This window comes from Bordetella genomosp. 4, assembly GCF_002261185.1.
Classification (GTDB): Bacteria; Pseudomonadota; Gammaproteobacteria; order Burkholderiales; family Burkholderiaceae_B; genus Bordetella_A.
This window is the reverse complement of record NZ_NEVQ01000019.1, coordinates 114037-170325: the sequence shown is the minus strand read 5'-3', so window position 1 is coordinate 170325 and position 56289 is coordinate 114037. Positions and strand designations below refer to the sequence as shown.

Below are 56289 nucleotides of genomic sequence, written 5' to 3'. Positions count from 1 at the left end.
TGCAGCGGATGCTGAAAGAGGCGAATGAGCGCCTGACTGCGCAGGCAGCGTGGATACAGGCGCGTCGCGATCACATCAAGAATTCCCTGGCGGATCTGGATCGGCAATTCGATCAGTTGGCAGGGAGTGCGCGGGCGCAGCAGTGACTTCGGTGTATGGCCACCCGCCGTTCAGGCGGGTGGCCGGCGCTGGTTATGGAAGGGGATAGCGGGGGAGGAGGGTAGTGCGGGAGCCACTTCGTCCGTCTGATGACGTTTTTAGTTGACTAAAATTCGTACATCGGGGTGATGAGGAATTTGTCATATGACATCGTTTTCCCAGTAATATGAGAGCTTACGACGCCGTATTGCAGGAGAAAACCTTGAAAGCCAGCCCCCCCGCTCCGACGAAAAAAAAGACGCTTTCGTCTCAGGTCGCGGACCAGCTGCGTGCCCAGATCGAAGGCGGTGTTTACGCGCCGGGTGACAAACTGCCGACTGAGCAGGTCCTGGTGGAAAAATTCGGCTTTAGCCGGACAGTGATCCGCGAGGCCGTGGCGACCCTGCGCGCCGACGGTTTGCTGGAGTCCCGCCAGGGCGCAGGCGTGTTTGTGCTGGGACCGCAGCAGTCGGATGAAACGCTGACCCTGTTTTCGCACGCCAGCGACAAGATCTCGGACATCATCGAGGAACTGGAACTGCGTATCGGCATCGAGGTGGAGGCGGCCGGTCTGGCAGCTGCCCGTAGTTCGCCAGCACAAGAGGCGGCCATACAGGCTGAATTGGATCAGTTTGCGCAGTTGATCGCCGAGGGAAAATCGACCGATGAATCGGATTTTCGCTTTCATATGGCGATTGCAGCGGCCACGAATAACAGCCGATTCAAGACCTTTCTGGAGCACATCGGGCGCCGCATGATCCCGCGTGTCAAGCTGCGTACGGTAATGGGCGGCGTCGACCCGCTGCCCAGCCGGGACCATACGATATTGGCCGAACACGAAGAAATCGCAGATGCGATTTTTGCCAGCGACGTCGACCGGGCGCGGGACGCCATGCGCAGGCACCTGCTGATCGGGATCCAGCGCTACCGCTTGTTGACCCGGCGTAGTGCCAACCCCACACCCATCGAAGTGGATTGACTTGTTTTCAAGATTCATAATATGATTTGCTCCAGATTCATATTATGACCTAGTGAGGATCACATGACACCGCAAGAACTCAAGACCCGCATCGCCTCCGGACTGTTGTCGTTTCCCGTTACCCACTTCAAAGACGATTTCAGCTTGAACCTGGACAGCTACCAGGAACACGTGGGCTGGCTTTCGGGCTATGACGCTGCTGCGCTGTTTGCTGCGGGCGGCACCGGTGAAATGTTCTCGCTGACTCCCGAGGAAATCGGCGAGGTCACCCGCGCCGCCAAGTCGGTTGCAGGCAATGTCCCCATTATTTCCGGTTGCGGCTATGGCACGGCCATCGCCAAGGACATCGCCCGCCGTGCCGAAGACGCCGGCGCCGACGGCCTGCTGCTGCTGCCTCACTACCTGATGGAAGCACCCCAAGAAGGGATCTACCAGCACGTCAAGGCCGTGTGCGATTCGACCAGCCTAGGCGTCATCATTTACAACCGTGCCAACTCGGTGGCAACAGCTGATACGGTGGCTCGTCTGGCCGACGCTTGCCCCAACCTGGTGGGTTTCAAAGACGGCACCGGCAAGACCGATCTGGTTCGCCACATCACAGCCAAGCTGGGCGATCGCCTGTCTTACATCGGCGGCATGCCGACGCACGAATTGTTCGCCCAGGGCTTCAACGGCCTGGGCCTGAGCACCTACTCGTCGGCCGTGTTCAACTTTGTGCCCGAGTTGGCTCTGCGTTTCTACAACGCCTTGAATGCCAACGACACTGCGACCATGGCCAAGATCCTGGATGATTTCTTCTTCCCGTTCGCCCAACTGCGCGATCGCCAAAAGGGTTATGCCGTGTCGATCATCAAGGCCGGTGTTGAATTGATCGGCCACAAGCCGGGCCCGGTTCGTGCGCCGTTGACCAACCTGACAGCCGACGAAAAAGCGCAACTGAAGGCGCTGATCGAACGCGCCGGCAAATAAGCCAGCGTGATGGGCCGGTCGCAACCCATGCGCTGACAAGCCCACCATATCGATGAAGGCAACCCCCGAGCGCCAGCCTGATGTCTGGCGCTCGGGGGTTTTGGCGTACCCGCGTGTGGGGATCGCCTGTAGCCTCACGACAAGCCACGGCGGAAAAACGCGAGGGGTACGCGACGCTATGTCCTATTTTTTTAAGAAAGGCGCGCATTCCTGCTTTCGATAAACCAGTCCGCTACGCTGGCGTCTCCGGATTGTGCCTCGGTTTGCGCCAGACGCTTGGCGTCTGGGTATCGTTCAGATGTTCTGAGGTTCAACTTTCCTTGACTCGCAAATTTGGAGAAATTATGCGTGAACTCTCTTTACGTGAGATTTCAGGTGTGAGCGGTTCTGGCCCCTGGACATCAGACGGACGCAGCGGTGTGGATAGAAAGCTTTTGGGAGTGATGGTCGTAGGCTCGGCGGCGACCGCTGTGGCCTATAGCGCGGCGTCGGAAGTATTGGAGTCGTTCCAGCCCAAAATGATGGTAGCGGGAGCGGCTTTCGGTTGGGTCTTTCCGATCATTACCGATGTGCATCTCGTCAACCCGGACGAGGGCGTAGGCACTCGCGTTTGTGTGTCCGGTGCTGTTGGCGCGTTTACGGCTATGTGCGGCGCCCTGGCGCTAGACGAAGGCTCTCGAGCACAGCGCAGGGCCTAGAGTCCAGTGTGGTAGTGTCGGCAGCGCTGCGCCGTGCATAGGCGCGAGCGTGTGCCGAGGTAATCCCGAACGTATCCAACAAGCCCGAGTCGGCCCCTGCAATGCAGTGGCCGTTTTTGTGCAGGCTGTTTGTTCGCTGTGAATTGCTCAGGGCTGTATCGGAGGGAAATAACTCAGCGTGGCGCCGAGTAACCATAGCAGGCCAAGCACCAGCGGGATGTGTACCAGCAACTGCACGAACGTGAAGCCGATCAGGTCCCGTGCCTTCAGCCCCAGCACGCCCAGCAGCGGCAGCATGTAGAACGGGTTGATCAGATTAGGCAGGGCCTCCGCCGCGTTATAGATCTGTACTGCCCAGCCCAGGTGATACTGCAAATCATTGGCGACTTGCATCACATACGGGGCTTCGATAATCCACTTTCCGCCGCCTGACGGAATGAAAAAGCCCAGTACTGCCGAATACACACCCATGAGTAGCGCATAGGTATCGTGCGAGGCAATCCGTACAAAGAAATCCGAGATGTGATGGGCCAAGGTGGATCCGTCGGCGCCCTGAACGGTCGTCATGATCGCAGCGATCGAACCGTACAACGGGAACTGGATCAGCACGCCGGTGGTGGTGGGCACGGCGCGGGCCACGGCATCCAGAAAACTACGCGGCCGCCAATGCAGCAGGGCGCCTGCCATCAGGAATAGCAGGTTGTAGGTGTTCAGCCCCGAGATGGCCAGGATGGCGGGCTTGGTCGCGAATTCGTGCCAAAGCCAACCGCCCGCGAGGGCCACTAGAACGAGGATCAGGAATGGGCTGTATTCGAGCCATTCGCCCGGACGCGTGCGCTTGGGCAACTCGGGCACCACCACGACCGGGTCGATACCGCAGGCTTCGGCGTCTTTGGCGCTGTGGTCGCCGGGTGCTGTCATGTACGACACAATGATGGAAACGATCACCAGCGCCAGGAGCATGACGCCCGACTGCCACAGGAAAATAGTTTCGGTAAAAGGGATCACGCCGGTGATGGCCAGTATCGACGGCGGCAGGCTGGCCGGGTTGGCCTGCAATTGTGCTGCCGATGACGACAGGCCCAGCGCCCACACCGCACCCAAGCCCAGATAGGCGGCGGCGCCGGCGGCGCGGTAGTCCATTTTGATGTCCGTGCGGCGAGCCAGCGCTTTGACCAGCAGCCCGCCGAATACCAGACTCAATCCCCAGTTCAGCAGCGAGGCCAGCATGGAGATAAAAGCGACCCATGCAACGGCAGAGCGGCCGTTATGGGGCACTCTCGCCAGAACGTCGATCAAACGCGAGGCGGGTTTGGAACTGGCCACCACGTAGCCCCCGATCACCACAAACGCCATCTGCATGGTGAACGGAATCAGGCTCCAGAATCCATCCCCGAATGCCTTGGCCGCAGCGGCAGCGGGCGCACCCATCGCCAACGCGGCTACGACGACGATCAACACGGCAACCGTGGCGAATACCCAGGAATCGGGGAACCAGCGTTCTGCCCAACTGGCACAACGCATGGCGAACCGGGCAGACCGGCTTTCCTGTACTGAAACAGCCATACCAACATCTCCAATTACATAATTACTTTGTTTCCGCACGCTTATTGCAAGGGCAAGCGCGAATACTCATGCCCCGGGAATTGTGCTTCGCGAATGTACATCAGAAAGTAATGCGCGTATTGGCGATGAAGATGACAAAAACGCTATAACGGACGATGCTGACTGCGTGTGAGGTGGTGCCGGGTTCGTCGGATTTAGCGTCACTTATAGAGCGCGTCTAGTATTTCTGCGGAAGCACCCAAACGTTTTGACAGCTCTTGTGCATGACCCAGAATCAGGCTTTCGAAATGGGCTTTGTCGACGTGGTCCAAGCGAGCAGTAGGGCCTGCAATGGTGAGCGCGCCGACGAATCTATCATCGTCTCCAACGATGGGTGTCGACCACGACGAGGTATAGGGATCTCGCGCGCCCCGCGAATAGAGCGGCAGCCGTTCGTTATTCGGGTATTTGCCTTGTGCCCATATGGCAAAGACCCGGCCGGTAGACGATAGGTCAGGAGGCATGACTGTACCAGCCAGGACTTGGCTGTGCAGGCCTTCGTGGGGTTGATGGCGAAACAGGCACAGGCGGTGCCCGGGCTCTCCGGACTCTACGTAATAGGCTGCGCTTTCGCCCGTTTCTGCAGATAGCAGTTCCAGTACGGGCATGACGACGGCATCCAGGTCGAAACCGCGTTCATACACCCGCGCCAGGTACAAAACACGCGGTCCCAGGCTGTAGCGGCCGTCGATCTCGCGCACGACATAGCCACACCGCACCAGCGAATTCAACAGGCGAAAAATCGTGGTTTTGTGCAGGCTCATCCGTGCGGAAAAATCCGCCAGGGAAAGGTGCTCTGCACCGGGTTTGAAGCAGTCCAGCACGCTTAATGCCCGCTCGACGGCGGTAACGCCATCATTGCTCATCAGCTTTTTTCCTATGTGTGACCTATGTCGTTGTATAGAGTACAACGGAGTTGTACAAAAATACAATAGCGGCATTATTCATACAAATCGCGGAGACAGAAATGTCGAACTCAATGTTGGTCGTGACTGCCCATGTCGGGGATTTCGTGTGGCGTTGCGGCGGTGCCATGGCTCTGCATGCGCAGCGAGGTGTGCCTGTGCATTTGATCTGTCTGAGTTATGGCGAAAACGGCGAATCCAACGCCGCTTGGCAAGGGGCGGCGCCAGTGGAGCGCGATGCTGTCAAGCAATTGCGGCGGGCCGAAGCAGAGGCGGCAGCCGAGATACTGGGTGTTGCGTCATTGGATTTTTATGATCTGGGCGATTATCCCTTGCCGGAGTCGCCGGAGTCGGTGCAGAGGATTTCGCAAACCATGCGCGCGACCAGGCCCGCGGTGGTGCTGACTCACCCGGAGCACGATCCCTCGAATCTGGATCACTGCCGTACTTATGAAATGGTGCTGCGTGCCCGCATGCAAGCAATGGCGCCTGGCCATGGGGCCGACCATGTCGTGCCGCCTCAGGTTCTGTGTTTTGAACCGCATCAATCCGAATTGTGCGGGTTCAAGCCCAATCTGCTGTTGGAAATTACCGCGGTCTGGGAACAGAAATGGCAGGCCATGCAAGCGATGCCGACGCAGCGCAATCTGTGGACCTACTACGAGCGAGTGGCGCTGCAGCGCGGGGCTCAGGCGGGGCGGCGGGCCAAGAGCGTCGGCACGCTGTATGGCGAAGCCTATCAGAGCATTTTCCCTGCTGTGGTGCCCGCTTTCGTGGAATGAGCAGCAGAGCATCGCTGCCGAGCACGTGCAGTACGAGAGACAGCTGCGCAAAGCTGCAGCAGATAGCTTTTTTAGTCGTAAAAATCTACAGCAAGAAAACTCAGGAGGAGCATGATGCTGACAAGAAAAATCCTCGGCGCGGCAGCGCTGATGTTGGGTCTGTTGCCGTTAGGCCAAGCGATGGCCGAGTATCCCGAACGTCCGATACGCATGGTGATACCGTTCGCCGCGGGCGGCCCGGCAGATATGGTGGGCCGCGAGTTCGCCATGCTGCTGGGCAAGGAACTGGGACAGCCCGTCGTGGTGGTCAATCTGGGCGGGGGTCATGGTGTGCCGGCATTGAACCAAGTGCTGGGTCAGCCCGCTGACGGCTACACCTTATTGATGCCTGCATCGGGCAACATGACGGTGCCTTCGAAGGTGATGCAGGATAAAAAAGTCCTGGAGTTGTTGGCGCCGATCAGCTTGTTGACGCAAAGCCCGCACGTGTTGGTTGTGACGTCAAAATTGCCCGTGCGCACCACGCAAGAGTTGATTGACTACGCCAAAGCGCACCCCGGTCAAGTCAACTTTGGTTCCGCTGGGGTAGGCGGTGTTGCGCATCTGGGCATGGAGCTGTTCAAGAGCCTCGCCAAGGTGGATGTGGTACACGTGCCGTATCGCGGAACATCGCAGGTGGTGACGGATCTGGCGTCAGGGCAGGTCCAGGCGCTGTTCAGCAGCATGCCGTCGTTGAAACCCATGATTGACCAGGGCTCTGTGCGGGCATTGGCGATGAGTGCGCCAAGTTCCGGCACCGATACGGCCAAACTGCCGGTGATTTCAGCGACCTTGCCCGGGATGGAATACACCACTTGGTATGGTTTGTTTGCCAAGGTGGGCACCCCGCCCGAGATCGTGGAAAAGCTCAATCAAGCCGTGGTGGAAACCTTGAAAAACCCGGAGCTCAACGAGAAATTCGATCCGCAAGGTGTTGAGTTTGTGTCAAGCAGTCCGCAAGAACTGACCGATATCGTGCGTAGAGATACAGAGAAATGGACCAAGCTGATCCAGGACGCGGATATTCAGATTGATTGACGACAGGCCCGGCGGTATGGTGTCGGGGCCTGTCGTCCGTTGAAAGCATGTGCCATGAGGCTACCTCGGAATTGAGGTCAGTCGGGTGTCCTAATCCCGGTTGCCTCGACCGCCTCCGTGGTCGCCACCGCCGCCGCCGCCACCTCGGCGCTCCTGTTGTTGGCGAGATTGGTGCTGACGTTGCGCTTGTTGTTGCTGACGGGCTTGCTCCTGGCGTTGAGCTTGTTGCTGTTGACGCGCCTGTTGCTGGCGTTGCTCTTGTTGCTGCCGACGGGCTTGCTCCTGGCGTTGCTCTTGTTGCTGTTGACGCGCCTGCTGCTGACGTTGCTCTTGTTGCTGTTGACGCGCCTGCTGCTGACGTTGCTCTTGTTGCTGCTGACGAGCTTGCTGTTGGCGTTGTTCGTTTTGCCGCTGTTGACGGTCTTGTTGCTCGCGTTGCTCTCGCTGTTGCTGCTGACGAGCTTGCTGCTGGCGCTGTTCGTTTTGCCGTTGTTGACGATCCTGCTGCTGGCGTTGTTCTTCCTGCCGCTGCTGGCGATCTTGTTGCTCGCGTTGCTCTCGCTGTTGCTGTTGACGAGCTTGTTGCTGGCGCTGTTCATCCTGCCGTTGTTGGCGATCTTGCTGCTGACGTTGCTCTTGAGCATGCCGTCCATCGTCGCCACGATTGGCATTCTGCTTCTGCTGGAAATCGCGACGGTCAGGTTGTCCGTTCGGACGGTGATCGTTGTCGCCTCGTCCTGGTTGTCCCGGACGTTGATCACCGCGTTGTGAATGATCGCGATCGTCATCGCGTCGCTGATTCTGGCGTTCGCGCGCCTCGACGGTGCGACGATGTTCACGGTCGATTTGCCGTTCCCTGTCGGTGGGGCCACGTTGAATACCGTCCTTGCCGCCGTGGTAACTGATACGGCGGTTGTCTACGTTGTTGACCACGACCTTGCGGTTGTAGACATTCGTGACGCGATGCACGTCGATATGATTGACCTCGCGGTTGTAGTAGAAGCGATTGCTCTTCCAATAGCCGCCGTGGTATCCCGAGCCGATATAGCCAAAGCCATAATTGATCCCGCCGTAATAGCCTACCTGGCGGCCCCAATAGCCCGGGTGCCAGCGATAGACGTTGCCGACAAAAGCCCAATACCCCGGCGTCCAGAGTGCGCCGATGAAAGGCGGCATGATCCAGGCGCCGGGCACCCAGTAATACCCGCCATGATTAATCGCCCAATAGCCCGGCGTCCAGATATACCCGGGACCGGGAATCATCGGCTGATCGTAGACGGGCAACGGCGGTGGCGGCGCGTCCCAAGCGTTGACGCCGATGCTGATCGAGACATCGGCCGCCGCGGCCGGTAGTGGTGCAGCCAGCGCGGCGAGCAGTGAGCCCGAAATCAAGGCGCCAGCGGAGAGTCGTTTTAATGTATTCATGATGATCTCCCGTGGGGAAAATCAGTATCTATAGTAGCGAGGGCCGGAGTAGTAGTAATGCGGTGGGGGCCCCGGTTGAGAATAATAGCCCCGACCGCCACGATAGTGATCGTGCCCGCCTCTGTGGTGATGCGGGACCACAATGCATCCTGCCAACGTGGTGGCGGCGATGAACAATATGGCGAGGGTTCTCATGATGGTAGCTCCTTTAACGTCGTGCTGGTAATGCACAGACGCGCCTATTTAGGCATAGAGCAAGGGGCTGCGTTCGATTCTGTAATCGTTTGGAAATCACTTAATCGTGACGAATGCGCATATTCGTGACGGAGTGTATGCCGGCCGTGACAATCGGCGTTGAACACCCCTGGAGCCGCCGAAGTACTTGCAAGTTTGCGTAAGCGATGTATCTGCGCCGTGACAGGCGCCGGACGGGATGTGTGGCGTAGGCGGATAGATATATTTGCATCCTTGTGCCGCGATTGGTGCAAGGATGCGCGGTGCGATTGCCTGAGCGGGCAGCTAAAACGTTTCGGGGCGACTGCCCGAAACGTCAAGCTCAATAGGCCGCGGATGACGAGACCGGCGCTGCAGCAGAAGCGCCGGTTGACCCCTGGAACTGCGCGGCTAATCGACGGGCGGCGCCCGCATAGACCAGGACGTCGACACCTGTGGCGACAAAGGTGCATCCCAGTTCCAGGTAGCGTCGCGCCAATGCCGGGTCCGATGTCAATGTGCCTGCTGCCTTGCCGCTGGCGATGATGGTTTTCATGGCGTTCTCGATGGCCGCCTGTACGGTGGGGTTTTCAGGGTGCCCGCGAAAGCCCATGGACGCTGCCAGATCCGCCGGACCGATAAATACGCCGTCTACGCCAGGTACTGCGCAGATGCTTTCCAGGTTGTTGAGCGCCGTGACGGTTTCAGCCTGGACGAGCAGGCAGATCTCATCGTCGGCGACATCCAGATAGTCGCTGCGCTGCGCCCAGCGCGACGCGCGCGCAACGGCGCTGCCGACACCGCGTACGCCCTCGGGGGGATAGCGGGTTGCCGAGACGACGGCTTTCGCTTGTTCGGCGGTGTCTACCATAGGCACCAGAATGCTCTTGGCGCCTATGTCCAGCACTTGTTTGATGAGCGCGGTTTCTCCCGCCACGACGCGTACGACGGGTTGCGAGCGATAAGGGGCGATGGATTGCAGTGCCGCCAGGATGCTGCGCAAATCGTTGGGGGCGTGTTCTCCATCGATCAACAACCAGTCAAACCCTGCTGTGGCTGAGACCTCGGCCAGATAGGGATCCGCCATGGAAAGCCATAGTCCGATTTGTGCCTGACCTGCTGTCAAGGCGGATTTAAAGGAGTTGTCAGCCGACATGTGAAAGCGCCTATGTTGCGAAAAAAGGAAACGGGGCCGTTATGGTCTCAGAGTATCGGCTCAACTCACAATACCTAAGTGCCACGGAACGAATTCGTAGCTGCCCAGGCCGAGCATTTCGCTCTTGGTGCGTTCGCCAGAGGCTGCGCTCAGAATGCGCTCGAAGATCCTCTGTCCCATGGCGTCAATGTCCAGTTCACCGTCGAGTACGACTCCGCAGTTGATGTCCATGTCGTCTTGCAGCCGCGAATACATGGCGGTGTTGCTGGCGAGTTTCAGCGTGGGAGCAGGTTTGGAGCCGAACATGGAACCGCGGCCCGTGGTGAAGCAGATCATATTCGCGCCGCTGGCGATTTGGCCGGTGACTGCTACAGGATCGTAGCCCGGTGAATCCATAAATACGAATCCTGGTTTGTCGATGGGTTCCGCATATTCGTAGACCGCTTGCAGCGGCGTTGTCCCGCCCTTCATGGCAGAGCCCAGCGATTTTTCAAAGATATTGGCCAAGCCGCCTTGTTGGTTGCCGTGGCCGACCACGCCATTGAATTGGGCGTTATGGCCGGCGGTGTATTTTTCCCACCAGGCGAGGCGGTCGAGGAGTTTCTGGCCGACTTCGGGCGTGACGGCACGGCGGGTCAACATGTATTCGACGCCATGGATTTCGGGCGTTTCCGACAGAATCGCGGTGCCGCCGTGGCGTACCAGGATATCCATGGCGGCACCTAACGCGGGGTTGGCCGTAATGGCAGAGAATCCATCGGAGCCGCCGCATTCGAGCCCGATTTTGAGGTGGCTCGCCGGCACTGTCTGGCGTTGTGCGGCATTGGCGGCGGGCAGCATTTCCTCGATGGCGCGAATGCCGGCGGCGATCGTGGCGCGCGTGCCGCCGCTGTCCTGCATGACGAGTGTGCGCAGCCGTGAGTCCGATGCGAGGTTCTGCGATTCCACGAGAGAGGCGACCTGGTTGCGCTCGCAGCCGAGTCCGACGATGAGCACGCCAGCGAGGTTCGGATGGCGGGCATAGCCGGCCAGTGTGCGTCTCAGTACGTCAAAGTGTTCGCTGGGCGACGACATGCCGCAGCCGCTGGTTTGCGCAAACGCCGCCACGCCGTCGACGTTCGGAAAGGCGGCCAGGCGTTCGGCAGTGAAGTGATTGGCGATATGGTTGATGACGGTAGCGGAACAATTGACCGAGGCAATAATGCCGATGAAATTGCGCGTGCCCACCCGGCCGTCCGGGCGCAGGTAACCCTGAAATGTCGCGCGCTCGTGATCGGGAAAAAGCGTGACGGGACGCACGTCTTGGCAGAAGGCGGGGTCGCGGTCGAAATCGACCAGTGCCAGATTATGGGTGTGCACATGTTCGCCGGCTTCGATATCGCGCGCGGCGACGCCGATGATGGTGTCGTATTTGCGTACCGGCGCGCCTGCCGGGATGCGGCTCGCTGCGATTTTGTGCCCGCCGGGGACCTGCGCGCGCAGGCGCAGTCCCAACTCGCCAATGGTCAAGCCTAATGCCAGCGTCTGCTTGGCGATCAAGACATTGTCGTTGGCGTGCAACCGTATCAGAGGAAGGTTATTCACTGCGGCATCAACCCTTTTGCAGCAAGGCTTTGAGTTTCAGGCTGTCTATCAATGCGGTTTCCTGTTGATAGACCTCTGCCACGTAGGCTTTGTAGTCGGGGCCGTCCAGATACATGACGGGGGCATCGATGCGGCTGGCAACCTGCTTGAACGTGTCGCTCTCGACAGCAGCGCGAAAGGCGTCACGGAGCTTGCTTTCGACGTCGGCCGGTAGTCCTCTGGGGGCGCCGACACCGTTGGGTGCTTCTACGACGACATCGTAACCGAGCTCTTTCAACGTGGGTGTCTGGTTAAAGCGCGGTGTGCGCTCGGCGCCCCATGTCGCCAGCAGGCGTAGTTTTCCCGACTCGACATGGGGAGCCCAGGAACTGGAGTCCGCGAGCAGGTCGACCTGGCCGCCGAGTAGATCTTGCAGCGCTGCCGAGCCGCCTTTGTAGGCGATGGGATTGAATTGCACACCGGCAGCCATGGCGAACTGTTCCATACCGACGTGGGTCGCGCCGCCGACGCCTGCATGTCCGTAGGTGACGCGGCCGGGGTTGGCTTTGGCGTAAGCGACGACGTCTTGCAGGGATTTAAAGGGCGAGCTGGCCAGTACCGCGATGCCAAACGTCTGGCCGGACGTGCGTGCCAGATAGGTCAAGTCGTTGCGCGGATCCAATTGCAGCATGCCCAATTGCGAAAACCGGGTGACCGAGATCGGGATTTGGCCGATGGTGTAGCCGTCGGGTTGGGCCTGCGCCAGGGCTGCGGTGCCGATCATGCCTGAGGCGCCTGCACGGTTCTCGACGACGATGGAGAGGCCCAGTTTGCTGGAGGCCACCTGACAGAGCGCGCGCATCGATTGATCCGCTGTGCCGCCGACGGGCCACGGACAGATGAACGTGATGGGCCGGGAAGGATAGCTGGCGGCGCGAGCTGACAGTGGAGCCAGCAGGCCGGCCACGCCAGCACAGGCTGCGCCTGCCAGCAACCGGCGGCGTTGATGATCCAGGGGGAATGCGGGCTTCATAATGGGTGTCTCCTCGTTTTTATACGATCGTCGGCGGGTTATCGCGGTCTGTATGGCTGGCTGCGATCGATGGCCATTTTGTGGGAAGTTTTTATAACGATCCAATAAAATGAGCGCATCTTTAGATAACATAATTGTTATGTAAGCGCCGTTCCCTCTCACCTGCTCGATTAAAAAGGCCGTTTATCGTCATGGCACATTTGGACCGCGTGTTTCGTTCAAATCTGAAGCTGCGACATCTGCAGTTGGTCGTGGCGTTGGACGAGTTTCGCCATCTAGGGCGAACAGCAGAGTTCCTGGCCGTCAGCCAGCCTGCCGTGTCTCGTATGTTGTCCGAGGTTGAGTCCATGCTGGGTCTGACGCTGTTCGAACGTTCATCGCGTGGGACCGAACCTACGCTGGCGGGCGAGTCTGTGGTGCGTTTTGCGCGCGGCGTGTTGGCGCAATATGAGCGTACACGGGACGAGATCGATGCAGCTGCCAGCGGCGCGGTGGGCAAGACTCGAGTCGGGGCGATGCCGGTGACAGTGCCTGTGTTGTTGACCCAGGCCATTGAGCGTCTAAAGCTCGCGTCTCCGCGCGCGACAGTGTTGGTTGAAGAAGGCGACCTGACCCATTTGCTGCCCAAATTGCGTTTGGGAGAATTGGATTTTTTTGTGGGCCGTTTAGAGCCCGGCTATGCCGCCCCGGATTTGTCTACGGAAGTGTTGTACGAGGAACCGATGGTGGCGGTGAGTGCGAGAAAGAGCGCCATCGCGAGAAAGCGGGCTCCGACCTGGGCGGATATCGCGGCCTTGCCCTGTGTCATGCCGCCGCCGTGGGCATCACTGCGCGTCAAACTGGAGCAGCAGTTTCATCGGCACCATGTGACTCCGTCGGCCGATTTGATGGAGACGTCCTCGTATTTGACGGCACTGGCGTGTGTCGGACAGCGAGGCGCCGTAGGCTTTCTGGCACAGTCTGCAGCGCAGTATTTTGAGCAGCAAGGCCTGTGCCGGGTCTTGAATATTCCGCTGGAGGTGTCGGTTCCTCCGGTAGGAGTGATGACATTGCGTGAGGCGAAACTCTCGGCCAGCAGCCGGCAGTTGTTGGAATGCTTGCGAGAGGTGGCGCGGGTGCTGAGCGCTTAACTGTCTGCTTTAGGCGCTTTCTTCTTGGCGGATTTTGCAGGGCTTTTGGTGCTTTTCGCCGCTTTGCCCGCTCGTTTGGTTTCTTTCGCTGGCGGCTCGCTGCTCATTTGCAGTTGCTCCACCCAGGCCAGGGTATCCAGATAACTCAAGAATTGATGCAAGTAACCCGGCGAGACATCGCGCATGTATGCCAGGGCGCGGTGCACCAGATGGTTGGAGTTCAGCGGCCCGGCATTTTCGTGGACTTGCTCTTCGGACTGGCGTACTTGCCGATTCGCGCTGACGCGAGACCACGTCGAGCGAAACTCGTCGAGTACCGGAAGCTCCGGGTAGCGTTCTCGCAGACTACCGACGCTGGTGGCAAATGTGCGCGTGTTGTCGGCCGGTGTCAGCGCCGCGAAGTGAGCGAGCAGGCCGGTGAGGGTGCCGTCGCGAGAGCTTGCCGCGCTGGCGGTCGGGGCGCCGGCGGCTGTCGTGGCGTGGGTATTTGCCGCAGCTTCTATGCGCGCACCATATTGCTGGAGTAATTGCGCCAGCCTCTCGTGCAGTACGCGCTGGGTATTCTCGTCGGTCAGGGCTGCCGCTCGGTTCGCCATGGTCTGGATGAGTTGAAAACGCACCGGATCCAGACGATCAGCTCCCTGTTCGCGCCAGGCGTCCAGGGTTTGTTGAATGTCGGCGGGCTGTGCGTTACTCACTGGTTGCGGCCCCCGCGTTGGAGGATTTCGGAATCGGTGCGATCTCTACGCGGCGGTTGCTGGCGCGGCCTGCCTCGTCCGTGTTGGCAGCGACGGGGCGTTGTTCGCCGAAGGCGGCAGCAAACACAATCTCGGGCGAGATACCGTCGTTGATCAGGGCGCGCGTCACGGTCAGGGCACGTTGTGCAGACAGCTCCCAGTTATCGGCAAAGCGTCGATTGTTCTCGTGGATAGGCTGGTCATCGGTAAAGCCGCTCACCATCAAGACTTCGTCGTGCTCTTTCAGATAGGCAGACAGGGGAGCGATCAGGCTTTGCAGGACCTTGCGGCCTTCGGGTTGCAGTTGATCGGAATTCAGCGCAAACAGCACGCTGCCACTGATGCCGATGCGGCCATCTATCAGCGTGACCTGGCCTGCGGCCAAGGGCACGGCCAATGCGTGCTCCAACGCTTCGCGGCGCTGCGTTTCCACCTCGCGCTGCTGGACTTCGGTCTCCAGTTTGCTGGACAAGTCCAGGCGCTTTTTGACTTCGGTCTCGAGTTTGGTGGAAAGCTCCAACTGCATGCCGATGACGCCGACCAGGATCAACACAAAGGCGCCCAGCAGCACCGACATCAAGTCGCCGAATACCGCCCACGCCGGGGCGGAGGGCTCTACGCCCGCATCGATGTCGTCTTTCATGCGGAGGCTTCGCTATTGGCTGCAGTTTGTTGGGCCGCAAGCAGCTGCAGGTCTTCGATGATCTGTTTCTGCGACATGACGCTCAGGTCCACGACTTCGCGAGCCTGTGCGACGTAATAGGCCAACTGCTCATCGCTGCGCGCCATGGATTTCTCCAGGGCGGTTTCGATGCGTTCCAGGTGTTCGACCAGTTTGTCATTGGACTGGCTAAAGAGCTGCACCGCGGTGCCGAACGCCTCGCCCAGGCTGGCGACTTCCACGGCGCTGCCTGTGATAGTCGCGGCAGCATCGGTCAGCTTGACTGTTTCTGTCTGGGCGGTGTCAGTGAATTGCGAGCCGACGCGTTCCAGCAGCTCGGACGAGTTGGAAATGAGTGAATCCACGGCATCGCGTTGCTGAGTCGAGGCGTGATTCACTGCATCGAGCAGCGTGCTGAGCGTTTCCATCAGCCGATTGCGCTCCTCGAGCAACTCGTTGTCGCGGGCCATGCCATCGGACAGCTTTTGACGCAGTTCGGAGATCACCGAGGCGGCGGCGCGAGGAGCCTCGGCGGCCGTCTGTACCAGCTGAGCGACTTCGGCAATTGTGTCGCGCGCCTGGGCTTGCGTTTGGGACGACAGTTCCTGTGCGGTTTGGACCAGCGTGTCACAGATTTCTTGCTGACGGGCGGTCGTCTGGGCGCTGACTTGTTCCCACTCCTGGCGCAGCGCGTAGGCAGTATTTTCCAGCGATACATTCAACGACGATGCAATGTCGTCGAACGAGTTGTGCAGGGTGGACGCGGTGTTTTCCAGCGTGACGGTCAGGGTGGAGGTCGTGCCCGTCAGCGAGGCGTTCAAGGACGCCGCTGTGTCTTCCATTGAGGCGTTCAACGCAGTGGTGGTCTTTTCCAGCGAGTCATTGAGTGCGGTCGCGGTGGTCTGCAGCGAGGTGTTCAGAGTGCTTGCCGTGCTTTCCAGCGAGGTATTCCACGTCGATGCGATGTCATCGAGCGTGGCTTTCCAGTTGTCCAGACGTCGTTGGTCCTGTGCAATCAGTTGAGCCTGCAGGTCGGCGTGCGATTGGCGCAGTTCCGCAATGACCTCGGCAGCGGCCTTAGGCGCCTCGGAGACGATGTGCAGCAGCTGGGATACCTCGGTGATGGTGTCGCGCGCGTGAGCTTGCGTTTGCGAGGTCAGCTCCTGGGCGGTCTGGGCCAGCGTCTCGCGAATGGCTTGCTGATGTTCTGCCGCCTGCGAGCTGGTCTGCGCCCATTCCTGGCGCAATGCTGCCGCGGTGTCTTTGAGCGATGTGTCCAGTGAGGATGTGATGCCCGCGATAGAGGCGTGCAGCGACTTGGCGGTGTCGGCCAGCGCGGCGTTCAGCGTGGAGGCCGTACTTTCGAGGGTGTTGCAGATCAGTTGCTGACGGTCTGTCGTATGCGAGCTTGCCTGCTCCCATTCCTGGCGCAACGTCGAGACGGTGTCTTTCAGCGAGGTGTCCAATGAGGACGACAGGCGCTCGAAGGACGTATGCAATGTGGATGCCGTGTCCGCCATCGACGTATGCAATGCGCCTGCCGTAGTTTCCAGCGAGGTATTCCAGTTCGAGGCGATGTGATCGAGCGAGGCCTTCCAGTTGTCCAGGCGTTGTTGGTCCTGAGCGATCAGTTGCGCCTGCAGGTCTGCATGGGATTGGCGTAGCTCGGCGATGACGCTGGCCGCAGCCTTGGGGGCTTCGGAGACGGTATGCAGCAGTTGGGACACTTCGGTGATGGTGTCGCGAGCGTGAGCCTGAGTCTGCGCGGTCAGTTCCTGGGCGGTTTGAGCCAGGGTATCGCAGATGAGTTGCTGGCGTTCGGTGGCATACGCACTCGCGTGTTCCCATTCTTGGCGCAGGGTCGCGGTCGCGTCCCTCATCGACGTGCCCAGCGCGGCTCCGATGTGATCGAGCGAGGCCTTCCAGTTGTCCAGGCGTTGTTGGTCCTGGGCGATCAGTTGGGCCTGCAGGTCGGCGTGCGATTGACGCAGCTCGGCGATGACGTCGGCCGCAGCCTTGGGGGCTTCGGAAACGGTATGCAGCAGTTGGGACACTTCGGTGATGGTGTCGCGAGCGTGAGCCTGCGTCTGCGCGGTCAGTTCCTGAGCTGTCTGGGCCAGAGTGTCGCAAATGGCCTGTTGGCGTTCAACGGCGTGAGCGCTGGCTTGTTGCCATTCTTGGCGCATCACCGAGGCGGTGTCTTGCAGTGAGGTATCCAGCGACGATGCAATACCTGCGATCGATGTTCGCAGGGAGGACGCGGTATTTTCCAGCGATGTGTTCAAGCCGGAGGCGACCTGTTCGAACGAGGCTTTCCAGGTATCCAGGCGTTGCTGATCGTGCGCGGCCAGTTTGTTTTGCAGCTCCGCGTGGGACTGGTCCACACTGCGCAGCAATGCCGCGGCGTGCTGTTCCAAACTGGCGGTGGCGGCCGTCAGCGCGCGCTGGTTGTCCTCGGCCAGCTTGGTGTTGGCTTGTTGCTGTTGCGACAGGGCTTGATTCCAGATGTCGGCAACAGACGAGGTGGTTGCTTCGAAACGGCCGGACAGAGTTTCCAACTGTTGGCGAATGGCAATGGCCAGGGTGTCTTGCCAGGCGCTGGTTTCGCGCGCCAGACCTGCCAGCGTGGTTTGCACGGCAGGTTGGATGGCCTCGCCGGCCATGCGGGCGCTGTCGATGACGCTTTGCTTGAGCGATTGTTCGATGGACGAGGCCAAGCCGGTGTACGCGCTCTCGGTCTTGCCGTAAAAGGCGTCCTGGCTGGCGGCCAGGCGGTCATGCAAGGCTTGGCTCTGCTTTTCCATGGACGTCATCATGGCTTGCAGGCGCTCGACCAGCAGGGGCATGGCCTCGGCTTGCTGCTGCATCAGTTTGTAGGTCTGTTCGCCATGATGGTTCTGGGAATAGGGCCGCAACGTGGTCGCGATCATGACGTCCAGCTGTTGCGCCGCCTGAATGCGCGAGCGCCGGCAGAGCGTGGCCAGCAAACCTAATGCCGCGGAGGTCGCTACGCCGGCGACCGAGGTGCCGAACGCGAAACCCAGGCCCTGGACGGGCGCGGCGAGAGAGGCGCGGATCGCTTGCAGATCGACGGCGCTCTCCAGGGCGACGCCCGTGCCGCGCAAGGTGGCGACCATCCCCAGGAAAGTCCCCAGCATCCCGAGCAGCACCAGCATTCCCACCAGATACGGCGTCAGCGTGGGGCCGGGCAGGGCGACGCGCTGACCCTCGATGCGCAGGCGGGTCGCACCGCGCAGGCTGGGGTGCAATTGGCTGAGCCAGCTGTCCAGGCTCGATGGCGCCACAGTCAGACCGCCGACGGCCCGAGATAGCGTGTCGGTACTGCGCTGATAACGTTGCAGTTCTACGACCCCGGTCAGATAGACGAGGCCGATCAGGACAATGATGGCTAATGCGAGGAGGTTGGTGCCTATGTAACCGGCACCGATCCAGCCTACAACGGCCAGACCGGCCAGGAAAACGACGAGAGAGATGATTGTTCGGGTCATAGGGGTTCGGTCAACTGGCGCGCAGAGCGGCTAGCAAGCCTTCGATCGGTTGTAAACGGATGTCCAGTTCGGCCAGCAGCACGCTGCGCATGTCTTTGCGAAACGTAGAGAGCCACAGGGGCACGACGGGCGCGGCGGGTTTATTGGCGCGGTTTGCTGTGTAGCGGGTATTGGCCAAAGGAACGGCGCGCGTCGTGGGCTGGACAGCGGGAGAGGCCGTTGCGGCGGCTTCGGCAGTCGGGGCCGTTGCCGCTGCAACGCGAGATGATGCAATATTTTTTGCTGCGGAGGCCTGCGAGGGCGATGCCTGCGGCACGGATGCGCCGGCGGACTGGGTCCCTGCGCTGGAGGCGACGGAGTCTGCCCGGGCGTCATTATTTACGGCATCGGCGGCCAGACCGGCAGGCGCGGCCGTCGACGCCTCGGCGGCTTTCGCTGCGCGCTCTTGGGCTTCTTGTTCGGCTTTCTGAGCGGCTTGGCGCAGGCGTTTGAAATGTTTTTCCAGCAGCGTGGGCACGGTAGCCAGGAGCCGGCGCTCCTGCAGGCTCAATGAGCGTTCCAGAATAGCGTCCACCATGGCCAGCCGGGCCCGGTCGGGCGTTTGCGCAGCCAGAACGGCTCGCAGGCTGCCGCGCAGTTTGGCAATGTTGGTCTCCATCGCCTGCTGGATGGTCTGGTAGCGTTTCCGGTAGATCGTGTATTCGAGCAGCGCTTCGTCGGGCGAGACAGGGGCGGCTCGCGGCGCACCGCGTTGAGTGGGCACAAACACGTCTGCCGTATACGCCTTTTCGTCGGCGATGGCGTAGGTCAGCGCCGCGCGCATGCGATCGTATTCCCGCATTTCGGCGCTATCGAGCGACTTTGGATTGGCGGTCACCGCCAGCGGACCGCCCTCTAACACTGTAGACAGGGCGATCGCGTCCGTCCAGCCTAACCAGAGGCTGAGTCGATCTGAGAGCGGTTGGCGGGATTCGGAAACGTCAGCGTCCGTCAGCCTGGCAAGCAGACGGATAAGCGTGGGGCCGCTGACACCTCGCCGGGGTACTTGCACCATACGGCCGGAGTCAAAATCCGGCAGTTTACAGGGAGTGAGGCAGATGGGCACGTGTTGCCGCCCTTTTGCGCGTTTTTACCCCCTGAAATCGGTAAAAGTGAACAAATTATGCGCAATCGTGTCGGCCGGACGGCAGCAATGATTCAGGCTGGCCCGTGGCCTGCGACTGCAGGCATTGTTGCAGGCATCGCGCTGGATCGCTGAGCGCACGGTCACGGGCCCATACCAATGCCAACACTGGATCGGCAAGCGTCAGTAGGTGGCGCGCCAGCAGGCCCTGGCGCTCGGCGTAGCGCGCACCCAGGCTTTCCACGATGGCGATCCCCAATCCTTGCGCAGCCAGGGCGCAGGCGGCAGAAGATTGAGCGACTTCGATCATTGGTCGAAAAGCCAGGCCACGCCCTTCGGTGGCCTGCCGGGTGGCCCGGCCGGCAGGCAAGGCTGCGGCCAGGACGATGGGAAAAGCTGCTGCGACCCGCTCCAGCGTCAGATCGGACAATTCAGCCCAAGCATGATCGGGGCGCATGACGGCATACAGACTCAAGGGACTGAGTTGCAGGCTGGCGACGCGTGTCTGGTCGGCTGGAGAACCGATAATGATGCCTAGATCGATGCGGTGATCTATCGCCATTTCGATGATTTCGAGTGCCGTGCCTGCCCGCACCGTGACGGCGACCGAAGGATGACGCTCGCGCATGCCGGCCAGCGCTGCGGGCAGCAGGCTGGAGGCTGCGATAGCCACGGCACCCACCGCCAAGCGCGCCAGCGCGCCTTGGCGGATGTCGCCCGCCAATCGGTCGACGGCTTCGATGCCGGCCAGCGCATTCAAGACTTCAGGTATCAACGTGCGGCCCTGGCTGGTCAGCTGCAACCGGCGGTTTTCGCGGCTAAAGAGCGCAAAGCCGAGGCGGATTTCCAGATCGCGTAGTAAGGCGCTGGCCGCCGGCTGCGTCATGTGCGCAGCTGCGGCAGCGGCGGTCACCGTGCCGTGTTGGTACATGGCGCGCAACAAGGTCAGTTCGCGACGGTTGAACATATGAAATTTGTATGAAATCAGCCAATTTATCTATTTGACCATATGGGATGCGAGCCAACACAATTCTGGTCATCCCGTTTCATGAGATGAGCTTGCCCGCAAATCCGCGGCACTCAGCCCGAGCCGAATCAATGAGCGCCAATACGATCGTGTCCGTCGACTGCATCCCGATGCGGCTGCCTTTTTTTCACTGGAGTCCTCCCCCTTTGTTTGCGGGGCGTCCGCGCGACAAGTTGGACAGCGCACTGGTTCGTGTCCAGACTCAGGACGGTGCCGTCGCTTGGGGCGAGTCGTATTGTGTCGAACCACGTGCCCTGCAGGCAGTATTCGAGACGTTGATTGCACCGCTGGCATGCGGCAAAGATGCCGCGGACCAGACTCTGTTGCCGCTCATGCAGCGCACCCTGCATAACCTGGGACGATCAGGCCCGGTCGTTCATGCCCTGGCAGGGCTGGACATTGCGCTGTGGGATTTACGCGCCAAGCGCGAAGGCGTCCCGCTCTATGCACTGCTGGGTGGCAAGCGCCGCGATCGTGTTCGCGCCTACGCATCTTTATTGCAGTACTACGGCGATGCGCAACGTTTGCACGAAGTCGTGACGCGCGCTCTGGATGAGGGCTATACCGAAATCAAATTGCATGAGCGCACGGCTGATGCCTTAGGGGCGGCACGAGGCGCAGCCGGTCCGCAGGTTCCCATCATGGTCGATACCAACTGTGCATGGCTGCCAGCCGAAGCCCCAGCCGCCATCGCTGCGATGATGCCGCATGCCCCGTTCTGGATTGAGGAGCCCTTGTGGCCGCCGGAGGACGACCAGGCGTTGATGCAGTTAGGGCGTCAATGTGAAGTGCCTTTGGCCGTGGGGGAAAACGCCAGCAGCGCGTACGCATTAACGCGTTTGATTGAGCAAGACGCGGTGCAGTACGTGCAACCCAGCGTAATCAAACTGGGCTTTACCGCAGCGTGGGGACTGGCGCAGCAATGCCAGGGAACGTCGGTACGGTGCACACCGCAGGTGGCGTTCTTTGGGCCGGGATATTTGGCGAGCTTGCATCTGATCGCCGCGCAACAGGACGAGGTGTCGTTGGAGCGCTTGTATGTAGAACTCGCGCACGTGCCTTACGGAGACACGGTGCCGATCAAGGACGGATGGGTCGCTGTGCCCGATGCGCCGGGGTTGGGAGCAGATCCGGAGCAAGCGCTGGCGCAAGGACAGTATCGGCAATAGGCAGCTGCATCGGAACTCAGCGGTGTATTGCGCAAAACGTGGATGCTCAGTATCGGCGCAGCCCCATAGATCAATGAAAAGACAGGAGACACTATGAACACATCACGCAGAACATTCATAGCCGGCAGCGCCGCGTTTGCCTTCGGTTCAATGGCAGCGGCATGGGGGCGGCCCGCTTTTGCCGCAGACTATCCCGCGGAACCCGTGCGCCTGATCGTTCCCTATCCCCCCGGGGCGGCAACGGATACCTTGGGACGGATGGCGGGCCAGACCTATACCCAGACGCTGGGGCAATCGTTCATCGTGGAAAATCGCGGCGGCGGCGGTACGACGATCGGTACGCGCACGCTGGCGACATCCAAGCCGGATGGGTACACGATAGGGATGGTGGATTCGTCTTTCACGATCAACCCGGGGTTGCTGGGAGACCGATTGCCGTATGACACGCAGAAAGATTTTGCACCGATTTCGTTGATGGCAACGGCCCCGTTTGTTCTGGTGGTGCATCCCTCTGTGCCTGTTAAGGATTTAGCTGGATTTATCCGTTTGGCGAAATCCAAGCCAGGCAGTTTGTCGTACGGATCGGCAGGTGTAGGTAGTGGCCCGCACTTAGCTGGGGAGCAATTGCGGCAAGAGGCCAATATTGATATTTTGCATGTGCCGTATCGCGGTGGCGGTACGGTCTTTACAGACTTGTTGGGCGGGCAGATTCAATTTGCGTTTGCGACCGTGCCGAGCTTGCGTGACCATATTTTGGCGGGGCGCTTGCGGGCATTGGCGGTGACCAGTGATCAACGCTCAACCCAATTGCCTGATGTGCCCACCTTTACTGAAGCCGGACTGCCTGGCGTGAATCTCTCACCCTTGTTCGGTCTGGTGGCGCCTGCCGGAGTCCCTGTTGCCGTGATCGACAAATTATCTTCGACGGTCGCGACCTCAATACAGTCCGGCAGTATGCATAAGCAATTGACCGATATGGGCTTTAATCCAGTCGGCAGCTCGCCTGCGGAATTTGCTCAGCGTATCAACACGGAGATCGCCAAGTGGCGCGAGTTGATAAAGCGCGGCGGTATTACCGTAGAGTAATCATGGCAGTGCGCCGTCAACGTTATCCGTACGGCGCACCGCTTTCAACAGTATGACGCGAATCGGCATCGCGTCACGTCATAGGGTGCCTTGTATCCACCGTTGCAGCTTGTCAATGAATATCTGCCGCACCCTGGCAGGATTTCCATCAGAAAAGCCAGCGCTGTGCGGGGAGGCAATGACATTCTGCAAGTCCCATATGGGCGATTCGACAGGCAGCGGCTCGTGGTAGAACACATCCAGAAAGGCGCCAGCGAGCCGGTTGCTCTGTAGTGCCTGAATGAGCGCGGGCTCGTCAACCACATGACCGCGTGCCACGTTAATGAGGCAAGCATGCGCGGGCAACATCGCAAGCAGCTCCGCGCTGATGAGGCCACGCGTGGTGTCCGTTAACGGACAGGCCAGAATCAGCCAGGAGGCTTCGGGCAGAATGTCTCGCAGGCCGTCATAGCGTACGGTGCGCAGATCAGGGCCCGCCGGTTCTCCCCCATGCCTGGCGACGCATACCTTCAGGCCGAGGGCTTGCAGCAATTGCCCGATACGTTGGCCGATGCCGCCCCAGCCGACGATGACTGCGCATTGTCCCTGGAGATCGCGTGGGGTGTGTTCGCCGAATAATGGCTCCCACTTGTGCCGCTGCTGCGCACGCATCAATTGCGGGAGTTTACGCGCCAGCGCGAGCAGGCCCGTCAACGCGGCTTGGGCGACAACGGCATCCGATGCACCATGGGATGCCGTGACACGAACGCCACGTTGCTGTTGCTCTTGATAAAAATCGCGATCAATCCCGGCCGAGTGCACGTGCAGCCATTGCATGTTCGGAGCCGCGCGCATCGCGTCATAGAATCGCTCCGTCTCGGGCATGATCTCGAATTTGGTCGAGCGGCCCGTGATATCGCGTGAGATAAAGGCAACCTCTGCCTGGGCCGCCTGACTGTCGCCGGGATGGCACAGCGCGATGGCGCGCCCCAACGATCCAAGTTGAGGCGCCAGCAGCGGAGCCTCTTTTTCCGAGCAGAGGATATGTAGAGGCGAGTTCTGGGTCATTGTGCTTGTATGTTGGCCTGTTCGACGATTTTCTTCCATTTTTCGTATTCGACATGGGTGAACTTGTCGAAGTCCTCCGGAGAGCCGCCTACTGCAATTGCGCCTTCGCTGAGCATTTTGTCTTTCAGCCCGGGCAGTGCCTCGTTGACGCCTTTGTTAATGGTGTCGATGACGTTGGCCGGGGTGTTTTTGGGGGCAAAGAAACCAAACCATGAACCTGCGTCAAAATCTTCGAAGCCTTTTTCTTCGACGGCAGGAATGTCCGGCAGCGAGGCCAGTCGCTTATTGGTGCTGACGGCCAACGCACGCAATTTCCCTGCGCGGATCTGCGGCATGACAGAGGGAGCCGTGGCGAACATGAAGTCCAGCCGGCCTGCGATCAGGTCGTTGATGGCGTCGGCACCTTTATACGGGACATGGATGGCGTCTTTAGCCCCCAGGCGTTGCATCAGCATGTAGCTGGACAAATGCGACGATGTTCCCACGCCGGTAGACCCATAGTTCAGGCTGCTTTTGGATTTGGCGTATTTGATGAAATCGTCAAAATTCTTGACCGGCAGCTCAGGCGGAACGACCAGCACATTCGGCACGGTCGCGATCTGAATGATGGGGACGAGATCGGTCAGCGGGTCGTAGCTGAGCTTGCTCAGCGACGGGTTCACCGCGATCGGCCCGACCGAGTCAACGATCAGGGTGTAGCCGTCGGGATCGGCGCGCACGACGTATTCGGTGCCGATGTTGCCCCCCGCGCCCGGACGGTTTTCCACGATAAAGGACTGCTTCAGTTTTTGGGACAGTTGTTCGCTCGTGGTGCGCGTGAGGATATCGGTGGTGCCGCCTGCGGTGAATGCCACCACGACCTTGACGGGCCGCTCAGGGTAGTTGGCCGCCTGGGCGGGTAGGGCCGCAGCCAGCGTCAAAATGCCTGCGGCCAATATCGAAGTGCAACTTGTTTTCATAGGGGTCTCCTCGTCTTTATCATTATTTAGCCCGGCAAGTGCGCCGGTGCGTCAGTCGCGGTAGCTGTTGTCCAGACGATCCAGCTTGCGCAGCAATGCGGGCCATTCCATGACGCCGTAGGGGCGCCGTGTGCCTGGTTGGTAGTTATTCCAGGTTTCTTCTAACACTTCAGGCGAAACCGCCTGCAAGGGTTGTTGCGTAGCCTGTGCAGCCAGCTGCGCGCGGCATGCGAGTTCCAGTCGATGCATCCAGTTAAAGGCTTCGCCGACCGTGCGCCCCACCGTGAGGGCGCCGTGATTACGCAGAATCAAGGCCTCTCCGTTGCCCAAGTCCTCGATCAGCGAGGCTTGTTCTTTGGTATCCAGCACCACACCCTGATAATCGTGATAGCCGATTTTCAGGAATCGCATGGCCGTCTGCGTGAGCGGCAGCAGCCCGCACGCGAGAGACGAGACGGCCATCGAAGCCCAGCTATGTGTGTGAATGACGCAGTCCACCTCGTGACGCGCCCCATGGATGGCGCTGTGGATGACATAGCCGGCTTTGTTGATGCCGTAGTTCAAATCACCAAAATCGGGTTTGGACAGAATATTGCCGGCCAGGTCGACCTTGATGAGACTGGATGCAGTGATTTCCTCGTACATCATGCCGTACGGATTGATGAGGAAAGCGCCGTCTTCGTCTGGTACGCGGGCAGAAATATGGTTCGCCATCATATCGGCCATGCCATAGAGCTCGACCAGACGGTAACAGGCGGCCAGATCGACGCGGGCCTTCCATTCCGCTTCGCTGCAGTGGGGTTTCATCGACGGGATATGGATTCGACCTGTATGAGACATTGCGCTTCTCGTGGTTGACGGTTGTCGTGCATTCAGCCCTTGGCGGCTAATAATCAGGCCGGACATAGGTTGATGCTGAGTATCCGGAGAGTCTGACGGGTTCTGCGCACCCACGCATTAGGTTGGTGCAAAGAGGGCTTCGGTTTTTTCGAACACGCTATACTGGTTGCATCGGTTGATCGGTCCCTCATTTCCAGGTTTCTCATGGAACTCAGACAATTGCGTTCTTTCGTTCGTGTGGTGGAGCTCAACAGCATGGGACGCGCCGCAGTGGAACTGGGATTGGCGACTTCTACGCTGAGTCAGCAGATCAGCATGCTGGAAAGCGAGTTGTGTACGCGGTTATTGCAGCGCAGGCCGACCGGGGTTTATCCGACCGATGCCGGACTGGATTTCTGGCACCAGGCGCAAGTCATTCTTAAACAGGTCGATATCGCGGCGTCTGTGGCACAGAAAGGCAGGCTGTCCGGGCAAGTGACTGTCGGGATGACCGGATCCACTGCGACCATGTTGGCCTTGCCTTTTGTGCAGGCGATGCGCGAGAGTTATCCCACAGTCAATGTGCGCCTGATCGAAGGCCTGACCAGCAATCTGCAGGTGATGCTTAATTCGAGGCAGCTCGATCTCGCTGTCGTTTTTGGAGGGATCGAAGCAAAACGCTGGAGCGTCATCCCATTGGCCGAGGAGCGCCTGTTCATTATCGGAAGGCCCAATCTGGCAGGATGGCCTGCCTGTAGCAACACTGACGGAATCAGGCTCAGCGCCATCGAGCAGCTGCCCCTCATTTTGCCGGGGCCCGGGCATGCTTTGCGTTCGCTGGTCGATGAGGGTTTTCGGACTGACGGCGCGACGCCTAATGTGATTCTCGAAATCGACGGCGCCCATACCTTGATGAGAGCGGTGCGGGCCGGGGTGGGCGCTAGCGTCCAGCCGGGTTCGTTGTTGTCTAGCCAGGCCGGCTTTCCTTCTTTTGGCTATGGCAAGGACGATGACCTGGCTGTCATTCCCGTCGCAGGCAGCCGCATGGCACGTAAATGTTTTTTGGTCAGCCTGTCTGATGACGAGCTGTCACCTGCCGGACTCGCAGCGCGCGTGATGTTGACCCGCATGGCGAGAAAGTTCGCAGAGCAGGGGATATGGCTGGGGGCGACCACCAGCATCTGTCCGCCTTAAAAGAAGGAAGCCCGCCGGGGCTCTAGGCATTGAAAGGTTGCCGCAGTACCCTGTCGCTTATAGATCGTCTGTGTGTTTTTCAATTTCTTCAGCAAGGAATGTCGATGAAATACCGCCGTCTCGGTACCAGCAATTTGCGCGTTTCCCCATTGTGCCTGGGAACCATGATGTTTGGCGAACAGACGCCGTTCGACGAGGCCGAGCGCATCGTCGCGTCGGCCCGCGAGGCCGGGATCAATTTCATCGACACTGCCGACGTCTATAACGGCGGACGGTCCGAAGAGGTCGTGGGCAAGTTGCTGGCCGGACAGCGCCATGACTGGATCCTGGCCACCAAAATGGGCAACGCCGTCGCCAAAGCCCCGAACCGATCGCATTACTCCCGTCAATGGATCGTTCAAAGCGTGGAGTCCAGCCTGGCTCGTCTGGCTACTGACTACATCGATATTCTGTACATGCACCGGGATTTTCACGAAGAAAATCTCGAAGAGGCGATTCGCGCGCTGGGCGATTTGATCCGCTCGGGGAAACTGCGCAGTTTCGGCCTGTCGAATTTCCGCGGCTGGCGGATCGCCGAAGTCGTTCATTTATGCCGCGAGCTCGGCGTGCCACAGCCGGTGGTGTGCCAGCCCTACTACAACATGCTGAACCGGGGCCCCGAGGTCGAGATTTTGCCGGCCTGCGGTCATTATGGGTTGGGGGTCGTGCCATACAGTCCCATCGCCCGTGGCGTGTTGACGGGCAAATATGCGCCGGGTCAACAACCCGCCGCGGATACCCGCGCCGGTCGTGGCGACAAACGCATCATGGACACCGAGTTTCGCGAGGAGTCCCTGAAAATCGCCGCTGAATTGACCGTCTATGCCGAAGGGCGAGGCGTCAAGCCGGGCCAACTGGCCACGGCATGGGTGCTGGCCAATCCTTTGATTTCCGCGGTTATCGCCGGCCCGCGCACGCTGGCTCAGATGCAGGATTACTATGCCGCCGTGGATCTGCAGATCACGCCTGAGGAGGAAGCCATGGTCAATGCATGGGTGACACCAGGTCATGCCTCGACACCAGGTTATAACGATCCCAGCTACCCGTTCTACGGCCGTCCGGTTGCCGTCGCGGACAAGGCGGCATAGGCGTTACTGAACGAGGTGTGCACGGCACATCATGTTAGAGGTAACCTGAAGGGGCCGGCATGGGTCCGGTCCCGATAGGTTTTGCTTGATGTCTCCGTGGTGTCGCTCACGCACCACATCAAAAATGTTGAGCCGCGCGGCTTGATCGCGATTCGCCCCGACCGGCTTGAAATACGCCAACTCGCCGCTACCTACCTAGTATGGTTAAGAGGGCAAGCTCATGAGATCGCGAGATTTTTCATCCTGGATCTGGGGCGATGCACTATCGCTGCTAGAACACGCGGAACGCCTGCATCGACAATTGCTGCGCGCAGGCCCCGCGGATGCGCCCCACTGGGAACCTCCGGTGGACATTATCGAAACTGCTACTGCCGTCATGGTCTATGTGGCGTTGCCGGGTGTGCCGTCTGACACGCTCGTGGTGGCGTTCGATCCTGGCGGCATCACGGTGTCGGGCGTGCGTCCGATGCCGTGTGCGGCCAATGCCCGTATTCACCGATTCGAAATTCCCTATGGCCGTTTCCGCCGGCGCATCGCGTTGCCGCTGCATGCGCTGGAACCCGAATCCTCTACCTTGGCAGATGGCTGCCTGGTTTTGACGCTGAACAAAGTAAGGGAGGCTCCATGAGCGACACCCGCATTCTGCCCGACGACGCACGCATCATCATTCCGTTGCGCGACGCGGTGCTATTTCCCGGCGTACTGTCGCCAGTGACAGTGCGGCGCGAGTCTTCTATCGCTGCGGCCCAAGAGGCCGTGAAAACCGAGCGCCCCGTCGGGTTCCTCTTGCAGCGCGATCCGTCCAAGAACGATGTCGGGCCGAATGACCTTTGCTGGGTGGGCACCGAAGGGCCTATCGCCCGGTACATCACGGGCCAGGAAGGTGCGCATCATCTGCTGGTGCAGGGACAGTCGCGTTTTCGCGTGCTGGAGTTCCTGGAAGGATGGCCGTACATGGTGGCCCGTGTCGCCGAGGTCGCCGAGGCCGAGGCGCAGGACAGCCAGGTCGAGGCCCGTTTCCTGCAATTGAAAGAGCAGGCGATCGAGGCCATTGCGCTGTTGCCCAATGTGCCCGATGAGTTGGCAGGCGTCGTGCGCAGCATCGAGTCGCCCGGGTTGCTGGCCGATATGGTCACGCACATGATCGATATCAAGCCCGAACAGAAACAGGACATCCTGGAAACGTTCGACTTGTCGCGCCGTCTGGACAAATCCATCGAACTGCTGTCCGGGCGCGTCGAGGTATTGCGGCTGTCCAAAGAGATCGGCGACCGTACCCGCGCACAATTCGATGAGCGTCAGCGCGAGACGGTGCTGCGCGAGCAGCTGCGCCAGATTCAGAAAGAGCTGGGCGAGGTTGATGACAGCGCGGCGGAAGTCGCACGCCTGAAAGAAAGCATTGAGGCTGCCGGCATGCCCGACGAGGTGCTGAGCCACGCTCGCAAGGAACTGGGCCGTCTGCAACGCATGGGCGAGGCCAGTGGCGAGTCGGCCATGCTGCGCACTTATCTGGAGTGGTTGACCGAGCTGCCGTGGAAACAGTCGCCGCAGCCGCCCATCGACCTGGCCGAAGCGCGCAAAATCCTGGACGAAGACCATTTCGGCCTGGACAAGATCAAGCGTCGTATTCTGGAATACCTGGCGGTGCGCAAACTCAATCCGCAGGGCCGCAGCCCGATTCTGTGTTTTGCCGGCCCTCCGGGTGTGGGCAAGACCTCGCTGGGGCAGTCCATCGCGCGGGCCACAGGGCGCGCCTTTCAGCGGGTAGCCTTGGGTGGTGTGCATGACGAGGCGGAAATCCGCGGCCATCGTCGCACCTATCTGGGCGCCTTGCCGGGCAACATCATCCAGGCGATGCGGCGTGCGGGCACGAATAATGCGGTCGTGATGCTGGACGAGATCGACAAGCTCGGCGCCGGTGGATTTCATGGCGATCCGGGCAGTGCGCTGCTAGAGGTGCTGGATCCCGAGCAGAATCACAAATTCCGCGACAACTACCTGGGCGTGGATTTCGATCTGTCGCACGTGATGTTCATTTGCACGGCAAACATGCTGGACACCATTCCGGGTCCGCTGCGTGATCGTATGGAAATCATTCAACTTCCTGGCTATACGGAAGAAGAAAAAATCCAGATCGCACGCCGGTATCTGGTCGCGCGCCAGTTGGAGGCCAATGGGCTCAAGCCCGAGCAAGCCGAACTGACGGATGCCGCCTTGTCCTCCATCGTGGGCGATTACACCCGCGAGGCGGGCGTGCGTCAGCTCGAGCGCGAGGTGGGTGCCGCGCTGCGCCACGCTGCCATGCAGATTGCAGAGGGCAAGACCGAGCATATCGTGATCGACGCTCCCGATCTGCCTGCAATCCTGGGCGCCCATCGTTTCGAGAATGAAGTCGCCTTGCGCACCAGCGTGCCAGGCGTGGCCACAGGCTTGGCCTGGACGCCGGTGGGCGGGGATATCCTGTTCATCGAGGCAAGCAAGACGCCGGGCTCGGGCCGCCTGATCTTGACAGGGCAGTTGGGTGACGTGATGAAGGAGTCCGCGCAGACTGCGTTGACGCTGGCCAAAATCTGGAGCGGTGATTCGCTGGAGAAAATCGACGTGCATATCCACGTCCCGGCAGGTGCCACGCCCAAAGACGGTCCTAGCGCGGGCGTTGCCATGTTCCTGGCCTTGGCCTCGCTGCTATCGGGCAGGCCAGTGCGTTCGGATATCGCGATGACCGGTGAAGTCAGCCTGCGAGGCCTGGTATTGCCTATTGGCGGCATAAAGGAAAAGACCCTGGCCGCATTGCGTGCGGGGATCACGACGGTGATGATCCCGAGACGCAATGAAAAGGATCTGGACGATGTGCCCGCCGAAGCACGCCAGAAACTGAAGTTCCTGTTGCTCGATCGGATAGAGGATGCGATCCGGTATGCAATCGATGGGCAGGAAACTCAGGCGCCGGTGGCGGAGCCCCAGGCGGCAGCGGGCTAGTGGGAATGATCGCCGCGGCAGACTCCTGCTGGAGTTTTCCGCGGCGAACGATTGCGTTACGCGTTACCGGCGATTATTTCGGGATAACGCCGCAGGCGATACGGCCCGCACCGCCGCCCAGCGGTTTGGGATGATCGCTGTGATTGTCGCCGCCTGCATGCACCATCAACGCACGGCCCTGGACTTCTGACAGTTTCAGGCGCGGAGCCAGCACTGGTGTGGTCGCTGTGCCATCTGCACCGACATAGAGCGCAGGCAGATCGCCGCGGTGGCCGCCATCGTCCCAGGGCGTGCTATGTTTTTTAGTGCCATCGGGGTCGTAATGCCCACCGGCGCCGCCTGCAGGCACGGTCTTGCCGTCTTGCTGCGTGGCATCGCAACTGCCTTTGTCGTGCACATGAAATCCATGCACGCCCGGCGGCAGGTCTTTGAGGTTGGGCGTCAGCACCAGGCCGTACTTGCTATCGGCCAGGCTGACGGAGCCAATTTCCTGGCCCGGGCCTTTATCCGTGGCCTGGTGGAGCGGTACCGTGACATCGGCATAGGCGTTTGCCGCCAGACCGAGTAATCCTGCCAGTAACGTGACCTTCAGATGACGCTTCATAACTCCTCCGGATGACGTATTCGGGCGTGGAAAGCTGTGCGCCCGAATTCTGTAAAACCAATAGGGCAAGTGACTAGCGTACACATTTAGTGCGAGCGGCGGCAAGCCGAAAAATGCAGCAAGAACTCAACTTGCGATACAGACGAACGCGTAGCCGCTAGGCGCCAGGGGCCGTCGCAGTCGTCGGCATGGGGGCCATATCTGGTATGAGTCGTTTCCCCAAGCTGATGACATCATCCTGTTTGAAAGCCAGCTTTTCATAGAACGTCACCACTGCCGTATTGCCACCACGTACGAGCAGATTGATCTTGGGGCAGCCCAGGGCAAGCAGCCGCTGCTCGATTTCCTGCATCAATGCTGCGGCGTAGCCGCGCCGCTGATAATCAGGCGCGACAGCCAGATAATTCACCCAGCCACGATGGCCGTCATAACCGCCCATGACAGCAGCCACGATGGTATCGTCCACAGTGCCCACCAGAAACATTTCGGGTTGCACAGTGAGCTTGCGAGCGATGTCTCTATACGGGTCATTCCACGGCCGCGTCAGGCCGCAGGCGGTCCATAATTGCACGACGGCGTCTGCATCAATGGGTTGAAACGTCCGGATTGAAAATTCGACGGGATTCACACTTTGTTCCTTCAAGGTTGAAAAAACAAAGGCCAATTCGAATACCCCGAGGCGAGGAAGGCAATACACAACAAAAAGGCCACGCGGTATCGTGGCCTTTGGGGGAAACACCAATCACGGTGCTGGGACAAGACAAAGCCACTCAACGAAATCGTCGAGTCGTTCGTCGCGAATGCAGATCGCAGAAGCAGGCGTATGTGTTGTCCATGGATAAGAGCATACCGGACGATTGTCGTTTGCGAAAGCCCGAGGCGGGAGGAGTCGCACCGCGTTTGTTTCTACAATAATATCCATATCGATAATACCTGGAGCAGAGGCATCGGATGGACGCAGAATTTTGGCTGGAACGCTGGCGTGACGGGCGTACGCATTTTCATCAGACACGCGTGACGCCGTTGTTGGCGAAGTATTGGCCTGCGCTGGAATTGCCGGCAGGGTGCAAAGTGCTGGTGCCGTTGAGCGGGAAATCGCTGGATATGGTGTGGCTGGCCGAGCAGGGGCACCAGGTATTGGGCGTTGAATTGTCATCGCTGGCCGTAGAGCAGTTCTTTGCGGAAAACAATCTGACGCCCACGGTACGCGACGCGGACCAGGGGCGGTATTACGCTGCTGGCAAGATCGAGATTTATTGCGGCGATATTTTTTCGTTGGGGGCGGATGTGCTCGGTGAATGCGTGGGCGCCTATGATCGCGCGGCACTGGTGGCGCTGCCTGAGGATATGCGCGGACGCTATGCGAAGCATGTCTATGGGCAGTTATCCGACGCGTATCGTGGTTTGTTGATTACCCTGGACTACGATCAAAGCCAGATGGAAGGCCCGCCATTCTCGGTCGGCGACGACGAGGTCCAGGCGATCTATGCCGGTCACTCGGATGCGGCCTTGATCGATCGGCGCGATATTCTGGACAAAGAACCGAAATTCAAAGAGCGTGGCCTGGCGAAATTGGATACGCTGGTATATCGGTTGCAGCGGCGGAGGTGATTCGTGAGCGTTCGCATCGTGCGATTGGGTTCCCCACGCCTGGAGGGTGAGGGGCTGCGTATCGGAACGGTGCGACGTCCGCCGCGCGGCGTGCCCAAGGCCGAGTTCGCCAGCCGTAATTATTACGATGTCTGGTTGCCTACGCTGTCGCCCAGTCCAGAGCTGGTCACGCAAGCCCTAGCCGTCACAACGGACGCGCAATGGCGCACGGTCGCCCGCAAGATGCACGCCGAGCTGAATCATGGCGATGCGGCCAAGGTACTCGATGTGTTGGCGGCGCTGTCGGCGACGACGGATTTCTCCGTCGGGTGCTATTGCGAGCACGAAAATCGCTGCCATCGCAGTGTGTTGCGCCAGCTGCTCGCTGATCGAGGTGCGGTGTTCGCCGAGGACACTACTGCACGCTCGTGATGCGGCGGAAATAATGCTGTACGTATAGAAACAAAACTGCAAGATTCTCCTGCGCCGCGGGCGGCTACGATTTCGGACTTTCGGCAACACCCAATCTACGCACGTTGATACGGGAGCGCGGATGCGTCCAGCACTCGGAAAGCTCAAAACCCGGATTGCCACTGGGGTGGGTTCTACCGTGGCGGTCTGCACGGCAACGGTCTACACCATCATGGGTGCGGGGACCGTTGCGCCCGTGACGCAGTATGAAGCAGGCGCGCAAATCGATGCGGGCCGATGGCAAGTGGTGCCGCATCGCGCCTGGGTCAGCAAAGCAGAACGAGTCTATGGGGTACGGCTGCAGCCGGGGCAACAGGCCCTGGTCGTGGAAGTCGATTTGAATAATCGCTCGGCATCTTCGAGCCGTGCGTATAACGACACGCTCAAACCCAAATGGCCCGCGGGCGCCAAACCCGAAAATCCTGATGTGGCGCTATTGCGCGACTCGAAGATGATTCCTTTGCTGCATCCCGGTATGCCTGAACGCGTGGCCTATGTCTGGGTATTGTCCGGCTCGGTGTCGTTGCCGGAAAAAATGCCGATAGAGGTTATCGCCAAGACCTATAAACCTGTCGATAACCTCTATGGCACCCCGTTGTGGACGAACCCTAAAGTGATCGGGCAATTCACGTTGCCGTTGGACCCCGCCCCAGCACCTGCCACGAGTACACCCGCTGCCGCGCCGTCGGCTGCCGGCGCTACGGAGCGAGCCTCGTGAAGCGGCGCTTGGCGACATTGGCGCTGATCCTGATCGCCGCTGCCGTATTGTTCGCGATGCAGCGCACCACGCCGCGCTATGATGAATTGACGGGGGCGATCCCGGTGCGTGCCGGCATGCACGAGACGGCATCGACCCGGCTATTCGATATCGAGGTGCAGCGCGTGCAATTTGCCCGGAAAATCGCGTATCGGTATATCGGCAAAGACGTGGTGCTCACGACGTCGGGTTTGTGGGCGATTGTGACTGCCTCCCTCACGGCGCGTTCGGAATCGATGTCCATCACGAGAGGTTTTTGGGACGGACCACAGGGGCTGCGCTACGAGCAATCCGATCGCGCCGTGAACCCGCCGCACATGACTCCCATCAGGTTGGATCCGGGCCTGTCCACATTCGGGCGGTTTCTGTTCGAGATCCGGCCAGACCAGGTGGGCGATGCGACCTTGGTCGTGTGGCCGTCAGGGCTGCCGCCGCGCCTGGATGCCGAGGCCCATATCGCATTGGACGACTTGCCTCGGGCGGCCGATGGTGCGTTGGAAGTCGCAGATCTCGTTTCTCTCAATCGGCTGGACGGAGCCCAACCATGAACGGGCGCAGCGACAGTCCGCTGGATGCCGACGAAAAGCGCTGGCGCCGCCGCAGTCTTTATGCGTTGATCGTGCTGTTGCCCCTGCTTATCGGTGTGTCCGCCTATGAGTCGATCAGTGCATGGTGGGTGAGTCGGGATCGTCTGGCACAAGATGTCGCTGTCAACGGCAGCGGTGATTTCGGTGGCTCGCAATGGAAACTGAGCAAATTCCGTATGGTGCCGGTCCCCGCCGGTAAAGACATTCCCGAGGGGGCCATGGGGATGTTGGCCGAATTCGAGGTACAAGTGCAAGACGCGGATCTGGCCAAGAACTGGCGCGGATGCACGATTTCCCTCGAAAGTCCCGATGGCCGGCGTTGGGCGCCGACTGAAGCCATGCGCTTGCCTCGCTCGGAAGCGCGGCCTTGCACGACGACGATCTATATGTCGGGCGCAAAGACCGGCTCTATCGTGCGTGTGCGCGAGGCGTTTCTCGCGCCGCGCGATGTGGCCGACTCGCTCCGAGTCGTGGTGACGCTGCAGCCGCAGCAACCGCGCTACCTACGCTTCGCGCAACCGCCACAGTTGATGCAGGTCAAACCGCCGGATAATCAGAAATAGACCTGGGCATTCAGGCTGACCGTGCGCGACGGCGAGGGCAGGATGCTGTTTTCTCCCACGTAATACCAGTAGCGGCGATTGGTCAGGTTATCGATGGCAGCGCGCAGCACCACGTTTTTGGTGGCGATTCGCGTACGGTATACGGCGCCCAGATCCACGGTGTAATAGCTGGGCACGGTCAGATTATTGGCCGAATCGAGATTGGACGATCCCACGTATTTCACGCCGGCAGCGACGCTGAGCCCCGGCAGGGCGGGCAGGGCATAGGTGACTTGACCCGATGCGATAAAGCGCGCGGAGCCCGGCAAACGATTGCCCTCCAAGGCGGCATTGCCCGTCTGGTATTTCGCGCTCAGCCACATGGCGTTGGCCTGCAGATCCCAATCGCGCGCCACGCGGACATTGCCGGCCAGTTCCAGCCCTTGAATGCGTCCCTCGCCATCCTGCACATATTCATTGGCGTTGTTCACGTAGCCGGTTCCGCGTTCGATGCGGAACAGCGCCGCGGAGGCGCCCCAATCGCTTTGCGCCGTTTTGATGCCGAATTCGTACTGCTTGCTCTTGAGCGGTGCCAGGGTGGCGCCCGCATTTGCATACTGACTGCCCACTGTGCTGCCCTGTTCCAAGGACTCTACATAGCTGGCGTACACCGTGGTTCCTGCAGCCGGCTTGTACATCAACGCGAAAGTCGGTGTGAGAGGATGTTTTTTGTAGGCTTCGCCTGCAACGCCTGCGGCATTGATACTGTGCTGCCGGTACGAGATATAACGCGCACCGGCCAATAGCGACCAATGCTCGCCTATGCTGATCGTATCGCTGGCAAACAAGGCATCCTGCTCGTATTCTGCGCCCCGGTACATTTGGGGCGTCCGCGATCCGGTGTAGGGGGAAGGACGTGCACCGTCATAGAGGTTGCCGTAGCCGATCGACCCGTAAAAGCTATTTGAATTGAAATCATTGGCCTGCGTCTGCGTCGCTGCGCCCAGCACTACCTCATGCGTCAGAAAACCGGTAGCGAATTGGCCTTGGACCATGGCTTGCAACTGATTAAATCGGTACGCATTTTTCTGATCGTACATATAGTCGTCATAGTCGCCTGCCTCGTTCAGCAGATTCAGCGTTTCTTCTTTGTAGGTACGAATCGCCTGACTGAAACTGTAGTCCACCGACGCTGTCCACGTTGGAGCAAACTTCCATTGCAGTCCCGTTTTGGCGAACTTGCTGACTGCGTGATAGCCGCTGCCATCGGTCGACAATTGCGTACGGCCGCTGATGGTGTCCGGCAGGCCGTTGCCGGTATATCGCGCAGCCGGTAGCGCGACCGCCTGCACAGTGCCGTCGGTCTCGCGGTCTTGATACAGGCCTTCGAACGTCCACAGCAGATCCGGCGTCAGCCGCAAGTCCAGCGCCAGCGAGAACGAGTCGCGGTTGATACTGCCATCGTTATAGGTATCGCCTTGTTCGTGCGTGTAGTTCAGGCGGTAGCCCAGACGCTTGTCCGGCCCCACTCGTCCGCCCATATCCACATGTTCTTGAAAAATGCTGTCTGACCGATAGCCCACATCGACGCTGGCCAGAAAGTCTTCGGTCGGCTTTTTCGTGACGTAGTTGACGATGCCTCCCGGTGATCCGAATCCGTACATAAAGCCGCCGGGACCTTTCAATAGGTCCACGCGTTCGAACTGTTCCAGCGGGAGCTCCACGCCATAGTTGACGATGGACATGCCGTCGATTTTGTAGCTGTTGAACGCATCCAGCTGCAGGCCACGCACCACCAACGTCGAGGGACGGCTGTTGTAGCTATTGCCCACCGCAATCACACTGGCGTCGCGCGCGAAGACTTCGCCTAATGATGACACCTGGCGGTCGGCCAGCGCCTCTTCGCCGACCGACGTGATGGAAAACGGCGTGTTCAACGCATTGCGCGTCCCCAATGCGCCGTTGGATACGGGCGCGGTGGCTAGACCGTTCTCGCCGTCATCGGCGCCGTGGACGATGACGGGCGCCAATGTCGTGGTGTCAGCGTCTTGCGCAACGAGCGGCAGGGGAATCAGCATACTGGCGCCGAGGACAACGGGGAGCAGCTTTCGAGGACCGGCGTGGCACATGAGAATTCTTCTTAGATAGACGACCGGCTTGGATATTATCTAATTATGATTCTCATTTCCATTCATGTTTTTTCGAGTTGTTGTTTTCAAGACAAGAGGAGACCCCTGGCGACAGACCCTCGGGGGATTGCCAAAAGCAATCAGGCAGCTTGTCCGGCAGGAGACGAAGGCGATGCGGGGGATGCGTTGCGTCGCAGAGGTTGGGCAAACGCTGTTTCCAGAATCGCCACCAGAAAACATATCCGCAACGGTTCGATCAAAATGCCTGTGGACGAATCCCGAAACGGGCTGCCAAGCAACAAGGATAAGCCCTGGGCAGCGACCTGCGCCGAGTCGATATCCAGCGGCCCGATCAGGCGGCCGCCGATGATCCATAACTGAGCGCTGCACCAGTCAATCAGGCGATAGCCCACAATCAAGGTGATCAGCAGCAGCACGCCGGCATTCAATGTCAGCCGCACGCTATTGGCGACCGGCAGATAACGCGACCGGTATCCGCCGATGAAGTGCGCGAGGAAATCCCGCAAGAATTTCGGAATGGCCTGATAGCGTTCGCCGAAACGTTCGATGCGGCGATGGGATCGCAGCAGCTCTTGATCATTGCGCACGTCATAGCCGTAAACCAAGGCGGTCATCACTAACCAGACCGCCGGTAGCAAGGCATAGAAAAACAAGCTCACCAGCATTTTCCCTGGGGTATTGCCCAGTTCTTCGACAGGAATGGGCGGGCCGTTATCTGCGGCTGCCGCCCAGGCGGTGGCAATCGGCGTGAGCAATACGTTCAGGAAGGACAGCAGGTTTTCCCACACGGAATGGGTCGCAATCCAGGCCCAGAGCTGGTCTTTCCAGCGGCTGATGACATACAGGCCGACCAGGATCCAGTTCGTCTCACAGATCACCACGACGATCTGCCAGAAGGGGCGTCCCGTCGCTTTCTGACATCGCAGTGCCAGCTTGCGCACCAGCCACGAGATGGCGACCGAAATCAATAGCCAGCGCGAATCCAGGGCATCCAGAATCATGCCGTGTTGTCCCATCGGGTCCAGGCTGAGCGCGAGACGAGAGTATTGCCTCACGGTATCGCCCAGGAATCCCCAGGCGGCGTAGTAGGCAAAAAAGGGCAGCAAGGCCACGGACACGGCGGACAGAAATCGGCGTGAGTTCGGGTCTGGCTCGGCATCGCCACGCGCTGCGTCCTGGGCGGCTCGTATCGCAGGCAGGCCGGGCAGCAACACCTGGAACATCGTCACGGTGACTACCAATTGGGCCAGGGCCACGAGCGTCAACACCGCCAGGCCGGCCATATGGTTTGCGAATCCGGTATGGACCGCCAAGCGCAGCAGGAGCGCGTGAGCCAGGCTGCCGATCAGTACCAGGGCGACCAATTGCGGCCAAAAGCGCCGCCATAGGCGAAAGGTCAGTGCAAACGGTGCGGTGATCCCTTGCATGCCGGTTCCTCGCTCTGCGGAGCCGGAAGCTTAGCAAGCCCTCACTGCGCCAGGCTGTATCTTTTTTGATCGGAATGTTAGGGCCGCCGCGCATTAAATGCCGCGCGCTTGATCTTTATCAATCTTTTCAATGGCCAATACCGGAATCAAGCCGGGCCGGGCTTTATCGTAGCTCGTTGCCCAGAAAGCGATAATTCGGCAAATAATGATGATTCTTATTAAATATTTCGAATCTTGACGTCATTTATCGTAAACAGTACGGTAGTAACGTTTTGCATGCAGCTTGATCGTCGATAAGGAAGTTTCGATGGCATTTCTCTCGTGCAGACGCGTTCGGCCGCCACCCTAGCTTCTGAGCATGTTGTTGCTATCCCAATAACGCCAGGAGCCTGCCAGTGAGCTATTTCGTCGATCGCCTCAAATACTTTACGCGCGCCAAAGAGTCCTTTTCGGACGGCCACGGCGCTGTGGTCCACGAAGACCGCGGCTGGGAAAAAGCCTATCGGGATCGCTGGCAGCATGACAAGATCGTACGCTCGACGCATGGCGTGAATTGCACGGGCTCCTGTTCGTGGAAGATCTACGTCAAGGGCGGCATCGTGACGTGGGAAACCCAGCAGACGGACTATCCCCGTACCCGTGCCGACATGCCGAACCATGAACCGCGCGGTTGTTCTCGCGGTGCATCCTATTCCTGGTATCTGTATAGCGCGAACCGCATCAAATATCCCATGTTGCGCGGGCGCCTGGCCCGGCTGTGGCGCGAGGCCCGCAAGACGATGGCGCCCTTGGCGGCGTGGGAGCATATCTGTACGACACCAGGCCTCGCGGATGATTACAAGCGCGTGCGCGGGTTGGGAGGCTTTGTCCGGGCCACCTGGGACGAGGTCAACGAGTTGGTTGCGGCAGCCAACGTCTACACGATCAAGCGTTATGGGCCGGATCGCATCATCGGGTTTTCGCCTATCCCCGCCATGTCGATGGTGTCGTTTTCTGCGGGCAGTCGATATCTATCGATGCTGGGCGGCACGATTCTGAGTTTCTACGATTGGTATTGCGATCTGCCTCCCGCCAGCCCCCAGACCTGGGGCGAGCAAACAGACGTGGCCGAATCCGCGGATTGGTATAACTCCAGCTTCATCATGATGTGGGGTTCGAATGTGCCCCAGACGCGCACGCCGGATGCGCATTTCATGGTCGAGGCGCGATACCGCGGCGCAAAGATCGTGTCGATTTTCCCCGACTATGCCGAGGGCGCGAAATTCGGCGATGTGTGGCTGCATCCCAAGCAGGGGACCGACGCCGCACTGGCGCTGGCCATGGGGCATGTGATTCTCAAAGAGTTTCACCTCGAGGGAAAGAGCGAGTATTTCCGCGAGTACTGCAGGCAGTATTCCGATATGCCGTTCCTGGTGCGACTGGTGCGCCAAGGTACGCGCTATGTGCCCGAGCGTATGTTGCGCGCCTCGGATTTTGCAGATGGTCTGGGGCAGACCAATAATCCCGAATGGAAAACCGTAGCCTGCAATGACGCTACGGGCGACCTGGTCGCGCCGAATGGGTCGATAGGTTTTCGTTGGGGACAGAAAGAAGGCGGCGACCTGGGCAAATGGAATCTGGACGCCAAGGATGCGGACGGTAATCCGCTGACGCTGCGTCTGTCGCTGGTGGGCAGCCATGACGAGGTGGTGCCGGTGGCGTTTCCGTATTTTGGCGGGCGTCAGCACGATTATTTCCAGGGCACGGATCATCCCGAAGTGTTGGAACGCAACATGGCCGTGCGGCGAGTCCAGACCGTCGAGGGCGAGGTGTTGGCCGTGACGGTGTACGACCTATTGATGGCCAATTACGGACTGGATCGAGGTCTGGGGGGCGCGAACGTTGCGAGCTCGTACGACGATGACGTGCCGTATACCCCTGCGTGGCAAGAACGTATCACCGGCGTCAAACGTGAAGACGTCATTACGGTGGCGCGCCAGTTTGCCGAGACGGCGGACAAGACGCAGGGCAAGTCGATGGTGATCCTGGGAGCCGGCCTGAATCACTGGTATCACATGGACATGGCGTATCGCGGCATCATCAATTTAGTCGTGATGTGCGGCTGTGTGGGCAAATCGGGCGGCGGGTGGTGTCATTATGTAGGCCAAGAAAAGTTGCGGCCGCAGACGGGCTGGACGACCTTGGCCTTCGGCCTGGACTGGTGCCGTCCGCCGCGTCATATGAATGGCACGTCGTTTTTCTATGCGCACACGGATCAATGGCGTTATGAAAAACTGAAGGTTTCTGAAATTCTGTCGCCATTGGCCGAGGCTGAGGCTTTTCAGGGCGAGTTGATCGATTTCAATGTGCGCGCCGAACGCATGGGATGGCTGCCATCGGCGCCGCAGTTGCAGACCAATCCGCTGCAGGTGGCACGCGATGCGCGAGAGGCGGGGCAATCGCCTGCCGATTATGTCGTGCAGGCATTGCGCGATGGACGTCTAAAGCTGTCTTGCGAGGATCCCGATCATCCCGATAACTATCCGCGCAATATGTTCTTGTGGCGATCCAATTTGCTAGGCTCGTCAGGCAAGGGCCACGAGTATTTTCTCAAGCACTTGCTCGGGACAGAGCATGGCGTGCAGGGCAAGGATCTGGGCGAGACCGGCGGCGACAAGCCGCAAGAGGTCGCTTGGCATGACGAGGCGCCGCGCGGCAAACTGGATTTGCTGGTCACGCTGGATTTTCGCATGTCCACGACCTGTGTGTATTCCGACGTGGTGCTGCCTACGGCGACGTGGTACGAGAAGAACGATCTCAACACCTCGGATATGCACCCGTTCATCCATCCGTTCTCCGCAGCCGTGGATCCTGTCTGGGAATCCCGTAGCGATTGGGAAATCTACAAAGGCATTGCTCGTGCCTTTTCCCAGATTGCGCAGACGGAATTGCCGGCGTCGCAGGACGTGGTCTTGACGCCCATGCAGCACGATAGCCCGGCGGAGTTGGGCGATCCCTTTGGCGTCAAAGACTGGAAACAAGGCCAGGCCGATATGATTCCTGGCAAGACGATGCCGTCGATCTCGATCGTCGAGCGTAACTATCCCGATCTCTATAAGCAATTTACGTCGCTGGGACCGCTGACGCGCAAGCTGGGTGTCGGGGGCAAGGGCATCAATTGGCCTGCCGGCGACGAATGCGATCTGCTGGCAAAGCTGAACTATGCGGTGGAAGAAGCAGGCGTCAGTCAAGGCCTGCCTCGTCTGGATACCGATATCGACGCGGTCGAGACGATCCTGGCCTTGGCGCCCGAAACCAACGGTGAGGTCGCGGTCAAGGCATGGAAGGCCCTGTCGGTGATGACCGGCCGCGATCATACGCATCTGGCTTTGCCTCGCGAGCATGAAAAAATACGCTATCGCGATCTGCAAGCGCAGCCTCGCAAGATCATCTCGTCGCCGACTTGGTCAGGCGTAGAGTCGGATCACGTCAGCTACACCGCGGGCTATACCAATGTGCACGAGTTGATTCCGTGGCGTACGCTCACAGGCCGCCAGCAGCTGTATCAGGATCATCTCTGGATGCGCGCCTTTGGCGAGGCCTTGTGCGTATATCGGCCGCCGGTGGATACAAAATCCCTATCGTCCATGCTGGACGGCCGTCACGACAATGGCCATCCACAGGTGGTGCTGAACTTCATCACCCCGCACCAGAAATGGGGCATCCACTCGACCTACACCGACAACTTGATCATGTTGACGCTGTCGCGTGGCGGCCCGATCCTGTGGATGTCAGAGAAAGACGCCGCCACGGCCGGCCTGGTCGATAACGACTGGATCGAGGCCTACAACGAAAACGGGGCGCTAGTAGCCCGGGTGGTGGTGAGCCAACGGGTGCCCGAGGGCATGACCATGATGTACCACGCCCAGGAAAAAATCGTGAACATGCCGGGCTCGGAAATCACCGGTGCACGCGGCGGTATTCACAACTCGGTGACGCGCATTGTGCTCAAGCCCACCCACATGATCGGCGGGTATGCACAGCAGTCGTACGGTTTGAATTACTACGGCACGGTGGGATCGAACCGCGATGAGTTTGTGATTGTGCGCAAGATGCGCAAGATCGACTGGCTGGAAGGCGAGCATGCCGACCGTGCCGAAACTTCTCAAGCCTGAGCACTGGAGCAGGCTGATGAAAGTACGCGCGCAAATCGCCATGGTGCTGAATCTGGACAAGTGCATTGGCTGCCATACCTGTTCGGTGACATGCAAGAACGTGTGGACCTCACGCGAAGGCATGGAATACGCCTGGTTCAACAACGTCGAGACCAAGCCGGGCATAGGCTACCCCAAGGATTGGGAAAACCAGAAGCGCTGGAATGGCGGATGGAAACGGACGGCGTCAGGAAAAATCGAGCCGCGCCAGGGAGGCAAGCTGCGTTTGCTGTCGCATATTTTTGCGAACCCCAATCTGCCCGAGATCGACGACTATTACGAGCCTTTTACTTTTGACTATGATCATCTACAGAGTGCCCCCGAGCTGCGGGCGGCACCCACCGCGCGCCCTCGGTCGTTGATCACCGGGCAGCGCATGGAAAAGATCGAGTGGGGGCCGAACTGGGAGGAGATCCTGGGCGGCGAGTTTGCCAAACGGTCGCAGGACGTCAATTTTGAAGACGTGCAGAAGGATATTTACGGCCAGTTTGAAAATACCTTCATGATGTATTTGCCTCGCTTGTGCGAGCACTGCCTGAACCCGAGCTGCGTGGCCAGCTGCCCGTCGGGCTCGATCTACAAGCGCGAAGAGGACGGTATCGTGCTGGTCGATCAGGACAAATGCCGCGGCTGGCGCATGTGCGTGTCGGGCTGTCCTTACAAAAAGATCTACTACAACTGGCAAAGCGGCAAGGCCGAGAAGTGCATCTTCTGCTATCCGCGCATCGAGGCAGGCCAGCCTACAGTCTGTTCGGAGACCTGTGTGGGGCGCATACGCTATCTGGGCGTGCTGCTGTATGACGCCGACCGTATCGAGCAAGCCGCTGCCACCGAAGACGAGAAAGACCTCTACGAGGCTCAACTCAGCGTGTTTTTGGATCCCGAAGATCCCGCAGTGATTGCGCAAGCCCTGGCCGATGGCGTGCCTCAGGGGTGGCTGGATGCGGCACGGCATTCGCCTACCTACAAAATGGCGGTGCAATGGCGCATCGCATTCCCTCTGCACCCGGAATACCGCACGCTGCCGATGGTGTGGTACGTGCCGCCCTTGTCGCCAATTCAGGCGGCGGCCAATAGCGGCCACATCGGGGCGTTCGGTGATATCCCCGATGTGAAATCGCTGCGTATTCCCTTGCGTTATCTGGCCAATATGTTGACCGCGGGTGACGAGGTGCCGGTGGCTCTCGCGCTGGAACGTCTGCTGGCGATGCGGGCTTTCATGCGAGCGCGTACGGTCGACGGTCAGGAGCGTATCGATATCTTGCAGCAGGTAGGTCTCAGTACGCACGAGATCGAAGAGATGTATCGCTATCTGGCCATTGCCAATTATGAAGACCGGTTCGTGATTCCCACCTCGCATCGCGAGTATGCAGAAAACGCCTTTGACATGCGGGGCGGCTGTGGATTTTCGTTCGGCAATGGCTGTTCGGATGGCGTGTCCGAGGGCAGTCTGTTTGGCAGCAAGCCGCGCGGTGATGCACAGAAAATGGTGTTCATGGAAGTGCAGCGCGACAAGGTATCGGGATAGGAGCCGTCATGACCATCGAGCATATCCAGGGGCGCGAATCATCGGCGCCGCCAGTATCGGTGTATCGCGTACTGTCGGCGTTGTTGGCGTACCCCGATCAGGCGTTGTTGGCTGCCGTGCCTGAACTGCAGACCAGTGTGACAGCGTGGCAGCGCCAGCAGTTGACGCCTTTGTTTGATATGTTGAGCAGCGCGGACGATTTGATCGATCTGCAGGAACAATATGTGTCGACGTTTGACCGGAGGCCTGCTCACTCCCTGCATTTGTTTGAACACATTCACGGTCAATCGCGCGATCGCGGGCAGGCGATGGTCGATTTGCGTGATGAGTATTTGCGCCATGGATTGATATTGGAGACCTCGGAATTGCCGGATTATGTGCCGCTGTTCCTGGAGTTTCTCGGGCAGATCCCTGCCGAGAAAGCCTCCGCATTGCTGGGGGATGCGATTCATGTGCTGGTGCGCATCGGCGACAAGCTGACGCAGTACGGCAGCCCCTATGCAGCGGTGTTCACCGTATTGCGCGCGCTGACCTCTGCTGTGCCGCAGCCCTTGCCAGACCCCGCGCCAGAGGAACTGGATGAGTCCATGATCACGTTCGGGCCGGACGCTGACGGTTCCGAGCCCGCGCTGCGGGCGCGTACGCAAACGGCACAGCCCGTGCATTTTTACGAAACGGACCCTCGGCGCGCACGGGCTGTGTCCGGTTCTGCTTCGTCATAAGGAGACCCGCATGTCTGCCTATCTGCATCATTTCTTTTTTGCGGTGTACCCCTATATTGCGCTGGCCATCTTTTTGTTTGGCAGCCTGGCTCGGTTCGAGCGTGACCAGTACACGTGGAAGAGCGATTCCAGCCAATTGTTGAAACGAGGCGCGTTGCGTTGGGGCAGCAACCTGTTTCACATCGGCATCCTGTCCCTGTTCTTTACGCATCTGTTCGGATTGTTGACGCCGCCCGCGGTATATCACGCATTGGGTCTTTCCACCGAACTGAAACAACTGATGGCCGTCGTCGTCGGGGCCATTCTGGGGCTGATCTGCCTGGCCGGCTTGTTGATTTTGATCTATAGAAGGATGTCCGAGCCGCGCTTGAGAGCGACCTCGCGCGTTTCAGATTGGGTGACGCTCATCTGGATCTTGATCGTACTGTCGCTGGGACTGTTGTCCATTTTGACCTCGGCCGAGCACAAGGATGGATCCTTGATGTTGTTGCTGGGCGATTGGGCACAGCGGATCGTGACCTTTCGTGCCGGGGCTGCCGAGGTGATGGTGGGCGTGCCATGGGTGTATCAGGTGCATATGGTGCTGGGCATGACCTTGTTCCTGATCTTTCCGTTCACACGTTTGGTGCACGTCTGGAGCGGTTTTGCATCAGTGGGATATCTGACCCGCGCATGGCAGCTCGTGCGTTCGCGTTAAGAGGAAGAAAACATGATCGTCGTGAACGGCGTTTCTATCAGCGATGCCCAGATACAGGCAGAAGTGGCGCGGCATCAGAACGACGCTGATCCGGTGCAGCGCGCAGGCCATGAGCTGGTCTTCCGCGAGTTGCTGTTGCAGCGCGCTCGGGAATTGGGATTGGCGCAGGACGGTGACGATGCCGCGATACAGGCAGTATTGGCCGCCGAGGTAAAAACGCCCGTCGCGGACGAGGCCAGTTGCCGCCGCTACTATGAGCAGAATGCGGATCGCTTCGTCAGCGGTGCGCTGGTCGAGGTGTGGCACATCCTGTTCCAACTCACGCCGCGCGTGGATCCACAGCGCCTGCGCGCCCGCGCGGGCGAGGTGTTGCAGGAGTTGCATCGAGCGCCGCCAGACGCCTTCGCAGATTACGCGCGGCAGTATTCGAATTGCCTGTCCGCTCAAGAAGGAGGGCGGCTGGGGGATATCGGACGCGGCGAGACCTTGCCCGAGTTCGAAGAAACGGTGTTCGCCATGCCGGCGCATACCTTGTTGAATCGTCTGGTGCAGACGCGCCATGGTTTTCATATCGTGCGTACCGGGCGCAAGGTCGACGGTTCGCTCATGACTTTTGAAGCGGTCCACGAGCGTATTGCCGCCTGGTTGGCACAGGCCTCCGAGCGCCGCGCGACGCACCAGTATCTGCAGTGGCTGGTAGGGCAGGCCCGCATCGAGGGCGTAGATATCGCCGGTGCTGATTCTCCGCTGTTGCAGTAGGCACCACTCAATCGATCGTGATGTGAAACCTATCGAACAGGAATAACGCGATGAGCAACCATCCACGTGCCTATCCGGTGTTGTACAGCAGTACGTTTGCGTTCATGGTGTGCTTTGTGGTGTGGATGATGTTCGGAGTACTGGGCATCCGCATTCGCGAGGAATTGGGGCTGAATGCGTTCGAGTTCGGGCTGCTTACTTCTACACCTGTATTGACCGGCGCCATCTTCCGTTTGCCGCTAGGCATGTGGACAGATCGATTCGGCGGCCGCATCGTGATGACGGTATTGCTGTTGGGCTGTGCGATTCCGGTCTATCTGGTCAGCTATGCGCAGGCCCTGTGGCAGTTTTTGGTGATTGGCTTGTTTTTAGGGCTGGTCGGGGCATCTTTCGCTGTGGGGACACCATACGTTTCGCGCTTTTTCTCGGCCGATCGCAAGGGCTTTGCCATGGGGTTCTTTGGCGCGGGTACCGTTGGGGCTGCGGTTAATTTATTCGTGACGCCGGTGTTGCTGGAGGCATACGGCTGGCGCATGGTGCCGAAGATTTATGCGGTTGCTTTGCTGGCGACTGCGGTGATGTTCTGGTTTGTGGCGGCACCCGATCCCGGCGCCGGGAAAACCGGCGGCAAACTGCTCGAGCAATTCAAAATACTGAAGAATCCCCGCGTGTGGCGTTATTGCCAATACTATTCGATCACTTTTGGCGGCTTTACCGCGCTGTCGTTGTGGATCCCGCAATATTTTCAGGGCGAGTACGGACTGACATTGGTGGCGGCGTCCGCGCTGGCCGCGGGCTTTTCCCTGCCTGGCGCGGTGTTGCGCGCGGTGGGCGGCGGCCTGGCCGATCGTTTCGGTGCGCACAAAATGACGTGGTGGTGCCTATGGGTGGCTTGGATGGCCTTGTTTGTCCTGTCTTACCCGGATACGACATTGACGATCAAGACCTTGAACGGTCCGGCGTCATTTCATCTTTATTTACCCGTGTGGTTGTTCACGTTACTGCTCTTTGTGCTGGGCGCGATGTTTGCCTTTGGCATGGCCTCGACCTTTAAATACGTGGCCGATGATTTTCCTGAGAACATGGGTGTCGTCACGGGGATCGTGGGGCTGGCCGGCGGCTTGGGCGGCTTTCTATTGCCGCTGATGTTTGGCGTGTTGGCCGAACTCGTGCCGATCCGCTCCAGTTGTTTCATGCTGCTCTACGGCATCGTGTGGGTGTCGTTGATCGTGATGTATATCTCGGAGGTCAAGAAAGTACAGCTGTCCGGGGATGTGGTGACCGAGCCCAAATAGCGGCAGCAATCGAAAGGATGCCGAGTTAAAAATATTGGATGTTCAGGATGAGCACGCGGCCGTTGCTCGCTGAGCAACGGCGCTCAAAGGCGAGTTACTCCGCCGGACTCCACTCGTGCACGAACGTATCGCGAAAACCCCTCAGCCACGCCAGGCGGGCCTCGGCCATCGCGCGTGCAGCCGCGGTATGCATGGTCGGGGGCAGTGTCGCGAGTTTGGCTTCGATGTGATCCAAGGCGTAGGCGCGATCGTCCAGAGGACGCGTGCGAGCCAGAGGATCGTCGGGGTGAGCAAACGCCGAGCCCATGCGGCCAGCGGTATAAAACAGGCGAGCCAGACCGACGGCGCCCAAGGCATCGAGGCGGTCTGCGTCTTGCACGATCTTTGCCTCCAGCGTCGTGGGCGTAATGCCGGCCGAGAAGCTGTGTGCCTCGATGGCGTGGGCCACCGCATCGAGCTTGTCCGCCGGGAAATCGGTCTGAGCCAGGCGGTGGCGGGCCTCAAGCGCCGCCTGGCGCGAAGCCTGAGCGCGTTCGGGATGATTCTTGGGCAGGTTGACCAGATCGTGCAGATAGCAGGCGGTCAGCACCACCAGCGCGTCGGCCTCGGGATGGCTTTCCAGCAAGGTCCGGGCGACACGCCAGACGCGTTGCAGATGATTCAGGTCATGCGCGCCGTCGTCTTGGTTGTCTGAGACGGCAATGGCGGTTAAACGGGGAATCCAGGCGGCTAGGGTGTCTGACATCAGAGGAGATGAATGTAAATAATCGGCCGCCTTGTAGCGGATAAGACGACAATAAAGTCTAGGATACTCGCTTGCCTTGACCCCCGATCTACTAGTAGGTAACAATATCCCTACTATGAATACTGCTACCACCCGAGACCAACTTCTGGAACATGCCCAGTGCCTGATCAGGCGGCGGGGCTATAACGGTTTTAGCTACCGGGACCTGGCCGATCACGTGGGGGTGAAAACCGCCAGTATTCACTATTATTTCCCTGCCAAAGACGACCTGTTGATCGCCGTTATCGACAAGTATGCGGCGCAGGTCTATGCGATGTTGCACGGCATCGACAAGTCCCTGCCCGCCAATGAGCGGTTGGCGGGTTATGCCGCGCTATTCCGGGGCGGGCCCACCGACCAGATTTGTCTATGCGGCATGCTGGCGGCGGATTTTGCCTCGCTGTCGGATCGGGCACGGCAATCGGTGCAGGCGTTTTTCCGCATGCACGAGACCTGGCTGGCCGAGGTCGTCGCTGCCGGAATAGAGGACGGCTCGCTGAAATCCTGCGGCGATACGGCGGCTGATGGACGTTGGTTGTTTGCGGCGTTCCAGGGCGCGCTGATGGGCTCGCGTCTGTTTCAGGACCAGCAACGCCTGGATGATGTGATCACCGCTGTGTGCTGCAAACACGGCGTCGCTGCGTAGATGATTTTGTTGGGTCGGCCACGACCCTGCATCGCGCGGTGAAAGACTTGGGCCTGCGCACATTCGAGATCCCGTAATCGCGATGGGGCCTTAGTCTGCATCACGCAGCAAAAGGCCTGTGCTTGTGCACAGGCCTTGATTTCATACTCTGTGTCACGCCATCACTGCGGGCAAGAGATCGTCTACTCGCTCTGCGTTTTCAAACAGGCGAGCGCTGACCAGACTGCCCTGCAAGGCGGCATATAACGCGCGGGCCGATGCGCGCAGATCACCTGGCACGCGCAGGCTGCCTTCGCGGGCGCCTTGTTCCAACAGTTTGGTGAGCCAGGTTTCGTTCGCCGCGTAGAAATTCTGCAATGCTTGCCGTGCACAGCCGGGCAGGGCGCCGAGCTCCGCTGCCAACGCCGCACCCAGGCAGATGCGCTCGGTGCCGCAGAACGCGCGACGGTGCGCATCGACATAGGCTCGCAATTTCGCGTCGGCCCTCAACGCCGGATCGATCTCTTGTATGGCCTCATTCCAGCGCGATTGGTATTGCTGTACGACGGCCAGCAGCAGGTCTTCTTTCTGCGGAAAATAATAGTGGATGCTGGATGTCTTGATGCCGATCAGGTCGGCCAAGTCGCGGTAGCTGAAACCGTTGTAGCCGCGTTCCTGAATCAGACGCTGGGCATGTTGCACGATTTGTTCGCGGGTGTTTTCGGGTTTCATAGTCATGACGCTACCGGGTAGGTGTAGGGTTGATAGAAAAAGGGGCGGATAGGCTCCTCAAGTAACGGAATAAAGGCGGGCCGCCGTATGCAGGCAGGGCGGCGCCGCGGGACACAACATGTGCTGTCCTTAACCGCGGGACGAAGCATTCACGCCAGTGCTGGCCTGATAGTCGAGTTCGCCAAACGCATCGCTACCGTTATCGCGCGCGGCTTGAGCTTCGGCCTGTACTTCGGCGCGAGTGGGAACCGGGCCGGCGTTGTAGGCGGCAGGTTGCTCCAATTCGCCGAACGTCACTTGACCGGCTGCAGTCGCGGCCTGCAATTCAGCCTGGATCTGGGCGCGGCTGACCGTTCCGATGCTGCTTTGCACGGGCGGATAGTCCAACTCTCCCGAGGGTTCGCCAGCATAGGCAGCGCCCATCATGGTCATCGACAACATCACTGCGGATACGAGGGTTTTCATGATCATTCTCTTTTTAAAAAGTTTCTATCGCTAGAGATTTGGTTGGATCGACAGCTAATCAAGCGCCCGTGTTGGGGTAGCCTTCGCCGCCAAATGCGACAGGGCCGTGGGCGTTGGCTTCAACCGCTTCGGCGTGGACTTCGGCACGCGTCAGGTTGCTGTCGGCAACTTGCGTCACGGGCTCCTCGTTTTCGCCGTAGGTGATCTGGCCGGCAGCGCGAGCCTGTTGCAGTTCAGCGACGACTTGGGCGCGGGTCAGTTGGCTGGTCTGGGTGATGGTGGGCGGGTAGTCCAGTTCGCCAGAGGGCTCGGCAGCATAGGCAGCGGTGCCAACCAGGGAAGCAGAAATCAGCAGTACGGAAGCGATGGTTTTCATGATGGTTCTCTTTAAAAAAGCTATCTACTTATAGGTAGGTTTGTGGTCAAATAAAAAGTCGATCAGGCGCCGGTGTTGGGGTAGCCTTCGCCGTCGAATGCGACCGGGCCGTGGGCGTTGGCTTGAACGGCTTCGGCGTGGACTTGGGCGCGGGTGACGGTGCTGGCGGCTACTTGCGTAACGGGTTCGTCGATATCGCCAAAGGTGACTTGGCCAGCGGCACGGGCTTGTTGCAGTTCAGCGATGACTTGAGCGCGGGTCAATTGGCTGGTCTGGGTGATGGTGGGCGGATAGTCCAGTTCGCCAGAGGGTTCGGCAGCGTAGGCAGCGGTGCCAGCCAGGGAAGCAGAAATCAGCAGTACGGAAGCGATGGTTTTCATGATGGTTCTCTTTAAAGGTAAGTGTCTTTAAAACTATCTACTTATAGGTAGATGATGAGGGAAATAAAAACGCGCTTAGTGACTGCTCTATCGCGCGGTGGTTGGGGTGATTTGTTTACTGCCCAACCATGAGACGTATGTTATCTACTAGTAGGTAGGTGAGGCAAGCGGAAATTTGTGTCTTTCTGTTTCTTTGCTGGTGGGATATGCCCATCCGGCCACAGGCAGGGCAGTGGGAAGGATCTAAATGCGGGCGAGCAGGCTTGCGTTGATGTGGGAGCAAGCCTGCACGGGTCAGCCGCCCGCGCGCGGCGGCATGTTCTATGCGGTCTCAGGCAAACGCTCGGGGGCGTAGCCCCGCATGGAACCACGTAATCATTGAGTAGATATCGTAGACGGGCAATCCGAGCTCGGCTTGCAGCGCAGCCGCATACGGCGGCATGTTGGTGCATTCCAATACGATCGCGCCGACCTCAGGGTGTCGGCGCACCAGGTCCCTTCCAGCCTCCAGGATGTCTTGTTGTGCAAGATCGATATCCATGTCTTCTTTCTCGGCTTTGATGAGGACACGGAAGAATTCTTTGCCGTTCTCGGTGCCGGCGACGGGGATGTCAGCCGGGACGTTGACTGCTGCCAAGTGCGCGGGGGAGAGCGTGGATCCGCTGACAGTGACCAACCCTACGCGCTTGCCGGGAGGCAAGGTGGCTTGTACCCATGGCACTTGCATCATTGATGACGTGGCAACAGGGACGCCCAGCGCCTGTGAAAATTCTTGTTGAAAGAGGGCCAGGAAGCCGCAATTCGTGGTGATGGCTTCCGCGCCCAGATCGACCAGTTCCCGACCAGCCTCGATGAAGGCGTCCAATGTTCCGCGCGCGCCTTGCAAAACGACTTTTTCCGGACTGGCGCCGCGTACGACTCGGTACAGGACGGGGAATGGCCACGTCTGGCCATTGCCCATGTCGCCGAGAATGCGGGGAAAACGCGCATCCAGCATCAGGATGCCCAGCGGGGCGCCGTATAGCGATTTGCCGCCGCGGGCAATGCGGCCGGGTGAGGAAAGCGTGGACATGACGGGTTCCTTGAGGGAGGGGTGTGATCACGCGAAACGACGCGGACTGAATGGCTCTAGCGGAATCGTTGTGGCTTGGCCCTGCAGCAGTTGCACGACGAGTTCTCCTGTGCGGGCGGAACCGACCAGGCCGATGTGGCCGTGCCCGTACGCATGCACGATATCAGGGCTCGCCGAGGCCGCACCGATGCAAGGCAGGCCATCGGGCATACTGGGGCGGCATCCTTGCCAGTAGTCGATGCGTTCTTCGGCGGGCTTGGTTGGCAGTGCGGGGTAAATAGATACCAGCAGATCGCGCAGGATGTGAGCGCGCCGCCAGTCGGGTGGTGCGTCGACATCGGCGATTTCGACTTGCCCCGCGACTCGCAGGCCGCTTTCCATGTTGTTGATGACGACTTTGCAGTCGGCAAACATAGTGGATACGCGCGGCGCACCCTCTGGTTGTTTGATGACGGCGTGGTAGCCGCGTTCGGCCGCAAGCGGCACGCGGTCCCCTGCCAGGCGCGCGAGTTCGCGTGAGCGTATGCCGGTCGCGATGACAGCTTTGTCGCAGGGGATGTCGCCGTTGTCGGTGTGCACGGCCCGCAATTTTCCAGCTCGAATGTCAAAGCCGGTAGCGCGTGTCTGACGCAGATCGGCGCCGAGATGTTGGGCGAGCTGCACCAGAGCCGCGACATAGGCGCCAGGATTGCGGCAATGGCCAGTTTCAGGAACCAGTACGCCAAAGGTGTAGCGCGGGTGCAGATCGGGCTCCAGCGCGCGCAAGGCCTCGGTATTCAGTTCCTGCCATTGGATACCTTCGTTGCGGCGTATGTCCCATGCCCGGCGATCGGCGCGGAACTGCTGTTCCGACAAATACGCATGCAACAGGCCTCGCTGCTCGATGAGATGAGACACACCGGCCTGCTCGGCTAATGCTTGATGCAGGGCAGGCGCGCCTGCCAAGAGCGAGCGCAGAGCATGAGCGGTGCGTTCGACGCGCGGCCATGTCCAGGCCGAGGCCAGATAACGAGTCAGCCATGGGATGGCGCGCGGCAGATAGTTCCAGCGTATCGCCAATGGGCCCAACGGGTCTTTCAGCCACGTGGGAACCTGTTTCCAGACGCCAGGGGCGGCAGGGGGAAGAATGGAGTGCGACGATAGCCAGCCCGCATTGCCATAACTGGATGCCTGCGGGCCGCCGGGCGTGCCGGACTCGACCAAGGTGACCCGCATTCCCGCGTTCAGCGCTTGAACGGCGGTTGCTGCGCCGACCGCGCCGGCGCCAATGATGACGATGTGTTGATCTGTGCTCATTGAGATACCGGTTGATAAAGGGCGGCTCAAAGCCCCGGCCCTAGAGTGGGGAAAAGCATAACACTTGACTGTATACAAAACAATATTCAATATATGTGCACAGTTTGGTGTACAGAACATCACGCTTGCCGTGCCGATTCGGCGCATTTCAACGCATATACAAGGGGTAACAGATGAAGCGCAGAGAGTTGTTGAGTCATTCCGCCCTCATTGGCGCTGCCGCCATTGCCAGCGTCGGGGTACCCGCGCGTGCTTCGGCGCAGGCGGCGCCAGGTAATGAATCTACGTTGGATCGCGTCCGCAAGACGGGGATATTGCGCATGGGCGTGATCGTGGGGCAGGCGCCTTATTTCACCAAGAACCTGGCCGACGGCACGTGGTCGGGCGCGTGCTTGAGCATGGCCAACGACATCGCTAAAAAGCTCAATGCCAAGGTGGAAACCGTCGAAACCACCTGGGGCAATCAGATTCTGGATCTGCAGTCGAACAAGATCGATCTGGCGTTTGCTGTGAACCCCACGCCCGAAAGGGCGCTGATGGTGGATTTTGCGACGCCGATCCTGGTGCATTCCTTTACTGCGGTCACACGCAAGGGCTTCGCCAAGCCCGAGACCTGGAATGACTTGAATAAGCCCGAAGTCCGCATTTCGGTCGACATGGGTTCGGCGCATGAGTTGATTGCGCGCCGCTATGCGCCGAACGCCACGATTTTGTCGTTCAAGACGCGGGACGAGGCGGTGCTGGCGGTGGCGACGGGCCGCGCGGACTGCAATGTGGTGTTGGCGATTCTGGCGCTGCCCATGTTGAAGAAGAATCCGGCCTTGGCAGAGATCGCGATTCCCCGCCCCGTTTTGACGCTGCCGACCAACATCGCTGTTCGGTTGGACAACGACAAGCGCTGGCGGGATTTCTTGAGCGTCTGGGCGGATTACAACCGGTCCATGGCGCAAACGCGGGAATGGTTCCTGCAAGGCCTGGCGGAATTGGACGTCAAGGAAAGCGATATCCCGCCCGAAGTGCAATTCTGATCGGGCCGCGACCATGAACTACGCATGGGATTTTGGCGCGCTCGCTCCTTATACGGGCCTGTTATGGAAGGGCCTGTGGATCACCATCGTATTTACGGTGACCACGGCGCTCGCTGGCCTGGCGATAGGCCTGGTGGCGGGGGTGTTGCGTACTAACGCGCCGCGCTGGATCAATGTACCGGTGATTGCCTACATCGAAATCTTTCGGTGCACGCCGCTGCTGGTGCAACTGGTGTGGATGTACTACGCGTTGCCGGTGCTGATCCAGGTGGAAATGTCTCCGGGGATGGCGTGCTTTCTGACGCTGTCTCTGTACGGAGGCGCATTCTATGCCGAGATTTTCCGGGGCGGCATCGAGGCCGTGGATCGAGGGCAATGGGAGGCCGGCAAGGCGCTAGGCATGCGGCGCGGCCGCATTTTCCGGCGCTTGATTCTGCCGCAGGCGGTGCGAGTGATGATTCCCTCTTTCATCAATCAAACGGTTCTGCAGCTGAAGAACACCTCGCTGGTGTCCACCGTTGCTGTGGGCGATTTGTTGTATCAAGGGTCCGTGATTACGGCCGCCATCTATCGTCCCCTGGAAACCTATACGGTGGTAGCAGTTGTATATTTTGTCGTGCTGTTCCCCTTGACGCTGGCGGCACAACGCTTGGAAGCACGCATGGGAGCTCACCGATGAATACACAGCATTGCGCGGTTGCGCCTGCTTTGCAGGCATCTGCCATCCACAAGTCGTTCGGTGATCATCACGTCCTCAAGGGCGTATCGCTGGATGTGGCCAAGGGCGAGGTGGTGACGCTGATCGGCGCCAGCGGGTCAGGGAAATCCACCTTTTTGCGCTGCATGAATCTGCTGGAGATGCCTGAGTCGGGACGTTTGTCCGTTGGGCAGCATCAGTTCGAGTTCGACGGCAAGCAGAAGCTGCCCAAAGACGCTTGCCTGGCCGCATTGCGGCGGGATATCGGCATGGTCTTTCAGCACTTCAACCTGTTCCCGCACATGACGGTCCTGCAGAATGTGATCGAGGCGCCCATGCAGGTCAAGGGCATGGCGCGCCCCGAGGCAGCGGAGCTGGCTCGCGAATTGCTGGCTAAAGTCG

53 protein-coding genes (2 of these 53 cut by a window edge) are annotated in these 56289 nt (G+C 59.6%); 28 read left to right on the top strand and 25 right to left on the bottom strand.

From position 1 onward, the window contains the following. From CAL20_RS19435 to CAL20_RS19420, 4 genes are all read left to right on the top strand, one after another. On the top strand, positions 1-146 hold the 3' portion of the coding sequence (locus CAL20_RS19435; protein ID WP_094822657.1) for an argininosuccinate lyase. It extends 1423 nt beyond the left edge of the window; only the last 146 of its 1569 coding nucleotides appear in the window; its start codon lies beyond the left edge, outside the window; the stop codon is at positions 144-146. Between the two features lie 215 nt (positions 147-361). Further along, the gene (locus CAL20_RS19430; protein WP_094822729.1) at positions 362-1117 is read left to right on the top strand and encodes a FadR/GntR family transcriptional regulator; all 756 of its coding nucleotides are present in this window, start codon (positions 362-364) and stop codon (positions 1115-1117) included. A gap of 63 nt (positions 1118-1180) precedes the next feature. After that, positions 1181-2086: a 5-dehydro-4-deoxyglucarate dehydratase gene (kdgD, locus tag CAL20_RS19425; RefSeq protein ID WP_094822656.1), complete on the top strand. Its 906-nt coding sequence runs from the start codon at positions 1181-1183 to the stop codon at positions 2084-2086. A gap of 344 nt (positions 2087-2430) precedes the next feature. Next, positions 2431-2784, top strand: a complete 354-nt coding sequence (locus tag CAL20_RS19420; protein WP_094838693.1) for a hypothetical protein — start codon at positions 2431-2433, stop codon at positions 2782-2784. A 147-nt stretch (positions 2785-2931) separates the two neighbouring features. Here the strand turns inward: CAL20_RS19420 and CAL20_RS19415 are convergent, their stop codons facing one another. Beyond that, a complete protein-coding gene (locus CAL20_RS19415) occupies positions 2932-4350 on the bottom strand; it encodes a short-chain fatty acid transporter (RefSeq protein ID WP_094838692.1) in 1419 nt (472 codons plus the stop codon). A 200-nt stretch (positions 4351-4550) separates the two neighbouring features. Beyond that, positions 4551-5255: an IclR family transcriptional regulator gene (locus CAL20_RS19410; RefSeq protein WP_094822653.1), complete on the bottom strand. Its 705-nt coding sequence runs from the start codon at positions 5253-5255 to the stop codon at positions 4551-4553. A 101-nt stretch (positions 5256-5356) separates the two neighbouring features. On the opposite strand from CAL20_RS19410, the gene CAL20_RS19405 reads away from it, so the two are divergent. Together CAL20_RS19405 and CAL20_RS19400 are read left to right on the top strand one after the other, a co-directional pair. Continuing rightward, positions 5357-6076 (top strand): PIG-L deacetylase family protein, encoded by a 720-nt coding sequence (locus CAL20_RS19405; RefSeq protein WP_094822652.1) that lies wholly within the window; start codon positions 5357-5359, stop codon positions 6074-6076. A gap of 114 nt (positions 6077-6190) precedes the next feature. Further along, entirely contained in the window at positions 6191-7153 is a 963-nt protein-coding gene (locus CAL20_RS19400; protein ID WP_094838691.1) for a Bug family tripartite tricarboxylate transporter substrate binding protein, read from the top strand. Between the two features lie 90 nt (positions 7154-7243). Here CAL20_RS19400 and CAL20_RS25670 read toward each other — a convergent pair whose 3' ends face one another. The 4 genes from CAL20_RS25670 to CAL20_RS19375 all read right to left on the bottom strand — a co-directional run bounded on the left by CAL20_RS25670 (position 7244) and on the right by CAL20_RS19375 (position 12543). Further along, positions 7244-8578, bottom strand: a complete 1335-nt coding sequence (locus CAL20_RS25670) for a YXWGXW repeat-containing protein (RefSeq protein WP_179266704.1) — start codon at positions 8576-8578, stop codon at positions 7244-7246. A gap of 556 nt (positions 8579-9134) precedes the next feature. After that, positions 9135-9947 (bottom strand): 4-hydroxy-2-oxoheptanedioate aldolase, encoded by an 813-nt coding sequence (gene hpaI / locus CAL20_RS19385; protein WP_094822650.1) that lies wholly within the window; start codon positions 9945-9947, stop codon positions 9135-9137. A gap of 60 nt (positions 9948-10007) precedes the next feature. Continuing rightward, positions 10008-11531 carry a UxaA family hydrolase gene (locus CAL20_RS19380; protein WP_094838690.1) on the bottom strand — a complete coding sequence of 508 codons (1524 nt, stop codon included), beginning with the start codon at positions 11529-11531 and terminating at the stop codon, positions 10008-10010. A 7-nt stretch (positions 11532-11538) separates the two neighbouring features. Next, positions 11539-12543 (bottom strand): tripartite tricarboxylate transporter substrate binding protein, encoded by a 1005-nt coding sequence (locus tag CAL20_RS19375; protein ID WP_094838689.1) that lies wholly within the window; start codon positions 12541-12543, stop codon positions 11539-11541. Between the two features lie 191 nt (positions 12544-12734). Between CAL20_RS19375 and CAL20_RS19370 the strand changes: the two genes are divergently transcribed. Continuing rightward, positions 12735-13673, top strand: a complete 939-nt coding sequence (locus tag CAL20_RS19370) for a LysR substrate-binding domain-containing protein (protein WP_094838688.1) — start codon at positions 12735-12737, stop codon at positions 13671-13673. Here the strand turns inward: CAL20_RS19370 and CAL20_RS19365 are convergent. From CAL20_RS19365 to CAL20_RS19345, 5 genes are all read right to left on the bottom strand, one after another. After that, complete coding sequence (locus CAL20_RS19365) at positions 13670-14371, bottom strand: DUF2894 domain-containing protein (RefSeq protein WP_094838687.1); 702 nt, start codon at positions 14369-14371, stop codon at positions 13670-13672. The two genes, CAL20_RS19370 and CAL20_RS19365, sit on opposite strands and share 4 nt — an antisense overlap. Continuing rightward, positions 14364-15053, bottom strand: a complete 690-nt coding sequence (locus CAL20_RS19360) for an OmpA family protein (RefSeq protein WP_094822645.1) — start codon at positions 15051-15053, stop codon at positions 14364-14366. The genes CAL20_RS19365 and CAL20_RS19360 overlap by 8 nt, the downstream gene beginning before the upstream one ends. Beyond that, positions 15050-18580, bottom strand: a complete 3531-nt coding sequence (locus CAL20_RS19355) for a DUF802 domain-containing protein (protein WP_094838686.1) — start codon at positions 18578-18580, stop codon at positions 15050-15052. Before CAL20_RS19355 ends, CAL20_RS19360 begins: the two co-directional genes overlap by 4 nt. Before the next feature lie 10 nt (positions 18581-18590). Further along, positions 18591-19634, bottom strand: coding sequence for a DUF3348 domain-containing protein (locus CAL20_RS19350; RefSeq protein WP_094838685.1), 1044 nt, complete (start codon positions 19632-19634; stop codon positions 18591-18593). Positions 19635-19740: 106 nt separating this feature from the next. Beyond that, positions 19741-20670, bottom strand: a complete 930-nt coding sequence (locus tag CAL20_RS19345) for a LysR family transcriptional regulator (protein WP_094838684.1) — start codon at positions 20668-20670, stop codon at positions 19741-19743. Between the two features lie 131 nt (positions 20671-20801). Between CAL20_RS19345 and CAL20_RS19340 the strand changes: the two genes are divergently transcribed. Both CAL20_RS19340 and CAL20_RS19335 read left to right on the top strand, forming a co-directional pair. Beyond that, positions 20802-21899 carry a mandelate racemase/muconate lactonizing enzyme family protein gene (locus CAL20_RS19340; RefSeq protein ID WP_094838683.1) on the top strand — a complete coding sequence of 366 codons (1098 nt, stop codon included), beginning with the start codon at positions 20802-20804 and terminating at the stop codon, positions 21897-21899. Positions 21900-21992: 93 nt separating this feature from the next. Then, positions 21993-22985 (top strand): Bug family tripartite tricarboxylate transporter substrate binding protein, encoded by a 993-nt coding sequence (locus tag CAL20_RS19335; RefSeq protein ID WP_094838682.1) that lies wholly within the window; start codon positions 21993-21995, stop codon positions 22983-22985. A 78-nt stretch (positions 22986-23063) separates the two neighbouring features. Here CAL20_RS19335 and CAL20_RS19330 read toward each other — a convergent pair whose 3' ends face one another. From CAL20_RS19330 to CAL20_RS19320, 3 genes are read right to left on the bottom strand one after another with little or no spacing between them, the layout of a single operon-like run. Beyond that, positions 23064-24032: an NAD(P)-dependent oxidoreductase gene (locus CAL20_RS19330; RefSeq protein WP_094838681.1), complete on the bottom strand. Its 969-nt coding sequence runs from the start codon at positions 24030-24032 to the stop codon at positions 23064-23066. After that, positions 24029-24991, bottom strand: a complete 963-nt coding sequence (locus tag CAL20_RS19325) for a Bug family tripartite tricarboxylate transporter substrate binding protein (RefSeq protein WP_094838680.1) — start codon at positions 24989-24991, stop codon at positions 24029-24031. Before CAL20_RS19325 ends, CAL20_RS19330 begins: the two co-directional genes overlap by 4 nt. A 51-nt stretch (positions 24992-25042) precedes the next feature. Then, positions 25043-25831, bottom strand: coding sequence for a class II aldolase/adducin family protein (locus CAL20_RS19320; protein ID WP_094822637.1), 789 nt, complete (start codon positions 25829-25831; stop codon positions 25043-25045). A 204-nt stretch (positions 25832-26035) separates the two neighbouring features. On the opposite strand from CAL20_RS19320, the gene CAL20_RS19315 reads away from it, so the two are divergent. The 4 genes from CAL20_RS19315 to lon all read left to right on the top strand — a co-directional run bounded on the left by CAL20_RS19315 (position 26036) and on the right by lon (position 31110). Next, positions 26036-27004: a LysR substrate-binding domain-containing protein gene (locus CAL20_RS19315; protein ID WP_094838679.1), complete on the top strand. Its 969-nt coding sequence runs from the start codon at positions 26036-26038 to the stop codon at positions 27002-27004. Between the two features lie 104 nt (positions 27005-27108). After that, a complete protein-coding gene (locus CAL20_RS19310) occupies positions 27109-28131 on the top strand; it encodes an aldo/keto reductase (protein ID WP_094838678.1) in 1023 nt (340 codons plus the stop codon). A gap of 220 nt (positions 28132-28351) precedes the next feature. Continuing rightward, entirely contained in the window at positions 28352-28759 is a 408-nt protein-coding gene (locus tag CAL20_RS19305) for an Hsp20/alpha crystallin family protein (RefSeq protein ID WP_094822634.1), read from the top strand. Then, the gene (lon, locus tag CAL20_RS19300) at positions 28756-31110 is read left to right on the top strand and encodes an endopeptidase La (RefSeq protein ID WP_094838677.1); all 2355 of its coding nucleotides are present in this window, start codon (positions 28756-28758) and stop codon (positions 31108-31110) included. Before CAL20_RS19305 ends, lon begins: the two co-directional genes overlap by 4 nt. Positions 31111-31183: 73 nt before the next feature. On the opposite strand, the gene sodC is transcribed toward lon, so the two are convergent. Both sodC and CAL20_RS19290 read right to left on the bottom strand, forming a co-directional pair. Continuing rightward, the gene (gene sodC / locus CAL20_RS19295) at positions 31184-31714 is read right to left on the bottom strand and encodes a superoxide dismutase family protein (protein ID WP_094822632.1); all 531 of its coding nucleotides are present in this window, start codon (positions 31712-31714) and stop codon (positions 31184-31186) included. Positions 31715-31871: 157 nt separating this feature from the next. Then, positions 31872-32342 carry a GNAT family acetyltransferase gene (locus CAL20_RS19290; protein WP_094838676.1) on the bottom strand — a complete coding sequence of 157 codons (471 nt, stop codon included), beginning with the start codon at positions 32340-32342 and terminating at the stop codon, positions 31872-31874. Positions 32343-32665: 323 nt separating this feature from the next. Here CAL20_RS19290 and CAL20_RS19285 point away from each other — a divergent pair, with 323 nt between their 5' ends. The 5 genes from CAL20_RS19285 (at position 32666) to CAL20_RS19265 (ending at position 35682) form a co-directional block, all read left to right on the top strand. Next, complete coding sequence (locus CAL20_RS19285) at positions 32666-33325, top strand: thiopurine S-methyltransferase (RefSeq protein WP_094822630.1); 660 nt, start codon at positions 32666-32668, stop codon at positions 33323-33325. 3 nt (positions 33326-33328) lie between these two features. Next, positions 33329-33736 (top strand): DUF488 domain-containing protein, encoded by a 408-nt coding sequence (locus CAL20_RS19280; protein WP_094822629.1) that lies wholly within the window; start codon positions 33329-33331, stop codon positions 33734-33736. A 121-nt stretch (positions 33737-33857) separates the two neighbouring features. Continuing rightward, positions 33858-34493, top strand: coding sequence for a hypothetical protein (locus tag CAL20_RS19275; protein WP_143277084.1), 636 nt, complete (start codon positions 33858-33860; stop codon positions 34491-34493). Continuing rightward, entirely contained in the window at positions 34490-35080 is a 591-nt protein-coding gene (locus tag CAL20_RS19270) for a hypothetical protein (RefSeq protein ID WP_094838674.1), read from the top strand. The genes CAL20_RS19275 and CAL20_RS19270 overlap by 4 nt, the downstream gene beginning before the upstream one ends. Then, positions 35077-35682: a hypothetical protein gene (locus tag CAL20_RS19265; RefSeq protein ID WP_094838673.1), complete on the top strand. Its 606-nt coding sequence runs from the start codon at positions 35077-35079 to the stop codon at positions 35680-35682. The genes CAL20_RS19270 and CAL20_RS19265 overlap by 4 nt, the downstream gene beginning before the upstream one ends. Here CAL20_RS19265 and CAL20_RS19260 read toward each other — a convergent pair. Together CAL20_RS19260 and CAL20_RS19255 are read right to left on the bottom strand one after the other, a co-directional pair. Continuing rightward, a complete protein-coding gene (locus tag CAL20_RS19260; RefSeq protein ID WP_179266703.1) occupies positions 35673-37739 on the bottom strand; it encodes a TonB-dependent siderophore receptor in 2067 nt (688 codons plus the stop codon). The two genes, CAL20_RS19265 and CAL20_RS19260, sit on opposite strands and share 10 nt — an antisense overlap. 191 nt (positions 37740-37930) lie before the next feature. Continuing rightward, positions 37931-39238 (bottom strand): hypothetical protein, encoded by a 1308-nt coding sequence (locus CAL20_RS19255; protein WP_094838671.1) that lies wholly within the window; start codon positions 39236-39238, stop codon positions 37931-37933. Between the two features lie 395 nt (positions 39239-39633). Between CAL20_RS19255 and CAL20_RS19250 the strand changes: the two genes are divergently transcribed. The 6 genes from CAL20_RS19250 to CAL20_RS19225 are packed head-to-tail and all read left to right on the top strand — an operon-like array spanning position 39634 to position 48432. Further along, entirely contained in the window at positions 39634-43392 is a 3759-nt protein-coding gene (locus CAL20_RS19250; protein ID WP_094838670.1) for a nitrate reductase subunit alpha, read from the top strand. A 16-nt stretch (positions 43393-43408) separates the two neighbouring features. After that, positions 43409-44959: a nitrate reductase subunit beta gene (narH, locus tag CAL20_RS19245; RefSeq protein WP_094838669.1), complete on the top strand. Its 1551-nt coding sequence runs from the start codon at positions 43409-43411 to the stop codon at positions 44957-44959. 8 nt (positions 44960-44967) lie between these two features. Continuing rightward, positions 44968-45681 (top strand): nitrate reductase molybdenum cofactor assembly chaperone, encoded by a 714-nt coding sequence (gene narJ, locus CAL20_RS19240; protein ID WP_094838668.1) that lies wholly within the window; start codon positions 44968-44970, stop codon positions 45679-45681. A gap of 10 nt (positions 45682-45691) precedes the next feature. Next, entirely contained in the window at positions 45692-46378 is a 687-nt protein-coding gene (gene narI / locus CAL20_RS19235) for a respiratory nitrate reductase subunit gamma (RefSeq protein WP_094838667.1), read from the top strand. A gap of 12 nt (positions 46379-46390) precedes the next feature. Further along, positions 46391-47137, top strand: a complete 747-nt coding sequence (locus CAL20_RS19230; RefSeq protein ID WP_094838666.1) for a peptidylprolyl isomerase — start codon at positions 46391-46393, stop codon at positions 47135-47137. Positions 47138-47187: 50 nt separating this feature from the next. Further along, positions 47188-48432: an MFS transporter gene (locus tag CAL20_RS19225; protein WP_094838665.1), complete on the top strand. Its 1245-nt coding sequence runs from the start codon at positions 47188-47190 to the stop codon at positions 48430-48432. A gap of 94 nt (positions 48433-48526) precedes the next feature. Here the strand turns inward: CAL20_RS19225 and CAL20_RS19220 are convergent, their stop codons facing one another. Continuing rightward, entirely contained in the window at positions 48527-49177 is a 651-nt protein-coding gene (locus tag CAL20_RS19220; RefSeq protein WP_094838664.1) for an HD domain-containing protein, read from the bottom strand. Positions 49178-49292: 115 nt separating this feature from the next. Here CAL20_RS19220 and CAL20_RS19215 point away from each other — a divergent pair, with 115 nt between their 5' ends. After that, entirely contained in the window at positions 49293-49862 is a 570-nt protein-coding gene (locus CAL20_RS19215) for a TetR/AcrR family transcriptional regulator (protein WP_094822616.1), read from the top strand. Positions 49863-50015: 153 nt separating this feature from the next. Here the strand turns inward: CAL20_RS19215 and CAL20_RS19210 are convergent, their stop codons facing one another. The 6 genes from CAL20_RS19210 to CAL20_RS19185 form a co-directional block, all read right to left on the bottom strand. Further along, positions 50016-50579, bottom strand: a complete 564-nt coding sequence (locus CAL20_RS19210) for a TetR/AcrR family transcriptional regulator (protein WP_373558312.1) — start codon at positions 50577-50579, stop codon at positions 50016-50018. Positions 50580-50702: 123 nt separating this feature from the next. Continuing rightward, positions 50703-51038 carry a DUF4148 domain-containing protein gene (locus tag CAL20_RS19205; RefSeq protein WP_094822614.1) on the bottom strand — a complete coding sequence of 112 codons (336 nt, stop codon included), beginning with the start codon at positions 51036-51038 and terminating at the stop codon, positions 50703-50705. A gap of 58 nt (positions 51039-51096) precedes the next feature. Further along, on the bottom strand, positions 51097-51414 hold the full coding sequence (locus CAL20_RS19200; RefSeq protein ID WP_094822613.1) for a DUF4148 domain-containing protein: 318 nt from the start codon (positions 51412-51414) through the stop codon (positions 51097-51099). Between the two features lie 62 nt (positions 51415-51476). Further along, positions 51477-51794 carry a DUF4148 domain-containing protein gene (locus tag CAL20_RS19195; RefSeq protein WP_094822612.1) on the bottom strand — a complete coding sequence of 106 codons (318 nt, stop codon included), beginning with the start codon at positions 51792-51794 and terminating at the stop codon, positions 51477-51479. A 331-nt stretch (positions 51795-52125) separates the two neighbouring features. Further along, positions 52126-52866: an aspartate/glutamate racemase family protein gene (locus CAL20_RS19190; protein ID WP_094838663.1), complete on the bottom strand. Its 741-nt coding sequence runs from the start codon at positions 52864-52866 to the stop codon at positions 52126-52128. Positions 52867-52893: 27 nt separating this feature from the next. Next, positions 52894-54162 carry an NAD(P)/FAD-dependent oxidoreductase gene (locus CAL20_RS19185; RefSeq protein ID WP_094838662.1) on the bottom strand — a complete coding sequence of 423 codons (1269 nt, stop codon included), beginning with the start codon at positions 54160-54162 and terminating at the stop codon, positions 52894-52896. A 173-nt stretch (positions 54163-54335) separates the two neighbouring features. Between CAL20_RS19185 and CAL20_RS19180 the strand changes: the two genes are divergently transcribed. The 3 genes in view from CAL20_RS19180 to CAL20_RS19170 are tightly spaced (at most 13 nt apart) and all read left to right on the top strand, a layout consistent with a single transcriptional unit that may run on beyond the window. Next, positions 54336-55190 (top strand): transporter substrate-binding domain-containing protein, encoded by an 855-nt coding sequence (locus CAL20_RS19180; RefSeq protein ID WP_094822609.1) that lies wholly within the window; start codon positions 54336-54338, stop codon positions 55188-55190. Between the two features lie 13 nt (positions 55191-55203). Further along, entirely contained in the window at positions 55204-55869 is a 666-nt protein-coding gene (locus CAL20_RS19175) for an amino acid ABC transporter permease (RefSeq protein WP_094838661.1), read from the top strand. After that, positions 55866-56289 carry the 5' portion of an amino acid ABC transporter ATP-binding protein gene (locus tag CAL20_RS19170; protein WP_094838660.1) on the top strand. It continues 383 nt past the right edge of the window, so only the first 424 of its 807 coding nucleotides appear in the window; it begins with the start codon at positions 55866-55868; its stop codon lies beyond the right edge, outside the window. The genes CAL20_RS19175 and CAL20_RS19170 overlap by 4 nt, the downstream gene beginning before the upstream one ends.

Excerpts from the sequence above, each read along its gene's own strand:
- CAL20_RS19325 (WP_094838680.1), bottom strand. The coding sequence starts at position 24,991 with ATGAAAACAAGTTGCACTTCGATATTGGCCGCAGGCATTTTGACGCTG.
- CAL20_RS19275 (WP_143277084.1), top strand. The coding sequence starts at position 33,858 with ATGCGTCCAGCACTCGGAAAGCTCAAAACCCGGATTGCCACTGGGGTG.
- CAL20_RS19215 (WP_094822616.1), top strand. The coding sequence starts at position 49,293 with ATGAATACTGCTACCACCCGAGACCAACTTCTGGAACATGCCCAGTGC.
- CAL20_RS19175 (WP_094838661.1), top strand. The coding sequence starts at position 55,204 with ATGAACTACGCATGGGATTTTGGCGCGCTCGCTCCTTATACGGGCCTG.
- CAL20_RS19265 (WP_094838673.1), top strand. The coding sequence starts at position 35,077 with ATGAACGGGCGCAGCGACAGTCCGCTGGATGCCGACGAAAAGCGCTGG.
- CAL20_RS19375 (WP_094838689.1), bottom strand. The coding sequence starts at position 12,543 with ATGAAGCCCGCATTCCCCCTGGATCATCAACGCCGCCGGTTGCTGGCA.
- CAL20_RS19420 (WP_094838693.1), top strand. The coding sequence starts at position 2,431 with ATGCGTGAACTCTCTTTACGTGAGATTTCAGGTGTGAGCGGTTCTGGC.
- CAL20_RS19190 (WP_094838663.1), bottom strand. The coding sequence starts at position 52,866 with ATGTCCACGCTTTCCTCACCCGGCCGCATTGCCCGCGGCGGCAAATCG.
- CAL20_RS19260 (WP_179266703.1), bottom strand. The coding sequence starts at position 37,739 with ATGCTGATTCCCCTGCCGCTCGTTGCGCAAGACGCTGACACCACGACA.
- CAL20_RS19205 (WP_094822614.1), bottom strand. The coding sequence starts at position 51,038 with ATGAAAACCCTCGTATCCGCAGTGATGTTGTCGATGACCATGATGGGC.
- CAL20_RS19320 (WP_094822637.1), bottom strand. The coding sequence starts at position 25,831 with ATGTCTCATACAGGTCGAATCCATATCCCGTCGATGAAACCCCACTGC.
- CAL20_RS19410 (WP_094822653.1), bottom strand. The coding sequence starts at position 5,255 with ATGAGCAATGATGGCGTTACCGCCGTCGAGCGGGCATTAAGCGTGCTG.
- narH (WP_094838669.1), top strand. The coding sequence starts at position 43,409 with ATGAAAGTACGCGCGCAAATCGCCATGGTGCTGAATCTGGACAAGTGC.
- CAL20_RS19255 (WP_094838671.1), bottom strand. The coding sequence starts at position 39,238 with ATGCAAGGGATCACCGCACCGTTTGCACTGACCTTTCGCCTATGGCGG.
- CAL20_RS19230 (WP_094838666.1), top strand. The coding sequence starts at position 46,391 with ATGATCGTCGTGAACGGCGTTTCTATCAGCGATGCCCAGATACAGGCA.
- CAL20_RS19355 (WP_094838686.1), bottom strand. The coding sequence starts at position 18,580 with ATGACCCGAACAATCATCTCTCTCGTCGTTTTCCTGGCCGGTCTGGCC.
- CAL20_RS19185 (WP_094838662.1), bottom strand. The coding sequence starts at position 54,162 with ATGAGCACAGATCAACACATCGTCATCATTGGCGCCGGCGCGGTCGGC.
- narI (WP_094838667.1), top strand. The coding sequence starts at position 45,692 with ATGTCTGCCTATCTGCATCATTTCTTTTTTGCGGTGTACCCCTATATT.
- CAL20_RS19195 (WP_094822612.1), bottom strand. The coding sequence starts at position 51,794 with ATGAAAACCATCGCTTCCGTACTGCTGATTTCTGCTTCCCTGGCTGGC.
- CAL20_RS19180 (WP_094822609.1), top strand. The coding sequence starts at position 54,336 with ATGAAGCGCAGAGAGTTGTTGAGTCATTCCGCCCTCATTGGCGCTGCC.
- CAL20_RS19200 (WP_094822613.1), bottom strand. The coding sequence starts at position 51,414 with ATGAAAACCATCGCTTCCGTACTGCTGATTTCTGCTTCCCTGGTTGGC.
- CAL20_RS19305 (WP_094822634.1), top strand. The coding sequence starts at position 28,352 with ATGAGATCGCGAGATTTTTCATCCTGGATCTGGGGCGATGCACTATCG.
- narJ (WP_094838668.1), top strand. The coding sequence starts at position 44,968 with ATGACCATCGAGCATATCCAGGGGCGCGAATCATCGGCGCCGCCAGTA.
- lon (WP_094838677.1), top strand. The coding sequence starts at position 28,756 with ATGAGCGACACCCGCATTCTGCCCGACGACGCACGCATCATCATTCCG.
- CAL20_RS19370 (WP_094838688.1), top strand. The coding sequence starts at position 12,735 with ATGGCACATTTGGACCGCGTGTTTCGTTCAAATCTGAAGCTGCGACAT.
- CAL20_RS19225 (WP_094838665.1), top strand. The coding sequence starts at position 47,188 with ATGAGCAACCATCCACGTGCCTATCCGGTGTTGTACAGCAGTACGTTT.
- CAL20_RS19350 (WP_094838685.1), bottom strand. The coding sequence starts at position 19,634 with ATGGTGCAAGTACCCCGGCGAGGTGTCAGCGGCCCCACGCTTATCCGT.
- CAL20_RS19220 (WP_094838664.1), bottom strand. The coding sequence starts at position 49,177 with ATGTCAGACACCCTAGCCGCCTGGATTCCCCGTTTAACCGCCATTGCC.
- CAL20_RS19400 (WP_094838691.1), top strand. The coding sequence starts at position 6,191 with ATGCTGACAAGAAAAATCCTCGGCGCGGCAGCGCTGATGTTGGGTCTG.
- CAL20_RS19310 (WP_094838678.1), top strand. The coding sequence starts at position 27,109 with ATGAAATACCGCCGTCTCGGTACCAGCAATTTGCGCGTTTCCCCATTG.
- CAL20_RS19360 (WP_094822645.1), bottom strand. The coding sequence starts at position 15,053 with ATGAAAGACGACATCGATGCGGGCGTAGAGCCCTCCGCCCCGGCGTGG.
- CAL20_RS25670 (WP_179266704.1), bottom strand. The coding sequence starts at position 8,578 with ATGAATACATTAAAACGACTCTCCGCTGGCGCCTTGATTTCGGGCTCA.
- hpaI (WP_094822650.1), bottom strand. The coding sequence starts at position 9,947 with ATGTCGGCTGACAACTCCTTTAAATCCGCCTTGACAGCAGGTCAGGCA.
- CAL20_RS19405 (WP_094822652.1), top strand. The coding sequence starts at position 5,357 with ATGTCGAACTCAATGTTGGTCGTGACTGCCCATGTCGGGGATTTCGTG.
- CAL20_RS19330 (WP_094838681.1), bottom strand. The coding sequence starts at position 24,032 with ATGACCCAGAACTCGCCTCTACATATCCTCTGCTCGGAAAAAGAGGCT.
- CAL20_RS19340 (WP_094838683.1), top strand. The coding sequence starts at position 20,802 with ATGAGCGCCAATACGATCGTGTCCGTCGACTGCATCCCGATGCGGCTG.
- CAL20_RS19345 (WP_094838684.1), bottom strand. The coding sequence starts at position 20,670 with ATGTTCAACCGTCGCGAACTGACCTTGTTGCGCGCCATGTACCAACAC.
- sodC (WP_094822632.1), bottom strand. The coding sequence starts at position 31,714 with ATGAAGCGTCATCTGAAGGTCACGTTACTGGCAGGATTACTCGGTCTG.
- kdgD (WP_094822656.1), top strand. The coding sequence starts at position 1,181 with ATGACACCGCAAGAACTCAAGACCCGCATCGCCTCCGGACTGTTGTCG.
- CAL20_RS19285 (WP_094822630.1), top strand. The coding sequence starts at position 32,666 with ATGGACGCAGAATTTTGGCTGGAACGCTGGCGTGACGGGCGTACGCAT.
- CAL20_RS19210 (WP_373558312.1), bottom strand. The coding sequence starts at position 50,579 with ATGACTATGAAACCCGAAAACACCCGCGAACAAATCGTGCAACATGCC.
- CAL20_RS19315 (WP_094838679.1), top strand. The coding sequence starts at position 26,036 with ATGGAACTCAGACAATTGCGTTCTTTCGTTCGTGTGGTGGAGCTCAAC.
- CAL20_RS19415 (WP_094838692.1), bottom strand. The coding sequence starts at position 4,350 with ATGGCTGTTTCAGTACAGGAAAGCCGGTCTGCCCGGTTCGCCATGCGT.
- CAL20_RS19335 (WP_094838682.1), top strand. The coding sequence starts at position 21,993 with ATGAACACATCACGCAGAACATTCATAGCCGGCAGCGCCGCGTTTGCC.